The sequence below is a fragment of the Enterococcus sp. DIV1298c genome (assembly GCF_017316315.1).
GTDB classification, from domain to species: Bacteria; Bacillota; Bacilli; order Lactobacillales; family Enterococcaceae; genus Enterococcus_B; species Enterococcus_B mangumiae.
The window spans coordinates 1-41,096 of sequence record NZ_JAFLWG010000012.1 but is presented as its reverse complement, the minus strand read 5'-3'; the positions used below and the strand labels follow the sequence as shown (position 1 = coordinate 41,096).

The 41,096-nt window shown below is 39.0% G+C and carries 39 protein-coding genes; 6 read left to right on the top strand and 33 right to left on the bottom strand.

Going from position 1 to position 41,096, the window contains the following annotated elements:
* Positions 1–99: 99 nt before the first annotated feature.
* The 11 genes from JZO83_RS03565 to JZO83_RS03515 form a co-directional block, all read right to left on the bottom strand.
* Positions 100–885: an acetyl-CoA carboxylase carboxyl transferase subunit alpha gene (locus tag JZO83_RS03565; RefSeq protein ID WP_207114990.1), complete on the bottom strand. Its 786-nt coding sequence runs from the start codon at positions 883–885 to the stop codon at positions 100–102.
* Positions 878–1,747 carry an acetyl-CoA carboxylase, carboxyltransferase subunit beta gene (accD, locus tag JZO83_RS03560; RefSeq protein WP_207114989.1) on the bottom strand — a complete coding sequence of 290 codons (870 nt, stop codon included), beginning with the start codon at positions 1,745–1,747 and terminating at the stop codon, positions 878–880. The genes JZO83_RS03565 and accD overlap by 8 nt, the downstream gene beginning before the upstream one ends.
* Position 1,748: 1 nt before the next feature.
* A complete protein-coding gene (locus JZO83_RS03555) occupies positions 1,749–3,128 on the bottom strand; it encodes an acetyl-CoA carboxylase biotin carboxylase subunit (protein ID WP_207114988.1) in 1,380 nt (459 codons plus the stop codon).
* 7 nt (positions 3,129–3,135) lie between these two features.
* The gene (fabZ, locus tag JZO83_RS03550; protein WP_206859602.1) at positions 3,136–3,555 is read right to left on the bottom strand and encodes a 3-hydroxyacyl-ACP dehydratase FabZ; all 420 of its coding nucleotides are present in this window, start codon (positions 3,553–3,555) and stop codon (positions 3,136–3,138) included.
* Positions 3,556–3,574: 19 nt separating this feature from the next.
* Positions 3,575–4,057 carry an acetyl-CoA carboxylase biotin carboxyl carrier protein gene (accB, locus tag JZO83_RS03545; RefSeq protein ID WP_347401502.1) on the bottom strand — a complete coding sequence of 161 codons (483 nt, stop codon included), beginning with the start codon at positions 4,055–4,057 and terminating at the stop codon, positions 3,575–3,577.
* A gap of 2 nt (positions 4,058–4,059) precedes the next feature.
* On the bottom strand, positions 4,060–5,295 hold the full coding sequence (fabF, locus tag JZO83_RS03540) for a beta-ketoacyl-ACP synthase II (protein WP_207114986.1): 1,236 nt from the start codon (positions 5,293–5,295) through the stop codon (positions 4,060–4,062).
* 12 nt (positions 5,296–5,307) lie between these two features.
* The gene (gene fabG, locus JZO83_RS03535) at positions 5,308–6,045 is read right to left on the bottom strand and encodes a 3-oxoacyl-[acyl-carrier-protein] reductase (protein ID WP_206859588.1); all 738 of its coding nucleotides are present in this window, start codon (positions 6,043–6,045) and stop codon (positions 5,308–5,310) included.
* Between the two features lie 10 nt (positions 6,046–6,055).
* Positions 6,056–6,976, bottom strand: coding sequence for an ACP S-malonyltransferase (gene fabD, locus JZO83_RS03530; RefSeq protein WP_206859587.1), 921 nt, complete (start codon positions 6,974–6,976; stop codon positions 6,056–6,058).
* 108 nt (positions 6,977–7,084) lie between these two features.
* Entirely contained in the window at positions 7,085–7,309 is a 225-nt protein-coding gene (locus JZO83_RS03525; protein WP_034688440.1) for an acyl carrier protein, read from the bottom strand.
* A gap of 51 nt (positions 7,310–7,360) precedes the next feature.
* Positions 7,361–8,323 carry a beta-ketoacyl-ACP synthase III gene (locus tag JZO83_RS03520; protein WP_206859586.1) on the bottom strand — a complete coding sequence of 321 codons (963 nt, stop codon included), beginning with the start codon at positions 8,321–8,323 and terminating at the stop codon, positions 7,361–7,363.
* A 9-nt stretch (positions 8,324–8,332) separates the two neighbouring features.
* A complete protein-coding gene (locus JZO83_RS03515; RefSeq protein WP_206859584.1) occupies positions 8,333–8,773 on the bottom strand; it encodes a MarR family transcriptional regulator in 441 nt (146 codons plus the stop codon).
* A gap of 310 nt (positions 8,774–9,083) precedes the next feature.
* On the opposite strand from JZO83_RS03515, the gene JZO83_RS03510 reads away from it, so the two are divergent.
* Complete coding sequence (locus tag JZO83_RS03510) at positions 9,084–10,040, top strand: GIY-YIG nuclease family protein (protein ID WP_207114985.1); 957 nt, start codon at positions 9,084–9,086, stop codon at positions 10,038–10,040.
* 30 nt (positions 10,041–10,070) lie between these two features.
* On the opposite strand, the gene JZO83_RS03505 is transcribed toward JZO83_RS03510, so the two are convergent.
* The 6 genes from JZO83_RS03505 to JZO83_RS03480 all read right to left on the bottom strand — a co-directional run bounded on the left by JZO83_RS03505 (position 10,071) and on the right by JZO83_RS03480 (position 15,812).
* A complete protein-coding gene (locus JZO83_RS03505; RefSeq protein WP_206859581.1) occupies positions 10,071–10,301 on the bottom strand; it encodes a YkuJ family protein in 231 nt (76 codons plus the stop codon).
* 85 nt (positions 10,302–10,386) lie between these two features.
* Positions 10,387–11,274, bottom strand: coding sequence for an NAD(P)-dependent oxidoreductase (locus JZO83_RS03500; protein WP_207114984.1), 888 nt, complete (start codon positions 11,272–11,274; stop codon positions 10,387–10,389).
* Positions 11,275–11,361: 87 nt separating this feature from the next.
* A complete protein-coding gene (locus JZO83_RS03495; RefSeq protein WP_206859577.1) occupies positions 11,362–12,585 on the bottom strand; it encodes a glycosyltransferase family 4 protein in 1,224 nt (407 codons plus the stop codon).
* A gap of 24 nt (positions 12,586–12,609) precedes the next feature.
* On the bottom strand, positions 12,610–13,650 hold the full coding sequence (locus JZO83_RS03490) for a glycosyltransferase family 4 protein (protein WP_206859575.1): 1,041 nt from the start codon (positions 13,648–13,650) through the stop codon (positions 12,610–12,612).
* 168 nt (positions 13,651–13,818) lie between these two features.
* Entirely contained in the window at positions 13,819–15,546 is a 1,728-nt protein-coding gene (gene ptsP / locus JZO83_RS03485) for a phosphoenolpyruvate--protein phosphotransferase (protein WP_206859573.1), read from the bottom strand.
* Positions 15,546–15,812, bottom strand: a complete 267-nt coding sequence (locus JZO83_RS03480; protein WP_002287602.1) for a phosphocarrier protein HPr — start codon at positions 15,810–15,812, stop codon at positions 15,546–15,548. Before JZO83_RS03480 ends, ptsP begins: the two co-directional genes overlap by 1 nt.
* Before the next feature lie 531 nt (positions 15,813–16,343).
* Here JZO83_RS03480 and JZO83_RS03475 point away from each other — a divergent pair.
* Together JZO83_RS03475 and JZO83_RS03470 are read left to right on the top strand one after the other, a co-directional pair.
* On the top strand, positions 16,344–18,581 hold the full coding sequence (locus tag JZO83_RS03475; protein ID WP_207114983.1) for an ATP-dependent Clp protease ATP-binding subunit: 2,238 nt from the start codon (positions 16,344–16,346) through the stop codon (positions 18,579–18,581).
* 196 nt (positions 18,582–18,777) lie between these two features.
* Positions 18,778–19,098 carry a DUF1827 family protein gene (locus tag JZO83_RS03470; RefSeq protein WP_206859565.1) on the top strand — a complete coding sequence of 107 codons (321 nt, stop codon included), beginning with the start codon at positions 18,778–18,780 and terminating at the stop codon, positions 19,096–19,098.
* A 21-nt stretch (positions 19,099–19,119) separates the two neighbouring features.
* On the opposite strand, the gene JZO83_RS03465 is transcribed toward JZO83_RS03470, so the two are convergent.
* From JZO83_RS03465 to JZO83_RS03450, 4 genes are all read right to left on the bottom strand, one after another.
* Positions 19,120–19,341: a flagellar motor switch protein gene (locus tag JZO83_RS03465; RefSeq protein WP_206859564.1), complete on the bottom strand. Its 222-nt coding sequence runs from the start codon at positions 19,339–19,341 to the stop codon at positions 19,120–19,122.
* A gap of 244 nt (positions 19,342–19,585) precedes the next feature.
* Positions 19,586–21,166, bottom strand: coding sequence for a peptide chain release factor 3 (locus JZO83_RS03460; protein ID WP_206859471.1), 1,581 nt, complete (start codon positions 21,164–21,166; stop codon positions 19,586–19,588).
* 245 nt (positions 21,167–21,411) lie between these two features.
* Positions 21,412–22,788, bottom strand: coding sequence for a hemolysin family protein (locus tag JZO83_RS03455; protein WP_206859472.1), 1,377 nt, complete (start codon positions 22,786–22,788; stop codon positions 21,412–21,414).
* Positions 22,789–22,915: 127 nt separating this feature from the next.
* Positions 22,916–24,040, bottom strand: coding sequence for an AI-2E family transporter (locus JZO83_RS03450; protein WP_206859473.1), 1,125 nt, complete (start codon positions 24,038–24,040; stop codon positions 22,916–22,918).
* 133 nt (positions 24,041–24,173) lie between these two features.
* Here JZO83_RS03450 and JZO83_RS03445 point away from each other — a divergent pair, with 133 nt between their 5' ends.
* On the top strand, positions 24,174–24,608 hold the full coding sequence (locus JZO83_RS03445; protein ID WP_206859479.1) for a GNAT family N-acetyltransferase: 435 nt from the start codon (positions 24,174–24,176) through the stop codon (positions 24,606–24,608).
* A 60-nt stretch (positions 24,609–24,668) separates the two neighbouring features.
* On the opposite strand, the gene JZO83_RS03440 is transcribed toward JZO83_RS03445, so the two are convergent.
* The 3 genes from JZO83_RS03440 to recX all read right to left on the bottom strand — a co-directional run bounded on the left by JZO83_RS03440 (position 24,669) and on the right by recX (position 27,269).
* Positions 24,669–25,202: a DUF402 domain-containing protein gene (locus tag JZO83_RS03440; protein WP_206859481.1), complete on the bottom strand. Its 534-nt coding sequence runs from the start codon at positions 25,200–25,202 to the stop codon at positions 24,669–24,671.
* Between the two features lie 92 nt (positions 25,203–25,294).
* Positions 25,295–26,476, bottom strand: coding sequence for an A/G-specific adenine glycosylase (gene mutY, locus JZO83_RS03435; RefSeq protein WP_206859483.1), 1,182 nt, complete (start codon positions 26,474–26,476; stop codon positions 25,295–25,297).
* Positions 26,469–27,269, bottom strand: coding sequence for a recombination regulator RecX (gene recX / locus JZO83_RS03430; protein WP_206859485.1), 801 nt, complete (start codon positions 27,267–27,269; stop codon positions 26,469–26,471). The genes mutY and recX overlap by 8 nt, the downstream gene beginning before the upstream one ends.
* A gap of 105 nt (positions 27,270–27,374) precedes the next feature.
* Here recX and rlmD point away from each other — a divergent pair, with 105 nt between their 5' ends.
* Positions 27,375–28,751 carry a 23S rRNA (uracil(1939)-C(5))-methyltransferase RlmD gene (rlmD, locus tag JZO83_RS03425; RefSeq protein WP_207114982.1) on the top strand — a complete coding sequence of 459 codons (1,377 nt, stop codon included), beginning with the start codon at positions 27,375–27,377 and terminating at the stop codon, positions 28,749–28,751.
* Positions 28,752–28,859: 108 nt separating this feature from the next.
* Here the strand turns inward: rlmD and JZO83_RS03420 are convergent, their stop codons facing one another.
* The 3 genes from JZO83_RS03420 to JZO83_RS03410 all read right to left on the bottom strand — a co-directional run bounded on the left by JZO83_RS03420 (position 28,860) and on the right by JZO83_RS03410 (position 32,256).
* Positions 28,860–29,576 (bottom strand): YcjF family protein, encoded by a 717-nt coding sequence (locus JZO83_RS03420; protein WP_206859489.1) that lies wholly within the window; start codon positions 29,574–29,576, stop codon positions 28,860–28,862.
* Between the two features lie 183 nt (positions 29,577–29,759).
* Complete coding sequence (locus JZO83_RS03415; protein WP_206859492.1) at positions 29,760–30,338, bottom strand: lytic polysaccharide monooxygenase; 579 nt, start codon at positions 30,336–30,338, stop codon at positions 29,760–29,762.
* A 367-nt stretch (positions 30,339–30,705) separates the two neighbouring features.
* Complete coding sequence (locus tag JZO83_RS03410; protein ID WP_206859500.1) at positions 30,706–32,256, bottom strand: carbohydrate-binding protein; 1,551 nt, start codon at positions 32,254–32,256, stop codon at positions 30,706–30,708.
* Between the two features lie 380 nt (positions 32,257–32,636).
* Between JZO83_RS03410 and JZO83_RS03405 the strand changes: the two genes are divergently transcribed.
* Complete coding sequence (locus JZO83_RS03405; RefSeq protein ID WP_206859507.1) at positions 32,637–33,107, top strand: TspO/MBR family protein; 471 nt, start codon at positions 32,637–32,639, stop codon at positions 33,105–33,107.
* Between the two features lie 108 nt (positions 33,108–33,215).
* Here the strand turns inward: JZO83_RS03405 and JZO83_RS03400 are convergent, their stop codons facing one another.
* The 6 genes from JZO83_RS03400 to JZO83_RS03375 all read right to left on the bottom strand — a co-directional run.
* Positions 33,216–34,970, bottom strand: coding sequence for a carbohydrate-binding protein (locus tag JZO83_RS03400; RefSeq protein ID WP_207114981.1), 1,755 nt, complete (start codon positions 34,968–34,970; stop codon positions 33,216–33,218).
* Between the two features lie 395 nt (positions 34,971–35,365).
* On the bottom strand, positions 35,366–36,574 hold the full coding sequence (locus JZO83_RS03395) for an LCP family protein (RefSeq protein WP_206859502.1): 1,209 nt from the start codon (positions 36,572–36,574) through the stop codon (positions 35,366–35,368).
* Positions 36,575–36,998: 424 nt separating this feature from the next.
* A complete protein-coding gene (gene murF / locus JZO83_RS03390) occupies positions 36,999–38,471 on the bottom strand; it encodes a UDP-N-acetylmuramoyl-tripeptide--D-alanyl-D-alanine ligase (RefSeq protein ID WP_207114980.1) in 1,473 nt (490 codons plus the stop codon).
* A 17-nt stretch (positions 38,472–38,488) separates the two neighbouring features.
* Complete coding sequence (locus JZO83_RS03385; protein WP_207114979.1) at positions 38,489–38,728, bottom strand: hypothetical protein; 240 nt, start codon at positions 38,726–38,728, stop codon at positions 38,489–38,491.
* 11 nt (positions 38,729–38,739) lie between these two features.
* Positions 38,740–40,410 (bottom strand): hypothetical protein, encoded by a 1,671-nt coding sequence (locus JZO83_RS03380; RefSeq protein ID WP_207114978.1) that lies wholly within the window; start codon positions 40,408–40,410, stop codon positions 38,740–38,742.
* A 78-nt stretch (positions 40,411–40,488) separates the two neighbouring features.
* On the bottom strand, positions 40,489–41,096 hold a 608-nt coding region (locus JZO83_RS03375; protein ID WP_207114977.1), incomplete at its 5' end, for an LPXTG cell wall anchor domain-containing protein.

Below are 41,096 nucleotides of genomic sequence, written 5' to 3'. Positions count from 1 at the left end.
CGTTAAATATACAAATCATAAACCAATTACTATAGCTTCATATGATAAATCAGAAAAAACTGTAGAGTAAATTCTCTACAGTTTAAATCAAAAATCTTCTTAATATTTACGAAAACGTTGATAGCGTTGTTCGATCAATTCTTCGGTGGGTTTCTGGCAAAGTTCGGTCAGTTTTTCGATCAATGCTTTTTGCATCATGCGAGCGACTTTTTCTTTGCTTAACGGCTCCCCGTTGAATGTTTCTGGAATCACGCGATCGATGACGTCTAATTCTAATAATTCACCAGCGGCAACTTTCATCAATTCAGCGGCTTCAGCAGCTCGGCTGCCGTCTTTCCAAAGAATCGAAGCAAATCCTTCTGGTGATAAAACTGCATAGATCGTTTGTTCTAACATCCAGACTTCATCGGCTAACGCCAAGGCTAATGCCCCTCCACTACCGCCTTCACCAATAATGATACTGATGATCGGTACCTTCAAATCAGACATTTCTAACAGATTACGGGCAATCGCTTCTCCTTCGCCACGTTCTTCTGCGCCGATCCCACAATAGGCACCCGCTGTATTGATCAACGTAATGACCGGACGATTGAATTTTTCTGCTTGTTTCATCAAACGTAGTGCTTTACGGTAACCTTCTGGATGAGGAGAACCGAAATTCCGACGAATGTTTTCTTGCAAGTCTCGGCCTTTTTGGATACCAATGACAGTCACTGGTTTGCCGGCTAATTTCGCCACTCCTCCAACGACAGCTTCATCATCACCAAATAAGCGATCACCATGAAACTCTTGGAAGCCTTCAAAAATCGTTTCAAAGAAATCAAGACTTGTCCAACGATCTTTTGCACGTGCCAGTTGGACGATATCATGAGCTGTTTTATTCATGGTTGATCCATCCTTTCTGCGTATGCAATTCTAGTAATTGATGGATCGTCTGCTTGAGTTCTTTTCTTGGAACGATTTGATCCACAAAACCATGCTCGAGTAAAAACTCAGCTTTTTGGAAGTCTTCAGGTAGTTCCTGTTTGATCGTTTGTTCGATCACTCGGCGTCCCGCAAAGCCGATCAAGCTTTGTGGTTCAGCTAAGATGACATCCCCTTCCATCGCAAAGCTGGCAGTGACTCCTCCAGTCGTTGGATCTGTCAATACCGTCAAGTAAAATAGCTGCTTGTTGCTGTGACGTTTGACAGCTGCTGAGATCTTGGCCATTTGCATCAGAGAAAAGATGCCTTCTTGCATACGAGCGCCTCCAGAGGCAGTAAATAATACGACAGGCAATTGTTTCGCCGCGGCACGTTCAAATAAGCGTGTGATTTTTTCGCCCACGATCGTTCCCATGCTTCCCATGATAAAATTAGGGTCCATGACACCGATAGCAAATGGAATGCCTTCGATGGTCGCTTGACCAGTTAAAACTGCTTCATGTAAGCCAGTCTTTTCTTGCATCTTGCTGATTTTTTTTTGATAATCAGGAAAATCAAGTGGATCTTTGGTGACCAAGTTCGTATCCCATTCTTCTAAACTTTTCTCATCGATGATCAGCGCTAATCGTTGCCACGCACCGATCCTAAAATTGTAACTGCAATGTGGACAAACTTTTTCTTCACCAATATCTTTCGTATAGATAATATGCTTACAATTGGGACATTTCGCCCACATATTATCAGGGACCGACGGCGCATTTGTTGGCTTGATTTCTCGATTAGGATTGATTCGAATGTATTTTTTCTTTTTGAATAAAGCCATCTTATTCGTCTCCTATCTCCGTCTCGGGAATCCAATTCGGTAAAAATTCTTCTTGTAAGAATGCGGTACTGTAATCTCCGGCAATCACTGCTGGATGACTGATCAGATCCATTTGGAACTCGGCATTCGTGATCACCCCATCGGTCACGATCTCGCTCAACGCTCGTTGCATTTTCATCAACGCATCAAAACGTGTGTCGCCATGTACGATGACTTTAGCAATCATCGAATCGTAATAAGGAGGGATCGTGTAGCCTGAATAAACTGCGCTGTCTACCCGTAAGCCCATACCGCCAGCTGGCAGTAATAGATCATTGATTTTCCCTGGTGAAGGAGCGAAATGGAACGCTGGATTTTCTGCATTGATCCGGCATTCGATGGCATGTCCTTGAAAAACGATCTCTTCTTGTTGGATCTCTAATGGACGTCCAGCCGCAATCTCGATTTGTTTTTTGACTAAATCGATATTTGTGACCATTTCAGTTACTGGATGTTCGACTTGGATGCGGGTATTCATTTCCATGAAATAAAATTCACCGGATTCATCCATCAGAAATTCGATCGTCCCTGCATTTTCATAGTTCACTGCCTTTGCAGCACGTACTGCGGCAGATCCTAAATGATTTCGTTTTTCTACAGAAATCACCACAGACGGGGATTCTTCTAATACTTTTTGGTTGTTCCGTTGCAATGAACAATCGCGTTCGCCTAGATGCAGAACGTGCCCAAATTGGTCACCCAATACTTGGACTTCAATATGTCTTGCGGGATAAATGATTTTTTCTAGATACATTTCATCGTTACCAAAAGCTGCTGCTGCCTCTTGTTGGGCAGATGAAAAATGTTGTGGTAACTCTTCTTTTGATAAAACTTTACGGATTCCCTTACCACCACCACCAGCGGCGGCTTTGAGCATCACTGGATAGCCGATTTTTTCTGCTACTTCAAGTGCTTCTTCAACAGTCGACAGCACACCATCACTACCTGGGATCACTGGGACATTGGCTTGTTGCATCAACTGGCGTGCGTTGATTTTATTCCCCATGTCATCGATCGTTTTGCTTTTAGGTCCAATAAAGACGATATTACATTCTTCACACATCGAAGCAAATCGACTATTCTCAGACAAGAAACCAAATCCAGGATGGATGGCTTCTGCTTTTGTTACGATGGCTGCACTTAAAACTGCTTGTACATTCAAATATGAATCAGTCGCTCTTGCAGGACCGATACAGATTGCTTCATCTGCTAATTGTGTGTGTAATGCCTCCGCATCCGCTTCAGAATAGACCGCAACGGTTTGGATTCCAAGCTCACGGCAGGCACGAATGATCCGTACGGCTATTTCGCCGCGATTTGCTATCAAGACTTTTGAAAACATAACTCACCTATCCAATCATAAAGGTTAATTCAGCTTCAGCAACTTTTTTGCCATCCACTTTTGCAATTCCTTTGCCTATTCCTGCAGAAGATTTGATTTTAGTGATTTCGACCTCTAACATCAACGTATCTCCAGGAGTCACTTTTTTACGAAACTTGGCTTTATCTAATCCGCCAAAGTAAGCAGTTTTTCCTTTGAACTGTTCCAATGATAAGAGGGCAACTGCTCCTGCTTGAGCCATTGCTTCAACGATCAAGACACCTGGCATAACAGGCTCTTCTGGAAAATGTCCTTGGAAAAAAGGTTCATTGATGGTCACATTTTTTTTGGCTACGATCCGCTCGCCTTCGACCATTTCTTCCACTCGATCGATCAGTAATAATGGATAACGATGAGGGATGATTTTTTTGATTTCTTGAATGTTCATAGGTCTAGTTCTCCTTGCCTTAATTTGGTTGAACGATAAAGAGTGGTTGTCCGTATTCTACGACCTCTTCATTGTCGATCAAGATTGCTGCGATTTCACCGTCTACATCACTCGTCACTTCGTTCATCAATTTCATCGCTTCGATGATACAGATCACTTCGCCTTTTGTGACTTTGTCTCCCACCTTTTTAAAAGCTGGTTTATCAGGAGAGGGTTGTAAATAGACGATTCCTACGATCGGTGATTTTACTTCCACACCGTCGACTATTGGTGCAGCTACAACTTCTTGCTGAGTAGAACTGCTTTCTTCTTTTGCTGCAACTGGGGCAGCTGGTTGTGGTTGTGGTTCAGAAAACATGGGTGTCGGAACGGGTTGCCCCATTCCTCGACTCATTTCATTTTTATTCATATATAATTCAAATTGTCCGTCTTTCAAGTCAAATTCTGTTAACGTGGATTGATCAAATTGACTGACTAATTCTTTGATTTCATTGATCTTCAACATTATTCCTCCCAGCGTTTCATACATAGCACAGCGTTATGTCCACCGAAGCCTAATGAATTACTCATAGCATAAGATAGTTCGGCTTCTTTGCTTTCATTGATCACCACATTTAAATCAATTTCAGGATCTTGTTTCTCTACATTGATATTTGGTGGAATGAACTGATGCTCTAACGCAAGCAATGTCGCAAGTGCCTCGATTCCTCCAGCGGCCCCTAATAAATGCCCAGTCATCGATTTCGTACTGCTGACATAGGTTTCTCTGAATGATTCCCCTAAAGCGATTTGGATTGCTTTTGCTTCTGCTTGGTCGTTGGCAGGTGTACTTGTTCCATGCGCATTGATGTATCCTACTTCTTTCGCATCGATTCCTGCTTCTTCCATTGCTAGTTTCATTGCTTTAGATGCGCCAGAACCATCTGGTGTTGGAGCTGTCATATGGTAGGCATCACAATTTGAGCCATATCCAACGACTTCACCATAGATTTTTGCGCCGCGAGCTTGTGCGTGTTCCAATGATTCTAGAACTAACACACCGGCTCCTTCACCCATGACGAAACCATTACGGCCTTCGTCAAACGGAATCGAACCACGTGCTGGATCTGTTGATTCGGATAGAGCAGTCAATGCCGCGAATCCGGCGATTCCCATCTCACAGATCGTTGCTTCTGTTCCGCCCGCAAGGATGATATCTGAATAGCCATGTTTGATATTACGGAAAGCTTCTCCAATGGCATTCGTTCCACTGGCACATGCGGTCACGATCGACGTACAAATGCCTTTAGCACCTACACGTAAGGCAATATTCCCAGCTGCCATATTAGCGATGGACATTGGAACAAACATAGGTGAAACGCGGTTTGGTCCTTTGTCATGCATCCGGATGACTTGACTTTCAATCGTTGGTAATCCACCGATCCCAGAGCCGACAATAACACCAAAACGATCTTGGTTGATTGCTTCTTTTTCGATCCCGCTCATTGCTAATGCTTCCATTGCGGCATAAATACCATAAATTGAAAACATATCCATCCGTTTGCTGTCTTTTTTTACAAAATATTTATCAAAAGGAAAGTCTTTGACTTCACCTGCTAATGTGATACCTGTTTCTGAAGCATCAAATTTTGTGATCGGTGCAATACCATTCGTTCCAGCTTTTAAACTAGCTAAAAAACTTTCTGCATCATTCCCGATCGGTGAAGTGACTCCATAACCTGTGATTACTACTCGATTCATTAATTTTCCTCCCTATCCGTGCATGACCAATCCGCCGTCAACATTGATGACTTGACCTGTGATATACGAACTTTTCGCTAAGAACAGTGCGGCTTCCGCAATGTCTTCTACTTGGCCAAAACGTTGCATTGGAATTTGTTTTTCTGCTTGCTCTCTTACTTTCTCAGATAGGACATCTGTCATATCCGTAGTAACAAAACCAGGCGCAATCACATTACAAGTGATTCCTCTTGTCGCAACTTCTCGTGCCACCGATTTAGTAAAACCGACAACACCTGCTTTACTCGCTGCATAATTGGCTTGGCCTAAGTTACCGATCAATCCAGAAACACTTGAAAGATTGATGATTGCTCCTTCTCTTTTTTTCATCATTTTTTTCAACACGTGCTGTGTCATATTGAAAGTGCCTGTTAAATTGATATCTAAACATTTCTTGAAATCATCTGCATCCATACGTAAGACAAGTTTATCATTAGTAACTCCAGCGTTATTCACCAGAATATCGACAGAACCCAATTGCTTTTCTGCTTCTTTGATCATCTCTCCTGCTTTATCATAATCGGAGATATCGCCTGAGATCCCCACGCACTCCACACCGTATGCCTTGATTGCATCGATTTTTTCGGCTGGGATCTCTCCACGACCGTTTAGGAAGATATTTGCCCCTGCTTTGGCAAAAGCTAAAGCAATGGCTTCGCCAATTCCTCGTGTACTGCCTGTAATAAACACATTTTTTCCAGTTACGTCCATAACTTGCCTCCTATGACAATTGATTGATTGTTTCTTCGAATGTTTGCTGATTTTCAACACGTGTGACTGCGATCGATTTGTCGATCTTTTTCATAAAACCACTTAAGACTTTACCCGGTCCGACCTCAACGACTTGTTCGATCCCTAAGTCTTTGAGTTTTTCGATACTTTCATAGAAACGAACAGGTTTCATCACTTGTTGTTCAAGTAAAGCTGGGATACTTTCCTTTGTCATGATCTCCGTTGTTGTATTACTGATCACTGGGATCTTAGGTTCCGAAAAAGCGATTTTGCTTAGTTCTTCTGCTAGCTGTCTAGCAGCTGGTTCCAAGATGGCTGTGTGGAAAGGACCACTGACATTCAGTGGGATCATCCGTTTGATGCCTTGTTCTTTTAGTAAAGCAACCGCTTGATCCACTGCTTTTTCTTCACCACCAATGACGATCTGCTGTGGGGTGTTGTAATTTGCTGGTGAAACGATCCCTATTTGTTCTGCCTGTTTACAACAGTCTTCGATCACGTCCGCTGGTGCATTCATGACTGCGACCATTTTTCCACTACCTGTTGGTGCAGCGGCGGTCATGAACGTACCTCTTTTTTCGACTAACGCCACGGCTTCTCTAAAGGAAAGAGCGCCACTTGCCACTAATGCAGAATATTCACCTAAACTAAGTCCCAAGACAGCCTGAGGAGTGATTCCACGTTCTACTAATAAACGATAAAAGGCAATGCTGACAGTCAAAATAGCAGGCTGTGTATAGACCGTTTGATCTAAACGATCATTTGTTGAAAAACAAAGCTCTGCCATATCATAGCCTAAGATCTCACTTGCTTCATCAAAGGTCTTTTTCACGATTGGCTCATGGTAGAGGTCTTGACCCATTCCTTGGTATTGTGCACCTTGTCCACTAAATAAAAATGCTGTTTTCATCATCGTTCTCCTATTTATATTCAGGATAAATATCTTCTTTTCATTTAAAAAAAGGCTAAGACACTCCTTTTTCGGAAAATGTCCCAGCCCCCAACCTAATCTTGATGATTATGCAGTTTGTTTTTCAACATAAGTGACTAAATCTTGAACTGTTTTGATGCCATCTTCTGTTTCGATTTTCACATCAAATTCATCTTCGATCTCGTTGATGATTTGGAATAAATCCAAGCTATCTGCTTCAAGGTCTTCTTGGATGTTTGTCGTTAATTTGATTTCTTCTGCGTCTTTTCCTAATTCTTCCGCAATGATTTCTTGAATTTTTTCGAATACCATATGATAATTCCTCCGATATTGTTTCTTTTTTATATTTTTATTTTTATCAGTTTATAGTTCCATGAGGATACTTCCCCATGTCAATCCTCCACCATAACCTGTAAATACCACTTTTTGTTTTTGTCCTAATGTGATTGCTCCGCTTTCTACTGCCTCATCTAAAAGAATCGGGATGCTTGCTGCGGAAGTATTACCGTATTTATCCATGTTCGTTAGAAACTGCTCTTGTGGGACTTTGACCTTACGAGCAATCTTTTCGATGATTCGCAAATTTGCTTGATGCAAAAGCAGATAATCAACAGCTGTGCCTTGAATGATCTCTTTGATGTTCATCGCAACGTCTCTTACAGCAAAATCAAAAATATCTCGTCCGACCATTTTTAAATAGTAAGAACCTTCTGAATCTTCCGTGTATAAAGGCGAATGATTTGGCAGATAACCGGAAGTGAGGGATTGCGCACGCGAGCCATCTGCCGCTAGCGATTCTCTCAATAATTTTTGTTCTGGTCCGGCTTCTAATAAAATGCCTCCTGCACCATCACCAAACAAAACAGCGGTTGAACGATCTGTCCAATCGATCAGTTTGGATAATGTTTCGCCGCCAATCACTAAACCCTTCATTGAGCCGCAGCGAATCAATTTCTCTGCTACACTCAATGCATAAACAAATCCCGAACAAGCTGCGCTGATATCAAAAGCGATTGCTTTTGTTGCGCCGATCCTACCTTGAACTAAGGTCGCTACAGATGGGGATGTATAATCGGGCGACATCGTAGCTACGATGATAAAATCAAGTTCATTCGGATCAAGTGCTCTTTTTTTTAGCAATTTTTTGGCAACGAGGTAACACAAATCGGAAGTTTCCTGGTCGGTTACACAATGTCTCTCCTTGATTCCTGTACGTGATGAGATCCACTCATCCGAAGTGTCCATCATTTTTGAGAGATCATCATTTGTGATGATTTTTTCCGGTAAGACACTTGCCGTTGCTGTGATCGTTCCAAATTGTTCCATTAAACTTCCTCACTTGTAATCTCGCAAGAAATCATGCAAGTTTTTCAATGCAGACAGCAAAGCTTGTTGTTCGTCGGCAGCCAGACCGTCTATGATGTTTTTGACCATTTCACGATGGAAATGCTGATGCACGCGGTAAAGCAGCTTTCCTTTTTTTGTTAACCCCAGCTTCACCACTCGTCGGTCGTCTTCACTACGGATACGCTCAACATAGCCTTTTCTAACTAACTTGTTGATAGCAGTGGTCAAGGTCCCAACAGTAATCGACAGTTCTTTGGCTACTTCTGAAGTTGTCTTTTTCTTGTACATACCGATTGCCTCGATCGTATGCATCTCTGTAATCGACAGATCTTTGAATTGTGACTTTTTTAATTCGGATTCTTCGATCGTCAAAATATCATTGAAGACACTAACGAGATAATCATTTACTGTATTAAAATCAGGTTCCATGTTCCACCATCCACTAAAATTAGTTTGATTATCAAATCTTTTGATGTTCAAACTATATCTTAACTTTTTTCAAAATGCAACCTTTTCACTAGATTTTTTTGCATTATTAATTTTTTTTAATTTTATTTTCATGACAAAAAGCTTTAATACCAGCATTTTTTTATCAAACAATTAAAATCAGTTTCCAAAAAAATATTTTGATTATCAAAGTATCTCTTTAATTTATTTATAAAATATCATAGCTTATATTGTTCATTTTCGTAAATCTGTTATAATCTTTTTGATTTCAATTTCAACTAGAGGAGCACTTATGCAACCAAAAGAGAAAGTAAAAAACCTCCCTTTATTACCTGGGGTTTACTTAATGAAAAATAGTGAAGGAAAAATTATTTATGTAGGTAAAGCTAAAAATCTAAAAAATCGTGTAAGTACGTATTTTTATCAAAATAAACAACACTCAAAAAAAGTCTTGCGCTTAGTTCGTTCGATTGCCGATTTTGAGGTCGTTGTCGTCGACACAGAACTAGATGCTCTATTGTTAGAGTGTCAATTGATCCAACACTATCGTCCGATCTACAACCGACAAATGAATTATTTCGATAACTACAACTACTTAGATATCCAACCTGATGGCCTTTCTCTCACGAATGTGCCCACTGCAAGAACTTACGGTCCGTTTCGACTTTACAAAAAAATGCCGAGTATCCTTCGCATCATCGAAGAAAACTATCAAATGCCGTGGCTTTCTGAAATCAGTCATTTAGCCTTACAAGCCCAACTTCCAGAATTGAAGGATTGGACTTTTGAACAAAAGAAGAAAGAGATCCAAGGGTTGTTACAAGGGAGAAATAAGAAATTGATCAGCTATTTAAAAAAACGTCAATTGCATTTCATTGAACAACTAAATTTTGAAAAGGCGGCTATTCTTCAAAGGGATATTGAATTGGTCACCTATTTTACACGTAGGGTACAAGAACAAAAAAAGTTTTTGCGTACGCCGAGAATCACGCTGAGCATGCCGTTAGCTAGCGATGAATCCAAGATGAAGCATTTCCTGATCTGCTATGGTCAAGTGGCTGATACAGCGATTACAGAGCCAGGACAAGCACCTCATTTCTACTATGAAAAAGATAATACGTTGTCACTCAAGCGTCAACTATCTCAAGCGGAAATCGATCCTGTTCAGATCTTGATCAGTTATCAGCGTAAATTAGTCAAAGCCGAACAACAAATAAAAAAAGAGTCTGGAATCCAACCAATCGGCTGAATTCCAGGCTCTTTTAGCTAGCTCGAAATCTTATTGAATCAAATCATAGATCTCCATCGCAACGATATCGACATTGTCGAATTCGTATTGTTGATGTGTGTCTGTCTCAGTAAGTTCAAATGTTTCGGTCGCTTTATCATAAGTCACGGTACATTTTTCTACGCCTTCTTTTTCAAAGCGACGAACTTGCAGTTCATTGTCTGCTGATTCGACCATAGCCTCCAGTCGTTTAATGATTGCGACCAATTGTGAATGTGCCATCGGAGGTCCTCCTTTTCTTAGTTCTGTTATATTGTATCAAAAGCATCGTCGACTTGCATTGATTTTCTCCAAAAAAACTGGTTTTTTAAGATTTTTTTTTCGGCTGCTTTCCATCTTCCCACCAAAGCTTGATCAACGCTTGTGTTCCGTCATTCTCAAAACCCTTTTCCGCTAGCTGTTCATATAGTTTTCGGGCTTCTTTTGTCGCCGGTAAATCCAGTCCTAATTTTTCTGCTTCTGCCAAAGCGATCGTCAAATCTTTGATAAAATGTTTGACAAAAAAACCAGGCGAATAATTTTCCTGTAAAATACGTGGCGCATAATTGCTCAATGACCAATTGGCTGCACTGCCACCTGAAAGTGTAGCGATGACTTTTTCTAAGTCTAAACCAGCTTCTTGCGCATAAACAAGCATTTCTGTCATGCCAGTCATCGTACCAGCGATCATGATTTGGTTTGCCATTTTTGTATGCTGCCCTTTTCCAGCTGAGCCATGCAACGTAAATGTCGTTCCAAACTCTCGGAATAACGGTAATATTTCCTCGTAGACATGCTCTTTTCCGCCGACCATGATCGTCAAAGTACCATTCTTAGCACCTAGATCGCCCCCTGAAACTGGTGCATCTAATGCTTCTGCTCCTAGCTCTTGCGCGCTTGTTGCAATCTTTTCTGCAAGTGTTGGAGTACTTGTCGTCAAATCAACGACTGTTTTACCACTCAATCCAGCTCGGAAAATCCCTTTTTCACCATAATAGATTTCTTCTACATCTTGAGGATAGCCAACCATCGTAAAGACCACTTGGCTTGTTTCAGCTACCTGTTGCGGACTATCCGCCCAAGTTGCTCCTTCTTCGACGAGTGGTTCCGCTTTTGCTTTTGTGCGATTATAAACAGTAAGTTCATGACCTGCTTTTTGTAAATGACGAACGATCGCAGTTCCCATAACTCCTGTGCCGATAAAACCAATTTTCATCTTGTGCCCTCCTAAACGATAAAATCCTTGTTTCTATGCTAGTATACGCTAGAAACAAGGATTTTTTTAGAATTATTCACTGTTTTTTTATCTTTTGAAGGAATTTAATTTAATTTTAATTCGTTCGATCGATGCTTCTTCTTCTTTTTTACGCATTTCTTCTTTGTAATAAACAAGCATATCTTCATAAAATTCGATCATTGATTGGCCGAAATGAGTAGCTGAGATCTCAAAAAGTTTTTTCTCGAAGATTTCTGGATCTTTTTCTACTTTGCTTTCAATATAATCAATAAGTGCAGGAGCAAAGTCTTCATCTCGTTCAAATGTTCGTCCAAGAGAAGCATGATCAAACAAACGATTCAAATAATCGTTTCCTTCAACAACACATGGTGTACCAGCCGCCATTGCTTCTGTGTACGTCAATCCTTGCGTTTCAGAGGTAGAAGCACATACGAAATAATCAGCCGCACGATAGTAAAATGCGACATCGTTATTATCGACTTCTCCGGTGAATTGAACTACTTCATCGAGATCCAGTGAGGTGATCAATTCTTTTAGTTGATCTACATAAGGACCTTTACCAACAATGACCAAGCGTGCCTCAGGATACTTTTCAATGACTTCTGGAAACCCTTGGATCAATGCTTGGATATTTTTTTCATAAGAAATCCGACTCAAAGACAAAATCATCAAACCATTTTCTTTGATCCCTAAAGATTCACGTAACTCGTTGGTTTGTTCTTGTGTGATTTCTGGACGTTTGAACTTATCAATGTCGATCCCTGTTGGTATCACTCGCAATGGCGCTGTCACGCCATAGCTACGCAACGTTTCGATCACACGTTCACTCGGACAAACGACACCTGTCGTATGATTCACAAATAACCGTGACAAGTATTTGACATGGGATTGTCGAATCACTTTTCCTTTTGCAATGTAGTGGAGATAATCTTCGTACATCGTGTGATACGTATGGATCGATGGGATTTTTAATTTTTTGGCCACCATCTTTCCAAGAATGCCAGCACCAAATTCAGTGTGCGTATGGATCAGATCTAATTCTAACTCTTTCGCTACTAAATAGGCATACCACATTCCACGTACCACGACTCGTCGTTCTTTGAATGATACAAATGGAACACTCGGCATACGGATCACATCTTTTTCTAACTTGTCTGCATTAGGGTCTGTTGTCGTAAATATATAGACGTCATGCCCCATTTTTTCGAGTTCTTCTTTCAATGTCTTGATCGATGTAGCTACGCCACTTACCTGCGGAAAATAGGTATCGGTAAAAAAGCCGATTTTCATCTTTTTTCGCCTCCAAACTACCTTTTATTTTGATTCTTCCATTTGTTCACTTGAAGAATCAGATGCTTTCAACACTTCTTCATAGACCGATTGAAGCTGCTCACCAATTCTTTCAATACTTCGTTCTTCAGCTGTTCGATAGCCAGCTTCGACTACGCTAGGAACTTCTTGTTGTACGATTTTTTGAATCAGTTCACAAAACTCTTCATTGTTTCGTCCCATATAACAATTTTTTTGATCTTCGAGCCAACCTTCATAGACAGGGATATCACGTACTAACACATTTTGTTTACTTGCTAAAGCTTCAAGCACTACGATTCCTTCTGTTTCTTCATAAGAAGGGAAAAAGAATAAATCCGCTCCTGAATAAGCGCCTTCGATGATCTCGCCTCGAATGTAGCCTGGAAAAATAACATTATCAGGATGATCTTCTTTTACGATTTTACGGATGTTGCTTGGGATCGAATACATTGGCACATGACCAAACCAGATAAATGTATAGTCTGGCATCTGTTTTGCTATTTCAACAAAATCAATGATCCCTTTTCTAGCAAAAAAGAGTCCAACACAAATGATTACTTTTTGGTCAGGTAACAGATTGAAATACTGCCTAAATTTTTGTTCTTTGACAGGATCAGGTTGATATTTCTCTAAATCGATCCCGTTGGAGATTGATTGGATAGGCAAATCGATCCCATAACTTTTCAGTAATTTTTTTGAATAGGGAGTTGGTGTGATCAAGTAATCCGCCTTTTCATACAGACCAACTAAATATTTTTTTACTAACGGCGATAATTGATTCGAACCGATAAAGGAATTACGAAAATCCTCTTCTGTTGAATGCGCATGATATATAATTTTCTTGCCGTTTCTACGCGCTTTATTGATCATATTATGACTATTGATACCATATGTATTGATGTGCAAAATATCATAGTCTTCCTTACTATCTAAAGTATAGGAGATCCCTACATCCTTAAGAGCACGTTTTTGATGATCAAGTGCACGACCAATGCCGGACTTAGAAAGTATCTTCTCACTTTCAAAATATAGTAATACCTTCATCTATGTTGCCCCCTTACTCTTATATTATAACACAGCCTGAAACCTGTCACTCAACCTTAAGTCCGATTTTTTCCCAACAAAGTTGTAAGATAGCGCAGAATTTAATTTTGCTTATTGCATAAAAACAAAAAAACAGGCACAGCCAAATACTGTACCTGTTTTAAAAAATCAAGCTAGATATTCATTGACAAGCTCTACGACTTCTTCCATTGTATCGCACTCATTAAGCGCGCGATCCGCTAGTTCAGCCATTTTGCTTGTGTCTAAACGTTTCATCAAGCTACGTGTTTTCAAGATCGATGTTGCACTCATTGAGAACTCATCTAATCCCATACCAACAAGTAAAGGAACAGCCATTTGATCGCCGGCCATTTCTCCACACATACCAGCCCATTTACCTTCAGCATGTGCTGCATCAATGACGTTTTTGATCAAACGTAGGATTGATGGATTGTATGGTTGGTACAAGTATGAAACACGTTCGTTCATACGGTCAGCTGCCATTGTGTATTGGATCAAGTCGTTTGTTCCTACTGAGAAGAAGTCAACTTCTTTAGCAAATTTATCCGCAATAACGGCTGCAGCTGGAATCTCGATCATGATCCCTACTTGGATCGAATCAGAAACTTCAATGCCTTCATTTACTAATTTTTGTTTTTCTTCTTCAAAGATTGCTTTTGCACTACGGAATTCTTTTAGTGTAGCAACCATTGGGAACATGATACGCAAGTTTCCATGAACAGAGGCGCGTAACAACGCACGCATTTGCGTACGGAACATGTCGTCACCTTGTTCTGACAAGCTGATACGTAATGCACGGTATCCTAAGAACGGATTCATCTCATGCGGCAATTGCAAGTATGGTAGTTCTTTATCTCCACCGATATCCATTGTACGAACAACGACAGGTTTTCCTTCCATTCCTTCCAATACTGCTTTATAAGCAACATATTGGTCTTCTTCAGTAGGAAAATCTGGTGAATCCATATAAAGGAACTCAGTACGGTAAAGTCCAACTGCTTCGCCTCCATTGTTATGCACACCGACTAAGTCTTTTGGTGTACCAATGTTGGCTGCTAATTCAAAGTGTTTGCCATCGGCAGTCACTGTTTCAGCATGTTTCAGTTTTTCCCATTCTGCTTTTTGTGCAGCATAATCTGCACCGATTTTTTCAAATTCAGCTTTTTGTTCTGCTGTTGGATCAATGACTACATCGCCTTCGATTCCGTTAACAGCTAACATTACGCCTTCTTTCACTTTCGCAGTGATTTCTTTTGTTCCAACGATTGCTGGGATTTCAAGAGAACGAGCCATGATCGCAGAATGCGATGTACGTCCACCGATATCTGTTACAAAAGCTTTTACGAAGTTACGATCTAATTGTGCAGTGTCACTTGGCGTCAAATCATGTGCCACGACAACTACTTCTTCATTGATCATTGAAGGGTTTGGTAAAGTCACACCTAGTAGATGTGCTAAAATACGTTTTGCAACGTCACGAATATCTGCTGCACGTTCTTGCATGTAAGCATTATCTTCCATTGCTTCGAACATACCGATATACATATCAGTTACTTCTTTAAGAGCAGATTCAGCATTTACGCTGTTATCTTTGATGTTTTGTTTGATTTGACCTATCATTTCAGGATCTGAAAGAACCATTAAATGTGCGTCAAATACTTGCGCTTCTGCTTCACCTAAGCTTTGCGCTGCTTTTTCACGAATTTGTTGTAATTCTTCAGTTGATTTTGCTAAAGCACCATCTAAACGAGCTTCTTCAGCTGAAGTATCCTCAACTGTCGTCTTACTGAATGATAAATCCGGTTGAACTAGCAGGTAAGCTTTTGCAACGGCTACTCCGTCACTAGCGGCGATCCCTTTTAGCATTTCAACCATTATTCAGATAAGCCTTCTTTCTTCATTGTTTCAACGATAGCTGCCATAGCGTCTGCTTCGTCAGCACCTTCAGCAGTGATAGTAACATCAGAACCTTGACCTACACCTAAAGACATTACGCCCATGATAGATTTTAAGTTTACTGATTTACCTTTATACTCTAAGTTTACATCAGAGTTAAATTTGCTTGCTGTTTGTACTAATAGTGTAGCTGGACGTGCGTGGATCCCAGTTTCTGCTACTACGTGAAATTCTTTCTTTTCCATATTAATCGGTCTCCTTTAAGTGAGTGTTGTTTTTATGTGAGGGTTTTCTTTTTTAGCAATCCATGATAGAGCTAAGCAGATGAACCCTTTCATCTGTAAAGATTACCATTTTTTTTCCTTAGTTACAACAGTTTTCATTTAAATTGAGAGAAATTCCAGTAAAGTATCTTGCTGATTTATCTCATGCTTAGTTTCTATTCCTTCTGTTTTGATAGAAACCTTGTTTTTTTATCTTCGCTTGATCTTCATGATACTATTCTTCCTATAAAGTATTCGTTTTCTGTATTGTGAATTCTGAAAATTATCAGCAAATGAGGCTTGACGCCTACCTGATTTAATTTTTTCCACGATCCAAAGAATCAATTACTTGCGTCTCAGCAAAAATTCAGTATAATTAAAACAAATGGTCAGTAATGGTCAATTGACTTTGACTTTCTCAATGGGTTTGATCAAGTGTTATTCTTTTACCCAAAGAAATACGCGAGGTAAAATAGACCTATCGACCAATGTTTGAAAGGACGTGAATATTTTATGCTTTGTCAAAACTGTGGAAAAAATGAAGCAACGATTCACTTATATGCGACTGTTAATGGGCAACGTACACAACTTGACTATTGTCAGAGCTGTTATCAAAAAATCAAAAATCAGCAAAATGGAGGTCTAACGAGTATGGCTCAAAATGATCCATTTGGCTTTGGAAGTCTGGACGATCTATTTCGTTCGATGTCTCGTCAAATGCAACAACAAGGCAACTTTGAACAAACACCACCTACCCAATTCGGCGGGAACAATAATTTCAACGGGGGGCAACCACCTCAAGGACCAGCTTCGGATGGGCTTTTAGGAGAATATGGGATCAATATCACAGAAGAAGCACGCCAAGGCGAAATCGATCCTGTTATCGGTCGCGATGATGAAATCAAGCGTGTGATCGAGATCTTGAATCGCCGCACCAAAAACAATCCAGTATTGATTGGCGAACCAGGTGTTGGTAAAACAGCTGTCGTTGAAGGACTTGCACAAAAAATCGTTGATGGCGATGTCCCACAAAAACTGCTGGACAAAGAAGTCATTCGCTTAGACGTCGTTTCACTTGTCCAAGGCACAGGGATCCGTGGTCAGTTTGAAGAACGTATGCAAAAACTGATTGAAGAAATCAGACAAGCCGAAAATGTCATCCTATTTATTGATGAAGTCCACGAAATCGTTGGGGCTGGTTCAGCCGGAGATGGCAATATGGATGCCGGCAACATTTTAAAACCTGCGTTAGCGCGTGGTGAATTACAAATGGTCGGTGCAACTACATTGAATGAATATCGAATCATCGAAAAAGACGCAGCGTTAGAACGACGCATGCAACCCGTTCGTGTGGATGAACCTTCCGTAGATGAAACGATCAGCATTTTAAAAGGACTACAAAATCGTTACGAAGATTATCATCATGTCAAATATACGGATGCAGCGATCGAAGCTGCGGCTAGATTGTCGAATCGCTATATCCAAGATCGCTTTTTACCAGATAAAGCCATCGACTTGCTAGATGAAACAGGCTCTAAGAAAAACTTGACGATCCAAATCGTTGATCCAAAAACGATCGAAAAGAAATTGGAAGAAGCAGAAGAACAAAAACTATTAGCTTCTAAAGAAGAAGATTTCGAAAAAGCGGCTTATTACCGCGATCAAATCAATAAATTGAAAAAAATGCAAGAACGTCAACTTTCAGAAGAAGAAATTCCTGTGATCTCTGAAAAAGATATGGAAAAAATCGTCGAACAACGGACAGGAATCCCTGTTGGTGAATTAAAAGAAAAAGAACAAACACAATTGAAAAACTTAGCTGACGACTTGAAGAAACATGTTATCGGACAAAATGATGCAGTTGATCGCGTAGCAAAAGCGATCCGTCGTAATCGAGTTGGTTTGAGTAAGAAAAATCGTCCGATCGGTTCTTTCTTATTTGTCGGTCCTACCGGTGTCGGTAAAACAGAATTAGCGAAACAACTTGCATACGAATTATTTGGATCTGAAGAATCAATGATCCGTTTTGATATGTCAGAATACATGGAAAAACACAGTGTCGCTAAATTGATTGGTTCTCCTCCAGGCTATGTCGGCTATGAAGAAGCTGGTCAATTGACTGAAAAAGTACGTAGAAATCCGTATAGCTTAGTACTACTAGATGAAGTAGAAAAAGCGCATCCTGATGTCTTACACATGTTCTTGCAAATCTTAGATGATGGACGATTAACAGATGCTCAAGGACGTACTGTCAGCTTCAAAGATACGATCATCATCATGACAAGTAATGCGGGTACCGGAAAAGTAGAAGCAAATGTCGGCTTTGGTGCCGCTCGTGAAGGTGTGACTCGTTCTGTCTTGAATCAATTGAACAACTACTTCACACCTGAGTTCTTGAACCGTTTTGACGGCATCATCGAATTTAGCGCATTATCAAAAGAAAACTTGATGACGATCGTTAGTCTTATGCTTGATGATGTGAACCAACTGTTAGCTGCACAACAGTTGCATGTTGATGTTCCTACCAATGTCAAAGAAAAATTGGTCGATCTAGGATACGATCCAGCAATGGGCGCACGACCATTACGTCGAACGATCCAAGAACAAATCGAAGACGGCATTGCTGAATTCTATCTTGACCATCCAACGATCCATGATCTTAAAGCAAAATTAGATAAAGACGATAAAATCGTCATCACGTCTAAACCTGAACGTTTAGTCAAAGAAGCAAACAACGAACCGACAGAATAATTTCATGCTAAGAAATCAGCAAAAAATCGAGCGGAGAGTTTGCCACTCTCCGCTTTTATTTTGATTTTTGAAAAAAATAGTAACTAAATTTTCCTAATTCTTTTATTTTTAAAAAGACAAAATGCTGTTCAATTTACTAAAAAAAAATTATACTTAAGGTAAGTTATTTCTTAAATACATAAGAGAGGTGAGCGCCATGAAACTAGTTAATGTAACAAACAGCCATTCACGATTAGTTTTAAATCAGTTGGAAAATACAGATGCACATATGGTCAAGGTATATACTGCCGGAAATACAACTGTTATTTATACAGAAGCTCCTGAGCATAATGAAATCGTCCTAACAAATGAAAACCGTAATATCCAACCAAAAGAAATTGAAGAAATCCAACACTACTTCTTAAAAAAAATCCATGACGCTGAGTACCATCCTGAAGACATCCAAGTAATCGAGTTACCTGGCTTAGTAGAGATCTCTATTCCAAAAAGAAATCTAGATGCACCAATTGCTATGTAGACATAAAAAATAAATCACGAATCAAAAGGGTTTTGTCGAAGTCACTTGGCATTCCCTTTTTTTGTTTCTCCTATTTTCTCCTTCTCTTCCTTTCACGGAGCGATCCGCTTGGATGATCGAACGGATCTCTTGGACGATGCGTTCATTTTTTTCCCAATTCTCAATATCCAGCATTTGACACACTCGCCGCATTTTTGCTTTTTTTCTCTCAATACGCTGCTTTTTCTCCATATCTGTTTCCATTTATTTCCCTTCTTTCTTTGCTTATTTTTTATATATGTACGCAAAAACATTCTAATCTATTTTTTTATTTGATTTTAATTGATTTTTTCAAAAAAACCAAAAAAAGGGTTAAACTTCAACAAAAAAACACACGATCGTTCACTGAAAACAGGAACTATCGTGTGTTCGTTCTGATGTGTGGCTTTGAAAATATTTTTGCTGTATTACACTACGCGTAAACCACAAAATCAATGAGAACTGCTTATTACATCAAACTTTTCAATTTCACATTTGGATATTTGTCTGCAAACCAGCGTTCTGCAAACTGGTTCTCAAATAGGAATAGCGGTTGATCAAAACGATCTCTTGCTAAGATGTTTCGACTTGAACTCATCTTTTCATCTAGATCCTCTGGCTCGATCCAGCGTGCGATCTTATTGCCCATTGGTGACATGATGACTTCTGCGTTGTATTCATTCAACATCCGATATTGGAAAACTTCAAATTGCAATTGTCCAACAGCACCAATGATGTATTCTTCCGTCACATAGGTTTTGTACAATTGGATCGCCCCTTCTTGTACTAATTGGTTGATCCCTTTGTGGAATGATTTTTGTTTCATCACATTTTTTGCTGTTACTTTCATGAAAAGTTCTGGTGTGAATGAAGGCAATTCTTCATAAGCTACTTTTAGTTTTCCTTCATATAAAGTATCACCAATCTGATAGTTTCCAGTATCGTATACTCCAATGATATCTCCTGCTACAGCATTTTCAACGTTTTCTCTGGCATCTGCCATAAACTGAGTGACATTACTTAATTTCAATTTTTTATTCGTTCGTTCTAGGAAAACATCCATCCCACGTTCAAATGTGCCTGAACAGATTCGTACAAACGCAATACGATCTCGGTGAGCCGGGTTCATATTTGCTTGAATCTTAAAGACAAAACCAGAGAATTCTTCTTCGTATGGGCTGACTACTTGATCTTCACGTGTTTTATGGCCATAAGGCGATGGCGCAAATTCAACAAACGTTTCTAAAAAGGTCTGTACACCAAAATTAGTTAAAGCTGAACCAAAGAAGACTGGTGTTTGCTCTCCGCGAGCGATTTTTTCTTCATTGAATGCGTCACCTGCTTCTTTTAACAGTTCTACTTCATCAAGGACTTGTTCGTACAATGAATTATTTCTTAACGGATGATTTTCCGGCAGATGCCCGTCCTCATCTAATTGAGCTAAACGTTCATCTTGATAGTTTTCAGGGCGATAAAATTCGACACGGTTATGGTGGATGTCATACAATCCTTCCAGTCCTTTACCCATACCGATCGGCCAATTCATTGGATAAGATTCGATATCTAATAATTCTTCCAATTCTTCTAATAATTCAAGCGGCTCTCTACCGTCACGATCCAATTTATTGATAAAAGTGAAAATAGGGATGCCTCTTTTTTTGACTACTTGGAAAAGTTTTTTAGTTTGTGCTTCGATCCCTTTTGCGCTATCGATGACCATGACTGCGCTATCGACAGCCATCAAGGTACGATACGTATCTTCTGAGAAATCCTCATGCCCTGGTGTATCTAGAATATTGACTCTTTTTCCATGGTAATCAAATTGCATCACTGAACTTGTGACAGAGATCCCACGTTGCTTTTCGATTTCCATCCAGTCGGATTTTGCAAAATTCCCTGTTTTCTTTCCTTTGACTGTTCCTGCTTGGCGAATCGCTCCACCGAACAAAAGCAGTTGCTCGGTAATCGTTGTTTTCCCTGCATCCGGATGGGAAATGATCGCAAATGTACGACGATTGTCCACTTGCTGTTTTAATTCTGGATTGTTCATAAATTTACTCCATTCTTCATTTGTCTATTGCTTCATCAAAGAGAAATCCTTCGATTATTCGACAGATCCTCTATCCTTTTCTTCAACTCAAATAGTATAGCATGGATCTTCTGTTTGAAAAAGTCAGCGAAACAGTTTTACTCTTTCTTTTCATTATATATCTCCAAAAAAAGAACAGATACATCACTTCATAAGACAAGTAATATATCCGCTCTTTGTTTAGTTAGAAAATAGTTGAAGCTGTGTTATCTTCGAGGCTCGTCATCTTCAAAATCTTTTTTGAAGTAACGACGTTCTTCATCAGGTTCAGCTTCTATTTCTTCTGGATCATGGAAAATCACACGAATTTTAAGCACTCGTGAGCCTTCCATTTCTTCAGAGATCAACGTGATATTTTCAACATCAAATGACAGCTTTTCTCCTTCATCAGGAATCATGCCTAAAGCCGTGATCAAATAACCGGCCATTGTATCCACATCACTCATATGAAGATTGCTTTCAAATGCTTCGTTGAATTCATCGATCAGCATTCTGCCTTGGATGATATATTCGTAGTCACCGATTTGTTCGTAGAGGTTTTCTACTTCATCAGATTCGTCATCGATCTCTCCGACGATTTCTTCAAGCAGATCTTCTAATGTTACTAAACCAACAACCCCACCATATTCATCTAAAAGGATCGCCATTTGATTTTGTGTTTTCTTCATTTCATATAATAGATCATCAATAAAAATCGTTTCTGGAACAAAAAGTGGTTCTTGGATGATTTTTTTGATCTCTAGATGTTCAAACCCAAATTTATGGGCCGCTTTTAATAAGTTTTTCGTGTGGAGGATCCCAACGACTTTGTCTTTGTCTTCATTATAAACAGGAATCCTTGAGTAATTTTCAGATAATACTTCGTTGACATTTTCTTCAATGGAGTCATTAATGTCGATCATAAAAGCATCTGTTCGAGGAACCATTACTTCCCTTGCTACTTTTGTGTCTAAGGAAAAGACACCTTGAAGCATTTCCAACTCTTCGTTGTTCAATACCCCTTCGTTTTCAAGCATATACCGCATTTCGTCGCGGGTCATCTTTGAATCTTCATCATCAAAAGTCATTGGTGTTATCCGTGCCAATAAGCTAGTAGATGCAGACAGTAACCAAACGAAAGGTTTCGCTACGACACCGATCAAACGGATCATACCAGAGGTGAAATTCGCTACTTCCTCTGATTTATTCAAAGCGATCCTTTTCGGGTACAATTCTCCAAAAACAATCGAAACATAGGTCAAAATAGCCAGTACGATAATATTTGCAATACTTCTTGCTGCGGCACCGCCACCTAGTAGTGGGGCTAATCTTACGGATAAAGTATTAGCTAAAGATGCACCAGATAAAATATTGACCAAAGTGATTCCTACTTGGATAGTGGATAGGAAGTTATTTGGGTTCTGCAATATTTTTAAAAGCTTTTTAGATTTAACATCTCCTTCTTCCGCTTTTTGTTCGATCCGATTTTTATTGATCGATACAACTGCAATTTCGGAAGCTGCTAAAAAAGCATTGATCAATGTCAAAATGATCAATAATAAAATTTGCGCTAACAGCGACTGACTCTCAGGGTCAGCATTCATAATCGCATTCTCTCCTTATTCATTTATATTTTTTATATTTTTATAGAAAAAAACGTGGCTAAAGGTAGCCACGTTAAAATGGTATCATAAAGCTATTTTCTTTGCAATAAAAACAGCCAAAGGTTTCTTAGGACTCAAGAGTCGTCGCAATTTTTTTCTTGTTCTCATTTTGCTTGTCTTCTTTGACGATCTTGACGACATAAGAAATGATTGTTTTACAGATTGCATAAAAAGGTACACCTAAGAAAATCCCTAATAAGCCAGCAATGTTTCCTGCAACTAATAAAACAATGATTATCGTTAGTGGATGGATCTTCAACGATTTACCGATAACATTCGGATAAATGATGTTTCCATCTAATTGCTGAACGATCAAAACGACCCCACAACATAATAATGCTCTAAACGGATCATTGAATACTGTGACTAAAAAGGCAGGAGCTAATCCTAAATATGGTCCTAAATAAGGAATAAGGTTAGTCAACCCAGCAATCACACCGAAAAGAAAAGCATAATCGACCCCTATTGCAAAATAACCTAGAAAAGTAAATGTCCCAACGAATAAACATTCGATTGCTTGCCCACTAATATAATTAGCTAGCGTCTTATTTAACTGTCCTAATAATTCAACGATTTGCTCTCTTCGCTTTTCCGGGAAGAAACGCTTGATATTCGGGACAAGCTTTTCACCGTCTTTTAGCATATAAAATAGAATGAATGGTGCGGTGATAATAACGATAGTTGCTGAAGCAATCGTCCCAACGATCGACCCTAAGCTGTTGGATAAGCCGCTTAAAAATTGTTGGATGATCGTGCCATACGAAATATCCAATTGTTCAAAGTACTTATTGATATCCACATCTCTGAATACCGACCATTGAGCAACTTCTGATAACCAAGTCTCTACTTGGCGAATAAAATTAGGCGTGTTCGAAGCCAAAGAAGAAATCTGTTGCACTAAACTTGGTATCACACTTAACAAGATCCAAACCAAAGCAGCTACTAGTAACAACAGCACAATGGCGACTGCCCAGATTCGTTTCATTTTGGTTTTCATCAGTAATTCAACGATTGGATTTAAAATATAATATAAAAAACCAGCAATCAAGACTGGTGCAAATAATGTGGAGAAGAATGTTCCGATTGGTTGGAAGATAAAGTTGATTTTTGAGGAGACCAAGATCAACGTTGCTAAAATCAACAACTCAAACGACCAAAACATTAACTTTGATTGTCTTAATTTATCGAACAAATAATTCCCTTCTTTCCTTTTTATGCTAGTATATAACATTCTTTTAAAAAAATCTGTTATTTTTAATTTATTTTATGCACTTTCCATTCCAATCACTTTACAGTATACTACTGGAAAGAAAGGTGGCTGTTTGATGAAAGTAGTTCATACAAAAGATACGATGAGTGCGATTTATCTTGATGCTGTAAGTATCAGAAACCAAGTTTTCGTTGGCGAGCAAGGGGTTCCTCCAGAACGAGAAATCGATCAAGACGAGGCATACTGTATCCATTTCGTTCTTTATTCAGATGAACAGGAGGCAAAAGGGACCGTACGGCTACTCCCACTTGAAAATGGTCAGATAAAAGTACAGCGTATGGCGATCCTTGCCCAATACCGTCAACAAGGACTTGGTCAAATACTCATCAGAGAAGCGGAAGATTTCGCAAAAAAACAAGGATTTGATACGGTAAAATTAGGCGCTCAATTGTCAGCTATCCCGTTTTATGAAAAACTCGATTATCATCCATATGGCGAGATCTTTGAAGATGCTGGCATTCAACACGTCAATATGAAAAAGACTTTATGACGCACTCAAGTAAAAACAGTAAGCAAAATGAAGATTACTTCATTTGCTTACTGTTTTCGTTTACTTTTGCGACAATTGCTTGTAACGGTCATACCAAATATCAATATAGCCTTCTGAGAAAGGGCCATCTCCATTATTGATCCAGTCAACCAAAATCTTCACGTTCTCTTTTAAAATGAAGTCAATATCACTTGGATAATTCATCATTTGACTATGCATCTCATATTCATCGACATCTAACAAGCGCTTCTCGCCATCAGGAAAAACCTTGATATCTAAGTCATAATCAATATATTTTAATGCTTCCTCATCTAATAAAAAAGGTGAAGCCAGATTACAATAATAGGAAACCCCCTTTTCTCTAATCATTGCTATTACATTGAACCAGTATTTTTTATGAAAATATACAATCGCTGGTTCTCGCGTCACCCAGCGTCGGCCATCAGACTCTGTTACAAGAGTATGATCGTTGACACCGATCATTGAGTGTTCGCTTGTTTTCAATACCATAGTATCACGCCACGTTCGATGCAATTTGCCGTCGTGTTTATAACTTTGGATCGTTACAAACTCTCCTTCTTTTGGAACTCCCATCGCAATCCTTCCTTAGCAACATTTTGTGCTTTGTGTTGGGGTGTTCATTACACCGACATCGTAATTATTATAGCAATAAAAATCATCTTTGCCTAGAAAGGATTACTATTGTTTCGATTTTTATCGAGCTGCTGGACTAGCTTCATTTGCACTTTTGGAAAAACCACTTCTTCAAACGAGGTTGGGAGCAACCACTGTGTTTGTTTTCCGCTCTCTGACAAGTCTTCTTCGTTCTTAGGTAACCGACCGTAAAATAGTAAAACATGCCATTTCAAATGACTGAAGATATGCGTCACTTCGCCTAAGTGGCGCTTTTGCCACACGACTTTATCAGCTTGGACAAAAGGCAAGGCTGAAGTTTCTTCAGCCACTAGAGCTTCATCGAACAAACTGATTTCATTCATCGCTTGCCATTTTGTCTGAAGTTTTTCATATTCTTCTTTCGTCACTTCTACCATTGGAAATGTCCACATATCAGCAAGTAATTTTTGTTGGTCTCTCCGTTCAAAATAATACGCGCCTGCAGAATTTTCGATTGCTGCACAAATATAGTAAACATCTCGCGGTTTCGCTTTTTTCGTCTTGACAGGAAAAGCAGTTTGGACTCCTTTTTCCTTTGCTAAACAGAATGCTTGGATCGGGCATTCTTCACATTTCGGAGAAGTTGGGGTACAGATTGCTGATCCTAGATCCATCATCGCTTGATTGAATTCACCTGGATGTTTTTCGTCAATGATTTTTCTCATTGCTTGATCAAACACTTTCCGGCTCGATGCCTTCGCAATATCTTCTTCAATACAGAACAAGCGACTCACGACACGCATCACATTCCCATCGATCGCTGGTTCAGGTAAATCAAAAGCAATACTCGCGATCGCTCCTGTCGTATATGGGCCAATCCCTTTCAATGTACTGATTTCTTCCGGCGTTTGCGGCATTTTTCCGTCAAAGTCTTCCATGATCTGTTTGGCAGCGGCTTGAATATTTCTTGCCCGAGAATAATAACCTAAGCCTTCCCAAGCTTTCAATAGTTTCTCTTCTGGTGCTTGCGCCAATGCTTCAATGGTGGGGAACCATTCCATAAAGCGGTAAAAATAATCAATAACTGTATCGACTCGAGTTTGTTGCAACATGATTTCTGATATCCAAATACGATAAGGATCTTGATTGTATCGCCAAGGCAGATTCCTTTTCTCAAGTTCATACCATTCGATGAACCGTTCTTGAAATTCTTTTGTTTTTTCTGAAGACCAGTTTTCCCATTCTCTACTCACTTGCTTCTTCTTCCTTTTCTAAAATAAAGCGTTGGATCATCTCAAAATCAAATCCTTTTTGATAGAGACTCTGCTTTACTTTCATCTTTCTTTTTTGAGGTTCAAAACGGCTATTCTTACGCCAGATTTTCTCCCCTTGTTGCACTAAGCGCTCGTACTCAGTATCTGGATCCGTTTCTTGCGGCAATGTTTGCATGGCTTCTTGGATCACATCATTGGTAAACCCTTTTGTCATCAATTTCTGTTGGATATTCCGTAATAAATCTTTTTGACTCTTTGCACGGTTTTTTTCGTAAGTCTTTTCCGCTGTTTGTCGGGCATTTTCTACCTGTTCTTCAAATGGGTACTGGCTTAATGACTGTTCGATCACTTCTGGCGAGAGCCCTTTTTGTTGCATTTGCTGTGCTAATTTTTTCGGTCCTTTATCACTCAAACGCATATTCGTTCGCACGTAACTTTCACCAAAAGTTAAATCATTTACTAAACCTAGTTCTTTTAATTTTTCAACGATCTTATGTCGATCTTCTTGCCCGACCTCTTTATCTTTTAAATAGATCCGAATCTCTTTTTCTGTTCGGAGTTGGTAACTCAAATAATTCAATGCTTGTTGTAAACCAAAATCATACCCTGTACTTTTTTTGATTTCTGCTAATTTATCTTTTGTTAATTCTTGCCCTTTTAATAAACGATAGCGTACTAAAATATCTTCTGAGACTTGTAGTACTTCGCCATCCGATAGATCAACTTGATAAAAAGGCCCTTTGCCTTTACTGATTCTTGTGATAGAAAGCAACTTATCCCTCCTCGAACATATATTCCTATCATAACATAGAAAATCCCCAACTTTCGCTATAATATGGTAGAATATAGCCACATAATGATAAAAAGGGAGATACCTATGCCAGAAGCAATTGTTAAAAACGGCCAAACGATCACATTAAAAATCAAACGTTTAGGGATCAACGGAGAAGGAATCGGCTATTTTAAACGCATGATCGTCTTTGTTCCGTATGCCCTTCCGAAAGAAGAAGTCGTAGTAAAAATCACTAAAGCAACTCCTCGCTACGCAGAAGGACAATTGGTCAAAGTCAAAAAAACGAGTACTGACCGCGTGACTGCTCCGTGTCCAGTCTACTATGAATGTGGCGGTTGCCAATTGCAGCATTTAGCGTACCATGCACAACTCGATTTCAAAAAAGATTTGCTTTTACAGTCCTTAGAAAAATTCAAACCCGCCGGCTATCGTGATTATCCATTGCTACCGACGATCGGAATGGACGATCCTTGGCGTTATCGTAATAAAGCGCAATTCCAATTAAGAAAAAATAAACAAACAGACAAAATCGAAGCTGGACTTTATCAGGCAAATTCGCATCACTTGGTGGCGATCACTGACTGTTTAGTTCAAGAACCTGCAACGCAAAAAGTGATGAATACAGTCGTTGATTTGTTGAACAAGTACGACTTACCGATCTATGACGAACGCGCTGATAGTGGCATTTTCCGTACGATCATGGTCCGAGTTGGGGTCCAGACTGGAGAACTGCAAGTGGTCTTTATTACTAGAAGTCAAAAATTCCCACAAAAAAATGCGCTGATTCGTGAAATCAATCAACAACTACCTGAAGTCGTTTCGATCATGCAAAACGTCCAACCTTTGAAGACCTCCCTTGTGATGGGCGACGAAACGAAGCATCTTTGGGGGAAAGAAGCAATCGAAGAACGGATCAATGAAGTAACATTTGATCTTTCACCTCGTGCATTTTTCCAGTTGAATCCTCAACAAACTGAAGTTTTATATGGTGAAGGAATCAAAGCTTTGGCTATCCAACCTGAAGAAACGATCGTAGATGCTTATTGTGGCGTGGGAACAATCGGTTTGAGTGTGGCAAACAAAGCAAAAGAAGTTCGCGGAATGGATACGATCCCCCAAGCCATCGCAGATGCTCAAAAAAATGCAGAACGCCTAGGTTACCACAATACGCGCTACGAAGTAGGAACTGCAGAAGAGCTATTACCCAAGTGGTTGAATGAAGGATTTCGACCGGATGGGATCATTGTTGATCCACCACGTACTGGCTTGGACGAGCAGTTGATCCACGCAATTTTAAAAAAACCTCCGCAGAAATTAGTTTATATTTCATGTAATGTTTCGACTTTGGCGAGAGACCTCGTCCAATTAGCGAAGGTATTCCAAGTAGAGTATTTACAATCCGTCGACATGTTCCCGCAGACTGCTCGTTGTGAAGTCGTCGTGAAATTAACAAAAAAATAAGCAACCCCCTCAATTTATAAAAATAAGCATTTTCCTCTATAAAATAGGATAAAACTATTTCAGAGGAAAATGCTTATTTTTTTGTATCAAATTATTTCCGATCATGCCTTATTTCATTTGCTTTTTACGTTTCAATAAAGTAAACAATGTTTGCACTTGGCCTTTGAAAGACATCACGTCATCAAAGATATCTTCGCCATCATTCAACATTTTTACTGTGATCCAACCGAGGGATTCCGTGATCGTACTAGCAACGGTTGCATTGATCGCAGCCCCGGCCACTGTTCCCACCGCCGGGATGACTTTGATGATATTGCCTACTGCACTTCTTCCAAGACTAACAACGATCAATTCTTTTGATACGCTTTTACCTAAAGATTCCGACCACGATTGCCCGAACAACTTGTGGAGACGTCCCATCATCGTCAACTGGACAGGTACAAGTAAGAAAGCATCCGAAAAAGGAATCGGCGAACAACCGATGATCGCCGCAGTCAATGATGCTGCATGGATCGTCGCATGACATTTTTTCCGTAATGGTTCGTCTACTCCTTTTAAAAACTCTTCAAATAGACGATCAAATTGTGTTTTGCTTTTTGCTAATGTTTGTTCTGCTCGGCTTTTTGATGAATCAAAACTCCGTAAAATAATTGCAGATGTTTTTTGAGGAAGTCTTTTCATCGTCTCTGCAAAAAAAGAAGCAAATTCTTTCTCTTCCTCAGGTGTTTGCTCGAATGTTTCTTCCAATTTTGGTTCTTCATTTTTGATTACAGCGTCCTCAATCACGTCTTTGTTTTTCTTAGATTTTCGTAAAAATTTTTTCATTTGATTTCCTCCGTGATCCGTCCATTTTTGTTATCCTTACTTCTATCATACAATACAAGCGAGGCTTAGCCAAAAAATGAGATCATGAACGGAAAAATAAACACCAATGAAGCGAAAACGAATAGTCTCTTCATTGGTGTTCTTTTATATGATCAGTTAAAAAGGTTTCTCTTTAAGTATTGCCTATTGGACGTTGACATCGATAACTTGATAGAATGCATTTGTTGTATCTGAAATATTCCAAACAGCTAAAATCACGTTGTAGCCTTTTCTGTCTTGAGGCACAGTGATTGTTTGGTTCACTGTTTTTGGTGGAATCGTTGCTTTATCATCGATTTTTGCAATCAATTCAAAATCGCTGAATTTCAATGGTTGATTTGGATTCCAACCTGATTTCGTCATATAGTAGTCCCAAGTACTCGTACGGTGTTGTGCAGTCAAGTTCCAAGTGATATTCAATGAACCAGGATTGATTACACTTTTATGCCAGCGCGTTGCTGTTTGTTCATCCAAAGGTTCAAATCCACTGACACCAGCACTAGCGATTTTACCATCGATAAATGTATTTTTAGTCGCTTCAATACTTTGTGGTTCCCATTGCGCACGACCAACGTTCTGATTTAAATTTCCTGCAGCAGCTGTACCAAAATAAGCACGACTACCTGGAGATGTTACATAACCATGTGCGTAACCCGATGTTCCGAAACCAAACAAACCTAACATAACAATACCAACAAACATCATAACACTAAACTTTTTCATAATTGAACCTCCTCTTTTTGATAGGTTCATTGTAAACGTTTTCTAAATATAAAACAAACGTTATGCTTTTATAATTTTGTTCGACTGAATACAAATTCCAAATACATTAAAAAAGATTGTTTTATCAACGTTTTCTTAGTAATTTAACTCGCATTAATTAAAAGTACACCTGTTCTATAATTAATATTTTCTTAATATTTAAAATAAAATATGTTTTTTCAAAAAAAATAGAAGAGCACTTCATGCACTCTTCTATCTTATTCATCTATTTAAATAATAACTTGAATCTTGATCAAAAATCCGAGCGATTAGTAAAAATTATAAAATATCATCATTTTTATCTATAGAGTAATATGAAATTTATCTATTAGTTAGTTACAAGTTTCCAGGGGCCATAAGGTCCTGATTCACTTGGGATATCATTTTGTGTCCAATATCTTGCTTCATAAATCAATCCTTCGTATGTAACACGTTCCCCACCTAAGTAAATCGTTGTAGGATCCCAAGTTGGAAGAGTTGATTCAGATTCTTCAAGTGTTGTAAAAGTATAGGTTGCTGCATCTGAAAGATTTCCAGAACGATCTTCCGCGATGACTTCCACTGTATATGTCGTATTACTCTTTAATTTTTCAAATGTATGAGAAACAGCCATTGTTGTCGCTGCAACTGTTTCGCCTGCGCCTGTCAATTTTAGGTTATAGCGAGCGATGCGATCATTGTCTGTTGATGCTGTCCAATTGATACGTGCGCGTTGTGTTGTAATAAAATCTGAGCTCAGATTTGTTGGTGTTGATGGTTTTTGCGTATCTTCCGGCATTTCGGAATTATCTGTGAATCTTTGACCAACCGTTAAGAACTCATATTGATTTTTCACTTGTCCTTGCCCGCCGTCTACTTTTGCATCACGGTTCATTGACCAGTAAGAAACCATGCCGATTTTACGTTCTTTTGCATGTTGTACGACTAGATTGAACATGTCTGTTGTAAAGTAAGGATGTTGTTCATTCTCAAATCCGACAGAAGGTGTTGTACCTAACTTGGCATATGCTTGCTCATCAGTCAATGTTTTACCAGCATACTGCTTGTAATGATTTTTCAGTTGGACCATTGTATTATCGACTGCATCTAATGAACCTTGTGCATAATCTGGAACGCTAGATCCATAGCACATCGTCATGATATTAACATTTGTTAAATCCACGCCTGCTTCTAAATATGCTTGTAATACAGCTAAGCCGGTTGAAATCAAACCTGTCGGCATAACTGGCAGTGTCAGAGTAACATCAACACCAGTCGCATCTTGAAGACGTTTTACTGCTTTTGCATTTGCTAGATTCTCGTGATATCCCATTGCTGCTGCTTCTACATCAAAATCGATGCGTGTAAAACCATACCCTTGGATCACTTCCATGTAGGCATCATAAAGCATGTCTTCATCTTGCGTTACTTCCCAGAATGCACCGGAATTCAATCCACCGAATGATACCGCAGCATCTCCGCCTACTTCTCTTAATTCACGGATCGATTGTTTGATTCCTTCGTATTGCCATTGATCGCTGTCACTTTCACTTAATCCAGCAAAACTTCCCCAAGCCCAATCAACTTTACCATTTTTGATTCCTCTTGCTTGCATAAATCCTAGATTAAAGAAACGTTGACCGGTTTCTCTTGCGATCGCCGCCATATTCAAGGCACCCTTATTCGATAGCTCTGCATCTGAAGTGTAAGCAGTGATATCCACGAACGGTGCGACAACTTGTTCTGGCCACTCGATTCCTTGCCCTACACCAAAATCAGGTGTTGCGCGAATTGTTTGTTCTGTTGCTGCCCCTTGCTCTTCATTCAAAAATAAAGGTGCAACTAGCAAACTACATAAAGCTGCTCCAGCTAATACTCTTTTTAACCCTTTTTTCTTCATCTTTTTCAAACTCTCCCCATTCAACTAATTCATTTCCCTATTTTTCGTAATCGATTACAAAATCCATGATATCAGACAGACAATAATAATATAACATTTTATAAAAGAAATTAGAGTTATTTAATCGTTTTCTTTTCTTTTTTTAGTCAAGTTGGTAAATTTAAAATCCAATGTACGGTATTGCAACAACGCTAATATATCAACGTTTAAACCATTTTTAAAAGGGAATCAAGAATCGTTCAAGTCTACTACCTAGCAAAATGGTTGCTATATTAGCTAAAAATAAAATAACTTAAAAAATACACAAGCATTAATAGGTGTTGTTATAAAATGTTGTGGTAAACTGTTTAAAGAAAGGAGTTTATCTTATGACATACACTATGAATCGATTAAAAGATTATCGTTTATGGGTTTGTATTATCGGAATCGTAGCCTTAGGTTTCTTATCTGGTATCCTTAGTGGTAACCCAGGAAGCTATTATTACTCATTACAACTCCCAGCTTTTGCACCACCTAGTTGGATTTTTGGCCCAATGTGGACAGTCCTCTATGTTTTAATTGGTATTTCATTGTACTTCATTTTAAATACACAAAATCAGAAACATCGTACTAGACTACTCTGGCTCTTTACTATCCAACTCATCTTCAACCTTTTGTGGTCGGCTATATTCTTCAATCTTGAAAATACTTTGATTTCTGCTATCGATATCACTTTATTGATGATTTTCTTAACCGCTTTGCTGTATCATTTATGGTTGCACAACCGCGCAGCAATGTGGTTGACGATCCCTTATTATTTATGGGTATTTTTCGCATCCATCTTGAATTACGCGATTTTTATTTTGAATTAATAGAGAGATTTTAGCTGATAACAACTTATTCGCTTGAATCATTGAACGATGAAAAAAGCTACGTGAGCAATTCACGTAGCTTTTTGTTATTAACTATTATTTAATATTTTATCCAACCTGTTTCCAAGGACCGTATAACCCAGATTCACTTGGAATATTGTTTTGTGTCCAATATTGTGCTTCATAAACGATACCGTTATATGTCACTCGATTTCCTTGTACATAAACTTTATTCGCATCCCACGCGGCAATCTCATCGCCACCTTCTGGCGTTCCTAAAATCAATTCCCAAGGACCATACAAACCTGACTCACTTGGAATATTGTTTTGTGTCCAATATTTGGCACGGTATAATGCACCTTTATAAGAAACAACATCACCGCTTAGGTAAACTTTTGTCGCTTCCCATGCAGGAGCCTCTCCTGGTTCTCCCGGCTCGCCAGGATCTACTACATCCGCTAAAGTTGTAAATGCTACTTTTGCCGTATCTGAAATATTTCCAGAACGATCTTCTGCATTGATTTCTACAGTATATTCTGTATCATCTTTTAAGTTTGTGAATGCGTATGAAAGAGAAGTAGTTGTGACATTGATCGTTTGTCCATTCCCTAATAATCTCAAGTTATATTTTGCTACACGGTCATTGTCTGTAGCCGCTGTCCAGTTGACACGCGCGCTGTTTTTTGTAATATTCCCAACAGAAAGGTTGGTAGGAATCGATGGTTTTTCTTTATCTTCAGGTGTTTCGCTTCCACCGCCATCATTACCTCCAGCAAACGCTTGACTAACCTTCAAAAATTCGAATTGGTTTTTCACTTGTCCTTGACCGCCATCTGTTTTAGCATCACGGTTCATCGACCAGTAAGATACCATCCCGATCTTGCGTTCTTTTGCATGTTCTACGACTTTGTCAAACATCTCTGTTGTAAAATATGGATGTTGTTCGTTTTCAAAACCGATCGAAGGAGTTGTTCCTAATTTTGCATATGCTTCTTCGTCCGTTAAAGTAACGCCAGCAAATTGTTTGTAGTGATTTTTCAATTGGACCATCGTATTATCGACCGCATCCAAAGATCCTTGTGCATAATCAGCTACACTTGAGCCATAGCACATTGTCATGATATTCACGTTGGTCAAATCAACACCAGCTTCTAAATAAGCTTGTAATACAGATAAACCAGTTGAGATCAAACCAGTTGGCATTACTGGCAATGTCAATGTAACTTGAACACCTGTTGTATCTTGTAGACGTTTGACCGCTTTTGCATTCACTAAGTTTTCTGAATAACCCATCGCACCTGCTTCAACGTCAAAATCAACACGGGTAAAGCCATAGCCTTGGATCACTTCCATATACGCATCATACAGCATATCTTCGTCATGACTGACTTCCCAGAAAGCACCAGTGTTCAATCCACCAAATGAAACTGCAGCATCTCCACCAATTTCTCTTAATTCACGGATCGTTTTCTTGATTCCTTCATATTGCCATTGATCGCTGTCGTTTTCACTTAATCCGGCAAATCCACCCCACGCCCAATCGATCTTGCCATTTTTGATTCCTTTTGCTTGCATGAAGCCTAAATTAAAGAATTTTTGTCCTGTTTCCTGTGCGATTGCTGCTAGATTCAACGCGCCATTGTTCGATAGGTCTGTACCTGAAGTGTAGGCAGTCATATCGACAAACGGTGCAACGACTTGCTCTGGCCATTCGATTCCTTGACCTACGCCAAAATCAGGTGTTGCTTTAAGTGTTTGTTCTGTGGCTGCACTTTGTTGTTCATTCAAAAACAACGGTGCAACGAGCAGACTACATAATGCAGCTCCAGCTAGTAATTTTTTTAGACGAATATTTCTTTTCATTAGTATGTATTTCCCCCATCAACATTTTTCTTGTGCTATGTACTTCTCTTGCACATCGATATCATAACAAATTAAAAATAAAAATATAACATTTTTTTATAAGAATTAACGTTTTTTAATTTAAGAATAAAAATTCTGAAAAACAGTTCAAGTCTCTATTATGATTAAAACCAGAGACAAAATCGAATTGAGTGCTGATAAATAGGCAAAAACGTGAAAAAAAAATATCTACTAAATATATCGAATATTTTTTTATTTTAAAAACAATAATTTTAAAGGATTATAAATAACGATTTAATAACGTAAAAAATAAAAAAATATCGGAATTTAAAGGAAATTTCCTCTAAGTTCCGATATCGATTTATTTGATTCACGCTGTTGGTCACAAAGCTTTGTTAATAACCATTACCTGTCCAAGTCTCTGTGTTTTGATCGTTTTGTTGTCCACTGTATGGATCATAGTACTGTTGGTTATATTGATTTGGGTCATAATACTGAGAGGTGTCTTCTGAGTATGTTGATTGCTGACCATACGTATCAGTGCCGTATTGATTAGTGTCTTGTGAATAAACAGATCCATCTCCAGTTGTGCTGTCGGCAGTGGTATCTCCTTCAACATTTTCTGAGTCATCATAAAACATCATATAGGCATTATCGTTTTTCAAATTAGGCAACGTATCACTTGGCTCGATCTCTAATTGTTTCTTCAGTTGATTTTGGATCGATAGCAAATCATTTTGACCTAAGATTTGATAGTATACATCATTGATCGTCGCGTCTTTTCCTTTTAGTTGGTCTTGTTTGATCGTCTTGAAAGCGTCGGTATAATTCGTTGCAATGTCAAGCATATCATCCCAATCTAAATCGGTCGTCACATTGTTTCCAGCTGCATCTAAAAGTTTGCGGTAGTTACTTACACCATCCAAGCTGACTACTTTGTTGACGATTTTTGTCACTACTTCTCGTTGACGTGCTTGTCGGCCAATATCGCCTTCCGGATCCTCATGACGCATTCTTGCATAAGCCAAGCCAGTTTCACCATCAACTGTTTGCTTGCCTTCTGGTACATGGACACCATCTAACGTAAAGTCGATCTTATTGTCGATTTCGATCCCGCCTACTGCATCGATCAAATCTTTCATCCCATCCAGATTGATCGTGACGTAATGGTCAATAGGAATATCGAGTAATTGTTCGATCGAATCCATTGCCATCTCGACGCCACCAAATGCATAAGCGTGATTCAACTTATCGACTGTCCCGTAACCGACAATGTTCGTATAGATATCTCGGTCCAAACTAATGATCGTTGATTTTTTTTGTTGTGGATTGACGGTCACGACCATCATCGTATCGGATCGACCTTGCTCCGTACGACCAAGCCCTCCTGTGTCTAATCCTAATAATAATACTGAAAAAGGTTCCTGGTCATCGATACTCACTCGATCCGTCCGTTTTGCTGATACACGGTCAGATTGTTTTGAGATTCGATTGACTGTCTGGCTTGCCTCTCCCATAAACTTGATCCCATACGCTGAAACTCCACCGATGAGTAGTACGATAATTCCTAATAAAGTCAATATCACTTTTTGCCACCGCTTCATAATACACCTCTGTCATACATATTCTTAACTATTCTCTCATACACCCAATCATTCAGCAATTCACCCACTAAATCCTAATAAAAGTTTAAAAAGTAGTGTTTATCTTCGTGATTTATATGTATTTTTTGTAAAATTCTTAATTATCATACCATAGGGCGCTCTTTCAGAAAAGAAAGAATACTATTCTTTTTATACGTTTTATTGGATTTTTATGATTTTTTACTAAATAAATAAACGACGAAAGTTTTTTTCTGAAGTTTATTGAATTCATTCAACCAAGCTTCATCAATGAAAAAAACGGAGAGTAGCGAAAATGGAATAACCTTTTTCGACTTCTCCGTCTTTTTAAGAATTCTTAAAAGTGGCTATTAGTGAAAAGTTAGCTTGACTAACTTCCTTGCTTTATTCTTACTTTCGTCTTTGCTCACGCCATTTCTTTGAAAGAAAAACGACGAATATACTTATCGATTTCATGGAAATCACTTCCTGTGACAGATCCCTTTGCCAAGACTAAACTATCATTTGTCAATTGTTGTTGGATACTTTGTGTCAACTCAGGTAACGTTTCAAACCACTGGTAGTTTTGCTTATGTTTACTTTGTTCGTTGAATAATTCTCTGAAATGTTCCCCATAGCCAAAAACATGATCTGCTGGTACATCTGTTAGTTCTTCCATCACTTGTTGATGAATACTTGCAGAAGTATTCCCCAGATCAGCGATCTGTCCCAAAACTAAGATCGACTTTCCTTCATAAAACGGGCGAACTACTTTAAAGTATTCGATTGCATTTTTCATAGAAGGTAACGAGGCATTGTGCGTATCATCAATAAAAGTGAAAGTTGGTTCATTCGAATAAAAGCTTTTTTCTAAAACCTTAGGTAGTGGTCTGAATGTCTCAAAAGCAGAAAGATAAGCCGAAACATCCCCCTTGATTTTCCAAATCGCAATCAACGTCGCCAATGCATTGGAAATCATACCTGATGAAGGAACGCTCAAGCGGATCTTGATTTTTTGATCAAAGAAATGGACACCTACTTCACAATATTCTTTCTTCTGTTCAATCGATGACACATGTACCACTCTACTAGTGTCATACAATGAATAAGTCAAAATATCCGTCGTTTTCTTTTCAGCCGCTTGAACTAGGATGGCTAATTCTTCTGCACCCATATCAGTATTGATGATCGCTGTTCCGTTCTCTTTTAATCCGTCAAAAATTTTAGACTTATAATAAGCCACATTCTTGGTTGTTTTTAACGAACTGAGATGGGCTTCTCCTATAGAGGTAACGATTGCTATATCAGGTTGTATCAAATCAGACATTGAACCAGTATCGTAGGTATTGAGCGCATTGAGCGATACTTCTAGATTAAGTAAATCAAAATCACCGACTAGCTGACCTAAATAAAGAGGAATCGCAAATCTCACATTGTGATTGCCCCGATTTTCTAGAACTTTTTCCTCTTTGAACGCATGGGTGATCATCATTCGTGTGGATGTTTTCCCAGCTGAACCAGTAATCGCAATCACCGGTTTTTTAAAGTTTTGACGCATCTTATTAGCAAACTCCAATAAGAAACGCCAACTATCTTTTACAATAAACTGCGGTGTGGTCACAGAAGGGTCTTCAATCGGATGTTCCGTGACGATCAAAGCAAACTGATTTTCTTTTCCTTTGATTTGATCATTTCCATCTGCCCATTTGACTGGACGCATCTGATTGATATATTGTCGGCGCTCATTTGTTATACATACAAACATCGTTTTAGAATAATCCTTCATACGTTTTAAATGTCCTGAAAAATATTCAAGTTGATTGACCTCTTGATCTAGCTCAGTATATTCTTCGAAATATGAACCCTCGATTTCACTAAGCAATTGTTTGATCGTATTCATCTTTCCACCTACTTCGTTCACCATTTTCCACGCTTGGGTCTTGCCTGGTTCACATATCTTGTTGCTTTTTGATCGATCCGCTTAGGTGAGTCATCTGCATCAACTTCCCAAGGGTAAAGTCCTTCTTCATTTTTCTCATATTGGCTTAAATCCGTTTCGAATGAGTCTGCTTGATGATGTTTCTTCTTTTTTAAACGATAACCTAAATAAGAAATCCCAATCAACGCCAGTGCAGCAAAACGAATAAATGCGACCATTGTATTCCCTCCTAATCTTTATAATGACTACGATAGTTGATCAAGCCAGATAAAAAATGCTCTGCATCATCTATTCGCATACGGAAGCGATCGTGTCTTGCAAAAAAACCATATTCGATACTCGCAGGTTTTTTAAAGAAAACAGCAAATTCCGGAAACATGACCCCCGTTTTTATTTCATGAGACACACGCTTTTTCATGACTGTATCAATTCTTTCTTTGACTTCTAAAAAGTCTGTTGGTGTCTTGAACAGTTCATTTTTAAGTTCACTTTTTTCCAGTTTTTTCATCATTTTAGAAGCTGCAACGAGTAATTCCAACATCGTCGGATAGGCGGTGTCACGTTGCTCAATAAAGTCGATATTCACAAGGGCATTTTTGATCCCAAAACGATAATACGTGATTTTTTCTTTGTGCTTCAACATCTCGTTGGTTGCGTAACTCAACCAATGATCGTGATATTTTTGATAGTTTTCAGTAACAAAATGTTCCATTAAGATTTCGCATGTCTCGAAAATAGCTTGTTCATTTAAAATCTCATAGGCCCTTAGTAACGAGAATAACGCCTCTCCATCATAATAGATGATACGGAAACGTTCTTTGATTGCTAGGGCTTTATCTAGAACATGGATCGTTTGATTATCTTTTGTAATAAATTTTTGAGAAATCGTACGAACAAGTTGCTTCAAATACGTTTCGAAAGAATCATCTTTAGAAACTTGGATATACTTTGCGATTGCTAGTATCGCAGTTGCCTGAGCGCCTAATTTGTATTCGACTTCTTTTCCTAGGAAATCTTTGATGAAAAAATAACCTTGTTCATTGATTGTGAGTTGCTTGATTCCCCAAATAAGACCTGCTTTTGCCTCTAGCAACATTTCCTCATCTGAGAAATATTCAGCCGCTTCAACCAATGCATACAATGATGAAAAATGTCTAACTGAGTTATAGCCTTTGATTGGTTGATCATAGCAAGGATAATAGCCGTAGATGAATTGTCCAGTATCCATCAATTGTTTTTTCAAATACTCGCTTCCTTTAGCTATAACTAAATCAGTCATCTCGTTCAATGTTTCTTTCGTGATCGTTCGCACACGATTTCCATTTCCATAATCTTCAAGAGGAATGATTTGATCATTTTCGATATAATAAGCTTTAGTTTTAAATAGATAGACATTTGAACGCTCTAAGTAACTTAGATCCGACTCCTCGCGATTATATTTTCGCTTGACATAACCTCGATAGTTCTGTGGATCAATGTGGAGATTCGGATGGTTCTTTCCAACGATATGTTTCTTATCCGGTTTGATAACAGCGTTTCCTACTAATTCTTCTTTTAAAAAAGAACGTTTTCTTATCCCATCAAATCGTAAATTAAAGTCGATATAATTATTGCGTTTAATTTTTTTCAATTGTTGTTGAAGTAATTCAAAGGTGATTTTTTCTTCTTCCGTAACAAGATCTACCCTTAGATAGGCATTATTATCCCATCGATTCGTTTGATAAGCAGTTAGAAGATTATTCCACAGCTGAGAGACACTTTTCCCATAAAACTCCATCGTTTTTCCACGTTCTTTATTCTCACCAGTAGTAATGATGGCAATTTTTCTTTCTGTTTCCATTTCAGTCGTATCCAAAATATCTTTTAACATCGAGAGTCTACTACGTGTTTGTACTAGCACTTTATCACCCCTATAAGAAATAGCTATGACAACCAGACAATACTCTGATTGCCATAGCTTATTTCTAACTCATGGTAGTTATTCTTTTTCTTTGTTTTTTCTAGATTTCCAGATACCAAGCCCTGAAAGCATCGCTGTGATTGCGCCTAACCAAGATGTTGCGATAGACGAATGCTCGGCTGTTTTAGGATACATTTTTGGAGTCATTTGTCCGGCATTTGTTCTATTTCCATTAGTAGACATTCCAGAAGGATACGTTCCTGATCCACGAGTTCCAGATAAGATTCCGTTTGGATCACTATCAGAACCATTTCCTGGATCACCCCAACTTCCATAACCAGGACCATTGCCGTTTCCACCTGAACCGCCTATACCACCTGCGCCACCTGTACCGCCTGTGCCACCTAAACCGCCTGCACCACCACTTTGTCCATCAATACCGCCCACACCAGGATCGCCATCGGCGTCGGCATCCGCATCAGCATCAGCATCAGCGTCGGCATCGGCGTCAGCATCGGCATCAGCATCCGCATCGGCATCAGCGTCGGCATCGGCATCAGCATCGGCATCAGCATCCGCATCGGCATCAGCATCGGCGTCAGCATCCGCATCAGCATCAGCATCGGCATCAGCATCCGCGTCAGCGTCAGCATCAGCGTCCGCATCCCCCTCTGTTATATGTCTCC

Coding starts and splice junctions, on each gene's coding strand:
- JZO83_RS03565 (WP_207114990.1), bottom strand. CDS start 885: ATGAATAAAACAGCTCATGATATCGTCCAACTGGCACGTGCAAAAGAT.
- accD (WP_207114989.1), bottom strand. CDS start 1,747: ATGGCTTTATTCAAAAAGAAAAAATACATTCGAATCAATCCTAATCGA.
- JZO83_RS03555 (WP_207114988.1), bottom strand. CDS start 3,128: ATGTTTTCAAAAGTCTTGATAGCAAATCGCGGCGAAATAGCCGTACGG.
- fabZ (WP_206859602.1), bottom strand. CDS start 3,555: ATGAACATTCAAGAAATCAAAAAAATCATCCCTCATCGTTATCCATTA.
- fabF (WP_207114986.1), bottom strand. CDS start 5,295: ATGAATCGAGTAGTAATCACAGGTTATGGAGTCACTTCACCGATCGGG.
- fabG (WP_206859588.1), bottom strand. CDS start 6,045: ATGGACGTAACTGGAAAAAATGTGTTTATTACAGGCAGTACACGAGGA.
- fabD (WP_206859587.1), bottom strand. CDS start 6,976: ATGAAAACAGCATTTTTATTTAGTGGACAAGGTGCACAATACCAAGGA.
- JZO83_RS03525 (WP_034688440.1), bottom strand. CDS start 7,309: ATGGTATTCGAAAAAATTCAAGAAATCATTGCGGAAGAATTAGGAAAA.
- JZO83_RS03520 (WP_206859586.1), bottom strand. CDS start 8,323: ATGGAACAATTTGGAACGATCACAGCAACGGCAAGTGTCTTACCGGAA.
- JZO83_RS03515 (WP_206859584.1), bottom strand. CDS start 8,773: ATGGAACCTGATTTTAATACAGTAAATGATTATCTCGTTAGTGTCTTC.
- JZO83_RS03510 (WP_207114985.1), top strand. CDS start 9,084: ATGCAACCAAAAGAGAAAGTAAAAAACCTCCCTTTATTACCTGGGGTT.
- JZO83_RS03505 (WP_206859581.1), bottom strand. CDS start 10,301: ATGGCACATTCACAATTGGTCGCAATCATTAAACGACTGGAGGCTATG.
- JZO83_RS03500 (WP_207114984.1), bottom strand. CDS start 11,274: ATGAAAATTGGTTTTATCGGCACAGGAGTTATGGGAACTGCGATCGTT.
- JZO83_RS03495 (WP_206859577.1), bottom strand. CDS start 12,585: ATGAAAATCGGCTTTTTTACCGATACCTATTTTCCGCAGGTAAGTGGC.
- JZO83_RS03490 (WP_206859575.1), bottom strand. CDS start 13,650: ATGAAGGTATTACTATATTTTGAAAGTGAGAAGATACTTTCTAAGTCC.
- ptsP (WP_206859573.1), bottom strand. CDS start 15,546: ATGGTTGAAATGCTAAAAGGGATCGCCGCTAGTGACGGAGTAGCCGTT.
- JZO83_RS03480 (WP_002287602.1), bottom strand. CDS start 15,812: ATGGAAAAGAAAGAATTTCACGTAGTAGCAGAAACTGGGATCCACGCA.
- JZO83_RS03475 (WP_207114983.1), top strand. CDS start 16,344: ATGCTTTGTCAAAACTGTGGAAAAAATGAAGCAACGATTCACTTATAT.
- JZO83_RS03470 (WP_206859565.1), top strand. CDS start 18,778: ATGAAACTAGTTAATGTAACAAACAGCCATTCACGATTAGTTTTAAAT.
- JZO83_RS03465 (WP_206859564.1), bottom strand. CDS start 19,341: ATGGAAACAGATATGGAGAAAAAGCAGCGTATTGAGAGAAAAAAAGCA.
- JZO83_RS03460 (WP_206859471.1), bottom strand. CDS start 21,166: ATGAACAATCCAGAATTAAAACAGCAAGTGGACAATCGTCGTACATTT.
- JZO83_RS03455 (WP_206859472.1), bottom strand. CDS start 22,788: ATGAATGCTGACCCTGAGAGTCAGTCGCTGTTAGCGCAAATTTTATTA.
- JZO83_RS03445 (WP_206859479.1), top strand. CDS start 24,174: ATGAAAGTAGTTCATACAAAAGATACGATGAGTGCGATTTATCTTGAT.
- JZO83_RS03440 (WP_206859481.1), bottom strand. CDS start 25,202: ATGGGAGTTCCAAAAGAAGGAGAGTTTGTAACGATCCAAAGTTATAAA.
- rlmD (WP_207114982.1), top strand. CDS start 27,375: ATGCCAGAAGCAATTGTTAAAAACGGCCAAACGATCACATTAAAAATC.
- JZO83_RS03420 (WP_206859489.1), bottom strand. CDS start 29,576: ATGAAAAAATTTTTACGAAAATCTAAGAAAAACAAAGACGTGATTGAG.
- JZO83_RS03415 (WP_206859492.1), bottom strand. CDS start 30,338: ATGAAAAAGTTTAGTGTTATGATGTTTGTTGGTATTGTTATGTTAGGT.
- JZO83_RS03410 (WP_206859500.1), bottom strand. CDS start 32,256: ATGAAGAAAAAAGGGTTAAAAAGAGTATTAGCTGGAGCAGCTTTATGT.
- JZO83_RS03405 (WP_206859507.1), top strand. CDS start 32,637: ATGAATCGATTAAAAGATTATCGTTTATGGGTTTGTATTATCGGAATC.
- JZO83_RS03400 (WP_207114981.1), bottom strand. CDS start 34,970: ATGAAAAGAAATATTCGTCTAAAAAAATTACTAGCTGGAGCTGCATTA.
- JZO83_RS03395 (WP_206859502.1), bottom strand. CDS start 36,574: ATGAAGCGGTGGCAAAAAGTGATATTGACTTTATTAGGAATTATCGTA.
- murF (WP_207114980.1), bottom strand. CDS start 38,471: ATGAATACGATCAAACAATTGCTTAGTGAAATCGAGGGTTCATATTTC.
- JZO83_RS03385 (WP_207114979.1), bottom strand. CDS start 38,728: ATGGTCGCATTTATTCGTTTTGCTGCACTGGCGTTGATTGGGATTTCT.